Below are 51,368 nucleotides of genomic sequence, written 5' to 3' on the forward strand. Positions count from 1 at the left end.
CGTGCTATACTTAAGGCAAAGAGTAGCAGGCTGATGATATTGTTTTAAATAAAAATTTTTAAGCTGTCAGGTATAACTCCCCTTCGTAACCATGCGCACGCTGGTTCTTGAAGCGTGTGATATCGGCTTGCATGTTATCATAGATTTCCTGAATCTCCTCTGAATCCTGGGTCAACGGCTTGATGTGCTCACTTAAAAGCTTAGCCGCTAAAGGATAAAACTTAGTATCGTCAGTGTTTTTGGCGTTAATTTTAAATGAGCTAACAGCACTCTCCAATTTCTTAAGTGCAGGATACTGCCCTTTATACTCCTGAATGGTGTCGCGAAGCTTTTCCCGTATCATCAGGTATAGGTCTTCTTCAAACGTCATACCGAAGTCATCATCCTCTTCCTCGTCATCGAAGTTGAAGGCAAGGTCGTCATCGTAGTCAAAATCGTCTTTCATGGCTGATAATCAGTTTCTTTAAAATGTAATACGGGTTAAAAAGCTGTTTGTGTCTAGTTGACTTTACATTTTCTGGCTCTGCTAGCAAGCTTTAGGCATGGCCTTCGGAGCCGTAATAGGTAAAGCGGGTACATAATTAGTATATCAGTTTCTTATTTGCAATGCCTACGAAGGCAATTTAATCCCGTTGTTCAAGTTTTAGCGGGGCCATAGGTTTCAACCGCCTATAGCACCCTGCTGGTAGTTAGGGGCTGCTAACAGAAAGAGCCGCTGTGTTGGCAGCGGCTCTTTCTGTTAGGCTATAGTATAGGTGATATTTCCTAGGCAAACTTGCGTTCGATAAGCCGGAGCAACTTGTTCAGGTGTTCCTGTTTTTTGCTCCAGTCATACTTTGGGGCTAGCGTATGTGTAACATACTGCGAAGCTGTTTGCGCATCCTGGAAATTATCAAGTGTCTGGATGGTTTGATAATACGTTAGGTTATCACCATCAAATAACTCGTTAATAAAGCTGAAGCGCTGGTTGATAGATATGGAGTTTTTTAAAGAGTCTATTTTGCCGTTGCTGTGGCTGTCTGCCACCGAAGATGATGCGCTTCTGCGGAAGTTATCATTCAGGGTAGGCCGCATGTTTTTAGGAGCCTCTTCCTCTGCATCATCTTCTTCCTGCTTATACATGGCAGGGCGTGCTACGGCAACAGGTGCTTCGCGCTGTGCAGTATGAATCGGGGCCACAACGTCTTTTTCCTGCACAGGTGCCGGTGGAGCAGGTTTAAGAGCTGCTGGTTCGCTTACACCTGCGGCTGCCTGGCCTGTTACCTCAGCTTCTACTATTGGTAGTAGGCTGTTGAATTGGGTAATTAAGCCATTAAGTGGCGTGCGTGTGTGCTGGTTTGCGTTTACATACAGCCTGAACCTGCTTATAATATACTCACGGTCGCGGCTGCTTGGCGATAGGGTATCAATAAAGCCGGCAAAAAGCGGTTTGTCAATATCTAGATAACGCAGATTTTCCTGTAGCTTAAGGAGTGTGATCTCCTCCTGTATGCGCAAAAACTTCTCTTCAAAAATGGTAACAGGAGCCAGCACTATCAGGAAGGTATCGTAAATAGCTTTCTGAAGTAGCGGTTCAAAGACATTACGCGTCATCTGTATCTTCCTGGAAAGTACATTCATGAAGTTTAACAAGGCCTCTTTTACCTCCTCATGCTCATAGTCAAAGTAGGGGCTTCTTAAGTTCGCCATCTCGTGGTGCCACTTCAGCAGGAGCTCTTTAATCACAAAAAGGTTTACCTGTTTGATAGGGGTGAAACTGATAAGCTGGGGGCCGTTAATGCTGTCGTGTGAGGCAAAGTGACGGTCGCAAAGTAGATTTGCCAGCTCTTTGCTATAACGCTCTAGGTGTAATTGATTATATTTGTCTTCCATTGGTATCGCTTTCTTCTGTAAAGTTATAAAAATATGCCGAAGTTAAGAGTGCAAAACCTTGCTAACCTTGAGGTAAAGGTGGCAGAGGGACAAACGCTGCTAAAGGCGCTACAGGCCCAGGGCACCGATTGGATGCACGCCTGCGGAGGCAAAGGGCGCTGTACATCCTGCCGCATAATAGTACAACAGGGCATGCAGAATTTTGCACCGCTTACAGCCGCCGAATTACGCTATCGCGAGCGAGGCCGGCTGAAAGATAACGAACGATTAACGTGCCAATGTACCTTAACTGGTGGCGAAGTTACAGGAATTGTGCCGGAACAAACCAAGCTGCCGCATATTAGTTATAGTAGTTGAGGTAACAGCACTTAAAAGGCCAGCAAGATGGTCTTTTCTCTTAAAACTTGCACTCGCCTTATACTTGATTGACTTTATGTATAGGCAGCTTATCATTTACTAAATATCATATTACCAAACAATGTTTATTGAACCGCGCGTAGGCAACGAGAACCCTGCAAACAAACGAGGGTGGATTGAGGTGATTTGTGGATCCATGTTTTCAGGCAAAACGGAAGAGTTGATAAGAAGGCTGAATCGCGCCAAAATAGCGAAGCAGAAGATAGAGATTTTCAAGCCTACGATAGATAAGCGCTACCACGAAGAAGATGTAGTATCTCACAATGCCAACTCTATACGTTCTACTCCTATAGGCTTTGCCCAGGATATGCTCTTGCTGGGCGGCAGTTGTGATGTAGTGGGTATAGATGAGGCGCAGTTCTTTGACGAAGGATTGCCGGAGGTTTGTGCAAAACTAGCCAACAGTGGTGTCCGGGTGATAGCCGCTGGCTTGGACATGGATTACCTGGGCAAGCCTTTTGGGCCAATGCCTGCACTAATGGCCGTGGCAGAATATGTAACGAAGGTGCACGCTGTGTGCGTGCAGTGTGGCGATATAGCCAATTACTCTTACCGCATTGCCGCTGATGAAAAGCAAGTGCTGCTCGGCGAAACAGATTCTTATGAAGCACGCTGCCGGCATTGCTTTAAAGAGGGCATGAAACGAAAGCACATTTAAACTATAAAAGCCGTGAAAGCCATACTTGCCAAACAGATGCACACAGTATATTGCCTGCTGCTGCTGTGGCTTGGCTTTGCTTGGCAGGCGCAGGCGCAAAGTAAAGTGCCAATAGGTGGCTGGCAAATACATGCTCCTTACCAGCAAGGTAAGGCAGTGGCGCTAGCCGGCGACAAAGTATACGTTGCAGCAGACAGAGGCCTCTTTTATTTTGATACAGCATTTAACGCTATCGAGACCATCACAAAAATAGATGGGCTGAGTGAGCAGCAGATTAGCGACATAGCTTACGATGAAGCCTCAAAGACGCTTGTTGTCGCTTATGCCAACACGAAAGTTGATCTGCTGGTGAACGATAGGATCTACAGTGTCTCAGACATCTTTCGAAAAAGCGTGACGGGAGAGAAAAAGATCAACAGCATTTTTACGCATAATAAACTGGCCTATATCTCCACTAGCTTTGGTGTAGTGGTGCTGGACCTGCAGAAGCGGGAGGTGCAGAGTACTTACAGTAATTTAGGGCCTTCCGGAGAGGTGATAAATGCCAAAGGAGTAGCCATGCTTCAGAATGAAATTTATCTAGCCACCAATTTCGGTATACTGTTAGCTCCCGGAGCTGGAGCCAATCTACAGGATTTCCAGAGTTGGAGTAACATTAGCGTAGGCTTGCCAAACCCAGCAGGTGTGGCAGGTATTGTAGCTTTCAATAATAAGCTTTTTGCCCATACTGCTGATAGCATTTATACTTATACAAACAACGCCTGGCGCGCTACTCCTATGGCTACCGGTGGATCAATCTACAGCTTAACGGCAACGGATGCTTACCTGTCAGCAGCTACTGCAACCGGAGTGTTGTTACAGGATAAGCAAGGCCTTACCTATACCTTAAACCATCCTACTCTTACGCAACCCCGTGAAGCTACTGCCACAGCCAGTGGTGTTGTTTGGGTGGCTGATTATGAGAATGGGCTTGTTAAACTAAGCCTTACGAGTAATCAGGTAGCAGTCTACGCTCCTAATAGTCCCTACAGCAGCAACAGTTTTAAGGTTTATACTTACGGAGGCCGGGTATATGTGCTTAGCGGAGGCTACGATGAAAGTATGGTGCCTGCTAACAATAGGAGTGGCTTTAATGTGTATGAAAACGGTAATTGGCAGAGTTATAACCGTGTGCTATATCCTGCACCAGGCTTTGTAACAGGGCAGGACCTGACAAGCGCTGTTTTCAACCCTGTGACTACCAAGTTATACTTAGCCAGCTATGGCTCTGGTTTGATCGGGTGGGAGGGGCCGGAACAAGCAACGCTTTATAACAGTGCCAACAGCCCGTTGCTTAGTATAGTAGGTGCGCCTGATGATGTAAGAGTGTCTGATGTAGCTGTAGATGTGCAGGGAAATGTTTGGGTAGTTAACCCAAACCGCCGCTCAGGCGCAGCAGGACTTCATAGGCTAGCGCCTGATGGTACCTGGCAATCATATAACCTGAAGGGTTTAAATGATGCTACCTTTCTTACAAAAATAGTACTGGATGATTACAGCCAGAAGTGGCTTTCTGTGGCCCCCAGAGACAATAGAGCTTATGGACTGCTTGTTTTTGACGAGCAGCAGAACCGAACCCGCAGGTTAATTACAGGTGTGGGTAACGGAAACCTACCTAATGCTATCGTATATAGTATGGCTAAAGACCTTAACGGCGATATCTGGGTAGGTACAGGAAGTGGTGTAGGCGTGTTTTATAATCCTGCTTTTGTGTTTGAAAGTAATCAATATGATGCCCGCATTCCTATCATAGATGGCCGCCCCTTGTTAGATGGGCAAACAGTAAGGGCTATTGCCGTTGATGGTGCGAATCGTAAATGGATGGGCACAGATAACGGCTTGTGGCTTTTTGGGCCGGATGGAGATGAACTGATTGCCCACTATACGTCGCAGAACAGCCCCTTGCCTTCAAATAAAGTTGTTTCTGTGGCAGTGGAGCACCAGTCAGGTGAGGTGTTTGTAGCCACAGATGCGGGTGTTGCCTCTTTCCGTGCGAGCGCTACTATAACAGAAGGAGAGCCCGCCTGTGCCGTTGTTTTCCCCAACCCGGTGCGCCCCGACTATACAGGCCAGATCGGTATTTCCGGTTTGCCAAACAACGCGGATGTGCGCATCACCGATGTGGCTGGTACGCTTGTATACCGAGGCAAAGCAACTGGCGGCACCTTTGCCTGGAATGCCCGCGATTACAACGGTAAACGTGTAAAAGCCGGGGTATACCTGGTACTCAGTGCAAGTGAAGCAGGCGACCAAACCTGTATCAGTAAAATAGCCGTACTTCAGTAAATGTTAGTCAAAACAAGGGGTATCGTACTCAGCAGCATAAAGTATAGAGAAACCTCTATCATCTCCAGAGTTTATACCGAGGCGCTGGGTGTGCAGTCCTACATCGTGAACAGTGTTCGCAGAAAAGGGCCGGGAGGGCGTGTGGCGCTATTTCAGCCGTTCACTTTGCTGGATATGGTGGTATACACTTCGGCCAGAGGCGGGCTGACACGTATTTCTGAGTATAGATCTGCCTACCCGCTTGCCTCTATACCTTTCGACATCAGGAAGAGTAGCATTATACTTTTCTTATCAGAAATTGTAGCGCGTAGTTTAAAGGAAGAAGAAGAAAACCTGCCCTTATTCAATTTCCTGTTTGATGCTGTTGTTACGTTTGATGAGATGGAAAGTGGCTTCGAGAACTTTCACCTGGTTTTCCTGCTGCAGTTAAGTATACACCTGGGCTTTGGACCTGGCTCCGGGGCAGAGGTGGTGGAGCAGGTAGCTTTCTCGTCTAATGCACAGTCTGCCACCTCGGCACCGACTGTACTGGCTATGCAAGCACACGAAGTATATTTTAATCAACTGTTGCAGGAGCCAGATTATGCCGCCATACCAAATGGTAAAGTACGGCGTGAACTCCTCGATATCCTTATCCGCTACTACCAGCTTCATGTAGATAAACTGGGCGAGATAAAATCGCTGGCTATACTTTCTGAGGTGTTGGCTTAAAATAAAAAACCACCAGAAGAAGAATTCTTCTGGTGGTTTTACTTGTAGTGTGAAAGTTGCTACTTTATATCTACAATATGCATTTCAAATACTAATACTGAATACGGAGGAATTGTGCCGCGATTTTGACCTTCGTAAGCTAAGTAGGCAGGAACAAACAATCGTCCTTTCTCGCCTTCTTTCATCAATTGCAATCCTTCGTCCCAACCTCTAATAACTTGACCAACGCCTACTTTAAGCTCTAGCGGCTTGTTATCATCATAACTAGTGTCGAATTCAGTTCCATTAAGCAAAGTACCTTTGTAGTGAACAGATACGTTATCACCAGCATATACTTTAGCGCCTGTGCCTTCTTCCAGCTTCTGATAATATAATCCTGATTTGGTATTTACTAAAGTAGCAGGATCTATATTGTTAGCTCTTAGGTAATCCTGTATCTGTTTATCGTTCTCTCCTCTACGGTTATCAATGGTCAACTTATCTTCACAAGCAGAAAAAGAGAATGTTAATACAAACAACAGAAGCGCCCCTACTAGGCCGCTTCTGTTGTTGTTAATGCTATTTTGTAACATAGGTATGTGTTTTACTATTGTTTCTCAACATCCAGCAGCTCGATATCGAAGCGCAGGATAGAATTAGCTGGCATATCAGGGCCACGTTCCTGCTCACCGTAAGCTAATGGAGATGGAATAAGCAAAGTTGCTTTGCTACCTTCTTTTAGTTGCTGAATGGCATCATCCCATCCTTTAATTACCTGGCCCTGGCCAAGTACAAACTTAAACGGCTCGTTGTTGTTCATTGCGTTGTCGCGCGAAGATTCCAACTGCTTGCCATCCAGGTGTGTCAGCGTATAGTGTACCGTTACCTGGTCGCCAGCGCTGGCCTGTGGGCCTTTGCCCGGCTCCGTTACTACATAGTATACACCAGACTCTGTTTTCTGGGCATTAGGCAAGCTCTTCTCTTTAATGTACTGGAGAATTCTGTTGTCGTCAACTTTTAGCTGCTCAACGGCACGTGCCTGCGACTGCTGCATTTGCTCTTCAAACATCTTCTGCTGGTCTACCATGGCCTGCTCTTTAGACTGTACTTTCTCTGTTTTGATGAAGAAAGTCAGGTGAGAACCAGGCTTGATGAATGGAGGCATCGGCTGGCCAAAAGTCTTCGCGAATAAAGAATCAGCATTAACCTTGAAAACGCCACTATCACCAGGAGAAAGCATCATAAGGGCACTTTCTAAACTTCCCTTAAAAGATGGCTCCATTACCGGAATCATGATCGGCATACCACCGCTCTGCGTGCGGGAGTCGAACAGCAGGGAGTCATCAGCGTTTTTGTAAGACATGTGCATTGTTACCACCTGCCCGATTTTAGCGCCTGTTGAGTCTGATGGAGATACTTCTCCTTTATTTTCATACTCGCCTTTCTCGTTTTGCTCAAAAATCTTGTAGGTCAGGCCATCGGCCGTGGTATAAGATTCGTCGTTGTTTTTGTTGCAACCCTGCAACAGTAACGCACCGGCCAATACCGGTAATAAGAATTTAGATTTAGATAGCATTTAATATAGGTTGATATAATTTTTGATTACCTGTTATGGCTTGCTGCCAATTTGTCTTTGTACAGAGGCAGCAAGCTTTCAAATTTCTCTACAGTAGCCTCTAGCGAATCAGTGGATATACCGCCTGCTGCATTCTTATGGCCCCCGCCGCTAAAGTGCGATCTTGCAAACTCATTGGCCGAAAAATCGCCCACAGAACGGAACGACATTTTTACCGCTTCTTTGCGATCGATGATCAGCGCTGCAAAAACAATGCCTTCAATAGACAAAGCGTAATTTACAAGTCCTTCAGTATCACCAGTTTTAGAGTCGTAAGCCTTCAGCTCGTCTGCAGTAATAGAGATGTAAGCCGTGTTAAACTCCCGGAGTACCACCAGTTTATCCTTCAGAGCATAACCCAGAAAACGCAGGCGCAGTTCAGAAGAGCTGTCGTAAATAAAGCGGTGAATATCTGATGTTCTTACCCCAATGTTTAGCAGGTCTGCTATAATAAGGTGTACATTCTTGGAAGTGCTGGGATGGCGAAAAGAGCCTGTGTCAGTCATGATGCCTGCATAAAGGCTTTCGCCAATGCCTGCGTCAATCAGGTCACCATCGCCCATTCCCTTGATCAGGTCATATACAATCTCTGCCGTGGCTGCCGCGCTGGTGTTAGCATAATCAAGGTCGGCAAAATCTTCAGGTTGCAGGTGGTGGTCTACCAATACCTTCACGCCTTTTGCCTCACGAATATATTCCCCCATCTCATTGATACGCGACAGGTTATTGAAATCAAGGCAGAAAATAACCTGAGACTCCTGAATAATGCGCTGCACCAGGTGATCGTTTTTCTGAGAATAGACCATTACATCATCATTGCCTTCCATCCAGTTGAGGAATGAAGGATAATCAGATGGAGTGATGACAGTAACGTGGTGGCCTTTCTTTTTTAGATAGCCAGCCAGACCAAGAGAAGAGCCCAACGCATCAGCGTCTGGTTTATGGTGTGTGGTGATCATCACCTGTTTAGGCTCTTTTAAAAGCTCTTTTAGAGCGATAATATCATGCATACTTAGTGGATAAATCCTCTGATTAGTAAGGATATAAGGCGCAAATTTCTGAATAAAATACGTGTAAAGCAACAACAGGCCGATTTTGCTGCTGTTATGCTATTCACAATACAAATGTGGTATTTAACTAAACTATAACCTAAATGTATGCTAATATTGGCCGAAATGCGCTACTTTTGCAAGCTTAAATAAGAAGTATAAACAATAAAGGTAAAAGAAACATGGCCGGGAACATTACATTCACCATGATTAAGCCTGATGCGGTTGCAGACAACCATATTGGCGGCATAACTAAGATGATCGAGGAAGGCGGCTTCCGTATTGTGGCAATGAAAAAAACGAAGCTGACAGAAGAGCGTGCCGGCAAGTTTTACGAAGTGCACAAAGAGCGTCCTTTCTATAGCGACCTTGTTAAGTATATGTCTTCTGGCCCAATCGTGGCAATGATTCTGGAGAAAGACAACGCAGTAGAAGATTTCCGTAAACTGATCGGCGCTACTAACCCTGCACAGGCAGAAGAAGGCACTATCCGTAAAGTATACGCTAAGTCTATCGAGGCAAACGCTGTACACGGTTCTGACTCTGATGAGAACGCACAAATTGAAGGTGATTTCTACTTTTCTGCTGACGAGCGTTTCTAATTAGAAATATAAAAGTACTTATTGATTAAGAGGCCTGTCGAACATTTGTTTGACAGGCTTTTTTTGTTGTGCTGCATAACTTAATTTGTATATTTACAAGCAAATATAGTACGATATGAAAGCAAACTTATACCTGATAGGGCTGGCTTGCTGCTTTTGCCTTGCGGCTTGCCAGCCAGAAGAACCAGCGCCAAACGTTTCAGGTCTCCAAAGCATCTCCTATACTATTCAGCGTTCAACTAACACGGCTACTGCCGGTGCTATGGTATCCGTGGGACCAAATCCTTTTACTAATTATGTGGAGGTGCATTTTAGTAATTCTGAAATGCTGCCTGCCACCGTTTATTTCTCGGATGAAAAAGGAAAGTATACTAAAAAGATTGAGGTAACAGACCGTGCTCCTGTATCTGTAAAATTGGATTTTAACGAGATGCCTAAAGGTGTTTATCTGTGCGAGGTGCAACAGCAGGACAAGGTTAGTCGCTACCGTTTGATTAAAACAAGGTAAAGAAGTATGAAAAAGCTATTATTTATACTTGCCTTGCTGTGCGTTTTTAGCGCCAATGCACAGGAATCTACCCTTGGCCTGACAGGTAAGTTGGGAGCCTTTCATACAGTAACAAGCAGCAGCCAGTCAGCAACGGCAGACATAGATTATGGACTTGGCCTACAACTGGAGCTGGGTGTGCTGCTGCGCAAGCCTGTTACCCCAAACGGCTTTGTGCAGCTAACGCCCGTACTGGCTTTAGACAGGCAAAGTGGTGGCAACATACGAATGACTGATTTACAGCAGAACCCAGTAGCAGATGCTAAAACCAGGTATGGCAATTTATCAGTGGGTGCTGGTGTGCTATACTTTCACCGGTTCGGCAGCAGCCTGGCAGTCGGTGCTGGAGTCGCTGCAAAGTATAAGCTGACAGCAATAATGGCTATTCAAAAGGTGATGGGGCAAAATGGTTCAGAACTTGACGACTACTATGACAGCTTCTATCACAGGAAGCTGACTTTATACTTGCCTTTGGAGGCACAACTGGCATTAGCTCCAAAGCTGGAACTAATGGCGCAACTACAGCTACCGATAAATAATAGAGTGGCTGCCGCAGAGTCAGCATTCAAAGAACGGGATTTAGGGCTGGTGCTGGGCCTGAATTACCTTTTCAGGTAAAGTATACAGTATAAACAGAAACAGCCGGTTCTTTAAAGAACCGGCTGTTTCTGTTTGATAGGTTATCATGCTAATTAGTCTCTAGGAATGACAAGCCGCTGGCCCGGTCGGATCAGGTCAGGATTATCGCCTATTTTATCTTTGTTAGCGTCATAAACTTTGTTCCATTCGTTGGCATTGCCGTAGTGCTTCTTCGCAATTTTGGAAAGAGAATCGCCACTTTGCACCGTATAAATGTCCTGGTTTGGCCCGGCAGTAGTAGTCTGCTGCTTGTCGCTCTCGCTGTAGAAACCTTGCTCCGGATGGCCAGGTGACTTAGTTACCATATCGCCACCTTTACTGATGGGCTGCGTTCCCTTTGGCGTATCTGCACTTTTAGATGATTGAACATTACTGGCAGGTTTTGCCCCGGCTCCTTCTTTTCCTTTTTTATTGAAAAAATCAAACAGTCCCATATTAATCTTTATTAAGTATAAATGTTTTCATACTGCGGTGTGCGTGTTGTACCACATAGTATAAGATACGCCTTTAGAAGCAGTTAGTTATACTTGGCAATAGTAACAGGAATGTAAAAGCTGCCGTAAACGAACGGACGTGCAGCCAGCCTATAAAGGTGGGGCGGTTATTCTAAACTGAAACAAACGAACTATGAAAAGTATAAAGCCAACCAACATATTATATACGCTGCTTCTGAGCTTTTTCTTGCTAAGCTGTGGTGGAGGAGAGGAAGTGGGATCAGAAAACTTAATCTCTGGACCTGATAACAAGACCTGGGTAGCTGATGAAGAAATAAATGCTGCCGGTGATGAGCAGGACCTGACGAAGGATGAGCAGGCACAAACGATGCAGTTTTATGCCGACGGCCGTTTTGCCATGAGTGGCGGCAGTACCTTGCAAACCGGCACCTGGTCTTTTGATCAGGCAGCCAAGCGCCTGTCGCTGCAGTTCGAGAACCAGGACGTGACGCAGAACTTTGAGGTGCTTAAGCTAAGCGATGATGAGCTTAACCTGAGAGGGTCAGATGGAACGGTGTTGGAGCTGGATGTTAAAAAATAACCAAATCGCTGATTTTAAGTATAGCTAAATGGTTTCGATTGACAGCGGCAGTTTACTTTGGTAGGCTGCCGCTGTTATTTTGATAAAAGAGGCCGCACAGACAGTAAGCCCAGCACAGGGCCAATAGCCATCGGCACAAAAACCCATTGCACAGGTAGTGTGGTTAGCAGGTAGCCAGTTAGCTGTATGCTGATAATAGTGATGGCAAAGCCAATGGAGGTAACTACGGTAAGCGCTGTGCCTACTAAATCAGGAGGAGCAGTACGTGCTGTAAGCGCAGAGAATTGGGGCGAATCGCCGGCCACCACCAAACCCCAAAACAACAGGAAGGGCAGGAGCAGGTAAGGAGTCTGGAATACCCATATGCTTAGTACACAGCATAAACCCGAAAGCAGCAACTGTACAAAAGCCACACGGCCGCTTCCCCAGCGCTGTGACAGATAGCCGCCCCAGATGCATCCAACCGCTCCAACTGCTATCACCAGAAAACTAAGAAGAGCCAGTTCGTCTTTTGGCCAGTTAGGGAAGGCGAAAGCAAGCATAAAAGGCACAAAAGCCCAGAAAGTATATACTTCCCACATGTGCCCGAAATAGCCAAATGCAGCCGCTCGGAATTCCTTCGCCTTAAACACACGCAGCATATTGCCCACCTGAAACTTTGCTCCTTTCGTCAAGTATGGCCCATCGGGCACCAGCAGGTACATCAGTACACCACCAATGGCAGCAAGTGTACTTACAGCGAGCAACATGCTCTGCCATGGCAAAGCTGTTCCTAACGCTCTTAGCAGGTATGGGAAAGCCGTGCCCAGCACCAGCGCCCCCACCAGATAGCCAATAGCTTTGCCGAGTCTGCCGCTGTACCAACTGGCCGCTATCTTCATGCCTACCGGGTAAATGCCTGCCAGCAGAAAACCAGTAGCTCCGCGTAAGAGCAGCACGCCGGTTATACTGGCAGCAGCATACAGCACCAGCATATTCGCCAGCGCTCCCAACAGAGAGCAGAACAGAAACAGTAGCCGAGGCGAGACCCGGTCAGCTACAGAAAAGAAAGCAAAGCAGAGGGTACCAAGTATAAAGCCGAACTGCACCGACGACGTAAGCAGCCCCAACGCCTCCGCTTGTAGTCCCAGCGAAGCCTGAAGTTCGGGCAGCACAGCATTGCCCGCAAACCACAACGATGTTCCTGCAAATTGTGAGAACACAATGGTAGGAAGGATACGCGAAGGTGCAGGGGCTAGTGTTGCAGTTGGAGTCATAGATGAAAAAAAGGCAAAAGATAGGGGCTGAAAAAGAGGATTAGATTCTGGTTCTTTAGGCCTTAACTAGCCATAGATCGTTTCAGCAAATTTTTCCAGCGCTTTGCGGGTCTCGTAAGTGCGCTCGAACATAGCCATGTGGCCGGTTTTCTCCATAAAGTATACCATGCTGTTGGCGGGCAGGTGGCACTGCTCCAGCGCTTTTTCCAGTGGCACGGCTCCATCGTCTTTTCCAAAGATAAACAGCACCGGGCACTTTAGCTGCTGCAGTACCTCAGCACGATCCGGGCGGTTGCGCATGGCAGCCAGGGCTCCGGTTACGCTTGCTTGTGGCGTGGCACGGCCTATTGCCTTCATCATCTCAATCTCCTGTACTAGCCGCTGTCGATTTTCGCGGTAAAACAGTGGCTCTACAAACGGGTTGATGAAATTAGGTAGGCCATGGCGCTCTACATATTCAATGCTCTTGCTGCGCTGGTCTTTTTTTTCATCTGTATCAGCAAAGGCAGTAGATTGAAACATACAAAGCCCGTTGAGCATGTAGCCATACTTTGCGGCAAAAGCCATACTTACATAGCCGCCCATCGAATGACCTACAAGTATAAACCGCCGCACATTCAGCGCCTCCAACTGCTGCTTCACATAATCAGCCATACTTTCCATAGTGTAACTGCTGACATTTTCCGTATTCTCGCCAAAGCCCGGCAGGTCTAAGGCAATGATTCTGAACTTCTGTTGCAGCGGCTGTGTAAACTCCGCCCATACTTGCTTGCTCTCGCAGAAGCCGTGCAGGAAAACGAGTACATCGCCGGAGCCGGCATCGGTGTAAGTCATATTAAGATTTTAGATACTAGACGTTAGATGTTAGACTCTTGTCTGAATCAGGATTTGCAGGATTATTGGATGAACAGGATTAAGAAGTACAAGTTAATACTTTCTTTATACTTCTATTCTTACTGTAAGCAAAGGTTATGGGGCGAGTATTATATGATGAGTAGCTATGCAATGCCTTTTCAATCTTGCTACTGTCGGTTGCATCATCTACATCAGAGCATGTTTAAAATTCATGCTTTGCGCTGCAAAAGCCTGTAAAGGAACCTGTCTTCACGCTTTTCTCGCCCCATAGCGCTGCTATGAAACTCTAAAACCGCTTTGCCAGAACCCTTTCCATTCAGCTTTCGCTTGAAAAAACGAAATGTAAATAAGCTCTCAAGTATAAATTAGTTTTCCAAATCATACGCATCCTGTCCATCCTCTAATCTCGCAAATCCTGATTCAGACAAAAAGGCCTCACAAGTATAAACCTGTGAGGCCTTTTATCTAATGTCTTGTATCTAGCGTATGAAATCTAAATCTTCACTGCCACACCCACCAACTTACGAACTGTGTTCTCGATGTCGATAGGGGCGAAACCTGCTTCATGTTGCAGTTCCAGCTGTGAGCCGTGTTCAAAAATAGCATCCGGAATGCCAAGGCGTTTTACCTGCGAAGTATAGCCGTTATCTACCATAAACTCCAGCACAGCACTACCGAAACCACCTTGCAAACAGCCATCTTCCACGGTTACTACTTTGTCATACTTCGAGAAGATATGGTGCAGCAGCTCTGCATCCAGAGGTTTGGCATAGCGCATGTCGTAGTGGCCTGGGGTAATACCATCGTGTGCCAGTTTCTGGCAAACATCCACGGCATAATTTCCGATGTGGCCGAAGGTAAGTATCGCTACTTCTTCGCCCTCTTGTACGGTACGGCCTTTGCCTACCTGCTGCAACTCCAGTGGGGTGCGCCACTTTGGCATCACACCTTCGCCGCGCGGGTAACGGATCGTGAATGGGCCCATGTCATCTTGCGAGGCAGTGTACATCATGTTGCGCAGCTCCTGCTCGTTCATCGGGGCAGCTACCACCATGTTCGGGATGCAGCGCATGTAAGCGATATCGTAAGCGCCGTGGTGTGTGGGGCCGTCGGCACCGGCAAAGCCTGCTCTATCAAGGCAGAACACCACGTTCAGGTTCTGCAGGCATACATCGTGCACCACCTGATCGTAGCCACGCTGCATGAAGGTGCTGTAGATGTTGCAGAACGGGACCAAACCTTGTGTAGCCAAACCGGCAGAGAAAGTTACCGCATGTTGTTCTGCAATACCTACGTCAAAAGCACGATCCGGCATTGCCTTCATCATGATGTTAAGCGAGCAGCCGGATGGCATGGCAGGCGTTACGCCCATTACTTTAGGGTTCTGCTCAGCCAGCTCTACCATCGTGTGCCCAAACACATCCTGGTATTTCGGTGCTTGTGGCGTATCGTAATGTTTTTTGTAGATTTCGCCTGTAATTTTATCGAACAAGCCTGGCGCGTGCCATTTCGTCTGATCTTTTTCAGCAAGGGCAAAACCTTTGCCTTTGGTAGTAAGCACGTGCAGTATTTTAGGACCCGGAATATGCTTCAGGTCTTCCATTACCGATACCAGGTGGTTGATATCATGGCCGTCTATCGGGCCGAAGTAGCGAAAGTTAAGGCCTTCGAACAGATTGCTCTGTTTGAGGATAGCCGCTTTTACGCCACTTTCTATCTTAGAAACAATGGCACGGGCATCCGGGCCAAACTTGCTGATCTTACCTAATATCTTCCAAGCCTCGTCGCGCATCTTGTTATAGGTGCGGGAGGTGGTGATGTCTGTTAAATATTCTTTGAGTGCACCTACGTTCGGGTCGATGCTCATGCAGTTGTCGTTGAGCACCACCAGCAGGTTTGCGTTGGCTACACCGCCGTGGTTTAAGGCCTCAAAAGCCATACCGCCCGTCATGGCACCATCACCGATTACGGCAATGTGCTGGCGCTGGTCTTCGCCTTTATACTTGGAGGCAACCGCCATACCCAGTGCCGCCGAGATAGAGGTGCTGGAGTGGCCTACGCCAAAGGTGTCAAATTCACTTTCTTTTCTTTTCGGGAAGCCGGAGATGCCCCCATGCTTGCGGTTGGTATGGAAAATATCGCGCCGGCCTGTCAGGATTTTATGCCCGTATGCCTGGTGCCCCACATCCCACACCAACTGATCCAGAGGTGTGTTAAATACATAATGTAATGCCGTGGTAAGCTCCACCACGCCAAGGCTTGCGCCAAAGTGACCGCCGTGGATTGATACGACATCAATGATATACTGCCTCAATTCCTGGCTCACTTGCAGCAATTGCTCCGGCTTTAGCTTCCGTAGGTCGGCAGGTGAGTTAATAGAGGCAAGCAGCTCTCCGGGTTTGATAATCATAGAATTGTCCTTATAGACCTCTAACAAAATATGTTGGCGAAAGTTTACAACGCGTAAACCATACTTGTTGAGCCAACTCGTAAAGTTAATAAATAATAAAACACAAGCACCCACTTGGTCAGGGCGAAAGCTTGTAATCAACTATATATAAAGTATAAGTGTCGAAAAATCAGGCTGCTAAGGGAAAACTACTTTTGCTGCTGGTGCCGCCCCGGCAGATTTGTTTTGCTTTATACCTGCACCGCTGCAAATAGTTGTGAACTATGCCACCGCCTGTTTTGGTTGAGGAGGAAGCAAGCTTTGCTCCAATCCGCTGAAAATGATTATTTTTGCTACCTGCGCAGCCACACGCGCCTATAAATGTTGAAAAGGTGAGTTTCGAGATTAGATTACCCTTGTTTGAAGGTCCGTTTGACCTGTTGCTTTTCTTTATTGAGCGTGATGAACTGGAGATACATGATATTCCTATCTTTCAGATCACCAATGAGTTTATGGGCTACCTAAAGCAACTGGAGCAAATGAACATCGAGGTGGCAAGCGATTTTATACTTACCGCAGCTACCCTGATGCGCATTAAGGCCAAGATGCTGTTGCCGCGCGTAGAGAAAGATGAAGAGGGAAACGAGATTGACCCGCGCGAGGAACTGGTGCAGCACCTGCTGGAGTACAAGAAGTATAAAAGTGCTACCCCCGATTTATCGCACATGGAAGACCTGCGCCAGGCCCAGGAAAACCGCGGCAACATACAGGATGAACTGCAGCAAATAGCCAACGCCAACCACTTTGAGTATGAGCTGCAGGACCTGAGCCTTTACAAAATAATGCGCGTGTTCGAGAAAGTGATGACGCGCTACGAAGAGGAGCAGAACAAGCCGAAGCATACGGTTATCCAATTCCCTTATACTATAGAAGAGCAGCGCGATATCATCATGAAAATGGTGCAGGAGCGCAGCCGCCTATCTTTTGCGAAACTGGTAGAGGAGTTTCCGGATAAAATTGGGATGATCTTTAACTTTCTGGCTATTCTCGATATGCTACAGCTTAACCTGATTAGTATAGAAGTTGGCGAAGGCTTTAACGACTTCGAGATACTGGAGGCAGAAGGGCAGGCTACGCAGGTGCTGCAACTGCTGGCAGAGTAGTATTCTATCACCCGAATTCAGAATTTGCCAACTGTTTTGCCGCAGTTCCCGAATAGTTAATAGCTTTACACGTTTGCCTATAGCAGCAAAAGCAATTTAATCAGGAGCCGCAGGTAAAACATCACCACCTTACATGGACCAGAACAAGAAGACCATACTTAAAAGCTTTAGCCCGGTAAAGGTGCTGATACCCGTATTTCTGGGTTTGGCAGCCACTGCCTGGCTTTTTATTAAGGATGATAAAGTAAGCGAACTGAAAGGTATAGCACAGGCAAATGTTTGGTGGCTTGTTGCGGCGCTGGTAGTGCTGGTAATCCGCGATGCTGGTTATATGTACCGCATCCGCTCGCTCACAGATAAATTCCTGACCTGGCGCAACAGCATTGATGTGATCATGCTCTGGGAGTTTGCCTCTGCCATTACGCCCTCTGTAGTAGGCGGCACCACCATTGCCACCATCATCCTGAACAAAGAAGGAATACCATTGGGTAAATCCCTGGCATATGTCATGCTGACGGCAGTGCTGGATAACATGTTCTTTATCGTAGCGGCTCCTATTGCCCTGCTGCTCACGCAGGGGCAGGTTTTTCCTACGTTCAACCTGGATCCGTCGGATGTTGGAAAGCTACAATCGGCCTTTTACATTAGTTACGGGTTGATTGCCGTGTATACCTTTGCCATGATTTATGCCCTGTTCGTGAAGCCAAGAGCTTTTAAATGGCTGTTGCTAAAAGTAACCTCTATCCGCTTTTTTCGCAAGTGGCGTGTCAACGCGTTTCAGCATGGCAATGAGATCATGTGGGCTTCGCAGCAGCTAAAGGGCAAGGACACCGGCTACTGGGCAAGAGCGATTATCTCTACCATTTTTGTGTGGAGCGCCCGTTACTTCCTGCTGAATTGCCTTATTGCTGCTTTTGTGGACGTGAGCCTGAGTGAGCACCTGCTCATCCTGTCGCGCAACCTTATTTTCTGGATTGTGATGCTGATTGCCATAACGCCAGGTGGTGCCGGTATTGTAGAGATGGCTTTCCCGAGTTTCTTTGGCTTGTTCTTGGGTGGTTTTGCCAGTATAGTAGTCGTGCTTTATCGCCTGATTACGTATTACCCATACCTGATTCTAGGCTCTGTTTTCCTGCCAAAGTGGATTGCCAAAGTGTTTGGACGGCAGCCGCAGGAGAGTGAAGTAAATGTATAAGGTACTCAGCCCACGATAGTATAAAAGTATAAACAGAGAGGCCACCTCAATTAGCTTGAGGTGGCCTCTCTGTTTATACTTGGTGGTACTGTGCTAAAGTAGGTTCGGTCAGTTACATCTAAATCTTATACGCCTGCCTTGCCAATAGCTTCCATTGGCCCTGCTGCTTTTGCCATACCAGCATCACGCCTAATTTTACGTTGCCGGGCTTGCCGCTGTCGTTAGTTTCGGCAGAGAGTTTGTGGCGCACAATAGCGGTGTTTCCTGCCACTTTTATAGTCTGGTCTGTCAGGTCTATGGTCACGAAGTCAGATTTGCCACTCGTAAGCGAAGAGACAAAGGCAGTCTTGTCTTCGATGTTGCCGCTGGAGTGTCCGTAGCTAAGCTCAGTGGCGGCAATAGATTCAAGCGCTTGTTTGTTACCGTCAACCATAGCGGTTTTAAGTTTTTCTACGGCGGCGGCTACTTCCGTTTCTGCTTTCGATTGTGCCTTGGCGGCCACAGCTAAAGTAAGCAGGAGCGATAGAAAGAAAAAGGTCTTTTTCATATGTAAAGTGTTTTATCAAAGTTAATATTACTTGTAAATGCTTCTCCCGATCAGCTAAAGGGAAACTAAGCTAGCTACTAATATAGGGCTTTTGCCTGAAACGTGGGCAGGCGGGGCAGGTTTAGAAACAGGAGATCAAAATGGATATCATAATTATAGGCGGCGGCATTGGGGGCTTATGTGCTGCTATCGCGCTGCAGCAGAAAGGCGCAAAAGTTAAAGTATACGAAGCAGCTCCCGAACTAAAACCAGTAGGAGCAGGCGTGGGGTTGGCAGCAAATGCCATTCAGGGGCTACAGCGTTTGGGAGTGGCAGCAGAGGTAGTAGCGCGCGGAAAGCAACTGAAGGCACTCGTAATTTTTGATGAAAACGGCAGCGTGATCAGTAACATGGATACCCGCCCGCTAAGCAGCAAGTATGGCATCAACAACTTTGTGATTCACCGTGCCGACCTGCACGAAGTACTGCACCAGCATTTGCAGCCTGAAACGCTGGAATTAAACAAACGCTGCGCAAGTATAAAGGAACAGGGAGAGCAGGTGCAGGTAAACTTTACGGATGGGACGCAGGCTACAGCTGATTTGCTTATCGCAGCGGACGGCATTAACTCCGCCATACGCCAGCAGCTGCTGCCACAAAGCCAGCCACGCTACGCAGGCTATACTTGCTGGCGTGGTGTGGTGGAGAACCCCGGTGCAAGTATAAACAAGATGATTTCGGCAGAAACCTGGGCACCGCAAGGGCGGGTAGGCATTGCCCCGCTACAAGACAACAAAATATACTGGTACGCCTGTGTAAATGCCCCGCAAAACAGCGAGCAGATGCGGCAGATGTCACCCGCTGATTTGGCACGATACTTTGCCGATTTGCCTCCAGCTGTGCCCGCTATACTTGGTGCTACCCAGCCAGAGCACCTTATCTGGAACGATATAGCAGATCTGAAACCGCTGAAGCGCTTTGCCTATGGCCGCATACTGTTGCTTGGTGATGCCGCGCATGCTACCTCTCCTAATATGGGCCAGGGTGCTTGCCAGGCTATTGAGGATGCGGTGGTGCTGGGGCAATGCCTGGAGCAGGAGCAAGGTATAGATAGCGCGCTGGCCAAGTATGAGCAGCGGCGCTTAGCCCGTACAGCCAAAGTTATTCGTCTTTCACGGCTGTTAGGCAACGTATCGCAGTGGCAGCACCCGGTGCTGCGCGGTATACGCAAAAGCACTTTCAGGTTTATGCCTGCTGCCATCACACAAAGCCAGATGGAATGGCTTTACCAGGTAGACTTTTAGAAAATCTGCTCACGCAAACGCACTTTACCAGGTAGAGCAGTTTATAGTGGTATGATTTATGAAGGAAAGAAATTTATACTTAGCTTCAACACCTGTATCACCACTTTACCCCAAACTAGTAAGATTTATGATGAGAAACATACTACTGTTTGTATCAGCGTTATTTTTATTGAGCTGCTCTGACAGTAACAGCGATCTGGAAGACAAACTAACTGCTGCCATTACCGAGGGAGAAGCAGGCCCTCAAGGATACAAGACAGTGCAAATGGCGGAGCTGACAGATTTTGACTGGGATACCATGTACTACTTTCAGGCCTCAGAAGACAAGAAAGAGATCAGTGATGTTATAGGCTTTAAATGGGAGGGCGCTACTGTGCCGCAGCTTAGCCGCAGGCTTTTATTTGTAAAAGACCAGCAGGTAGTGTCTTTTGTAGATTTTAACTACAACGAGCTTCCTCTTTTTATTTATGGCTGTGAGGGCGATAAATGGATATACCCCAAGAGCCGCACTAACTTCGCCAGCTTTAAGTACTGCGAAGGAGATCGGGAAGTCTATACTTTTATCCCGGTGCAGTGCATTGATAATATTCGGGAGCTGATAGACTATAAATGCCCTGAAGGTGGGGTAGCTAAAGCAGAATAGAAAAAGCCGGCGATGAGCCGGCTTTTTCTATCATAACTCATATTAAACTGTACCCTACCTGCCAAAAAGCTCATTTTTAGAGAAAGGAACTTTGCGAATGGTAAACTCCTCCTGCTGCTGTGGCGCGCCTCCAAAAAGCTTGTTCAGGTGGGCGTATAAAACAAATACCTGATCGCCGTAACTAGTGGCTGTGGTTGGGAATACCGGGCCAGTGTCAAAACGTTCAGCTAAGCTTGCTGTCTGCCACTTGTTTGCTGACCTAAAAGACAAAACTCTGCCAGAAGGTTGTCCGCCGGCGTTGTTTACCACTACCAGCTGCTCTCCGTTTTTGCTTAACAGTAGTCCATCCGGCCCCTCAAGCGGAGCATCTAATGCCACTTTGCTTATAGCGCCCGGGTTAGAGAGCGGTATTTTGTATATTTCATTATTTATCGAATAAGCCACCAGTAAAAAGCCTGCAGGGTGGTAAGCAATTCCGTTAAAGCCAAACGCACCTTGTGGTGTGGCAAAAGCTTCATTTTCGTAAAACACAGTCGCGTTGCCGTGTACATCTACTTTATAAATGATTGGGGAGAAGCTATCGGTAACATAGGCATTGCCGTGTTTGTCGATAGCAATGTCGTTGGCAAAATGAGGTATGCCCGGACGTAGCGCACCCAAATTTACATAATGTATAGGAGCTCCTGTAGCAAGATGATAGATACCGAGTGCTGCCGTTTGCCCAGCAGTTGCCGGAGTTGAGTTGGGGGTGTTGCCCGGATCAGAGCTAGCTATCAATACTCTTTTACGATTCTCATCTACCTCCAACCCAATACTGGAGATAAGGCGCTCATCTGTGATAAAGGGCATGTAGTTGCCTTTGTAATCTACTGTGCCCACTGTGCCTGTGCTGGCAGATGAAACAAAAAATCGCTCGTAAAGTGCATCGTGACTCACACCCTCCGGGTACAGCCCCTGCCTGTTAAAGGTGATGACCTCAGGAACATCTTTTGCCTTATTTACCTCATCCAGAAGATCGTTAAAACCATCCCAGGCTTCGTCGGGAGAGCAGGAAACGGTGCCAAGGCAGAGAAAAGAAAGAAGCAGATAAGAAATTTGCTTTCGCAGGAAAGCCGCTGTAGTAACGGATAAGTGTTTCATAGCTTGTGATAGGTTTTAAAATAGTATAAAAAACATGTTGCTCTGTGTCTTTTGCAGATGCACAGGGGGTATAGAATAATATACTGCAGCTACCTAAGTAAGGCCATTCAGATGCCTGATTACTTAGTAAAACACGGTTTAGACAAGGAATAGCAGGTGGTTTATCGTGTATAGCTTAAGAAGCAGGCACTTCAGAATGCCGCACAGGCAAGTATAGGTTTGTAACAATATTGGCTAAGTGTAAGTATACTTCTCGAATAAGGTATATTCCAATTTTTTAAAGCTTAAATACATGTCGTATGCTTCTGCATCTGAAATAGCCTCTGTTCGGCCACAACCTCCTGTTTTAATTTCTGCTAAGGCAGTTGTAAAGGTGCTAGGAGTCATTGTGTTGGGTTTGCTGGTTGCCAATATTACGGGAGTAGTATTAGAAAGCGTGCTGGCATACGAGTCCAGGTTTACGCGGCTGATAGTGCAGTATTTTGATTTCAACAAAGAAGAAAATTTCCCAGCTTTCTTTTCTGCTGTCATTCTGCTGTTTGCAGGTCTGCTGCTGTTCCTGATACATAAAAGAAGCCGAAGTATGGGAGCTGCCCGCCACTCCCGACATTGGTTTATACTTGGGTGTATCTTTGTTTTTATGGCTGTTGATGAAAGCGTGCAGTTGCACGAGCACATTGCTGAGTTTGTCAGACCAAAGCTATCAAACGATTTGAACGGGCTGCTGCACTGGTCGTGGGTAGTGCCTTATGCTGTTTTTGTGTTGATAGTAGTCGCTTATTTTCTTAACTGGGTACTTAGGCTACCTGCAGAAACCAGAAACATCTTCTTTATCTCTGGGTTTATGTTTGTGGCCGGAGCACTGGGCTTAGAACTGGTGGAGGGTTATCTGTTTAAGGCCTACGGTATAGACCACCTGTATAACCGAGTGATGTATTGTATAGAAGAGCTGCTGGAAATGAGTGCTGTGGTGCTCTTTATTTATGCGCTGCTAAGGCACATGGAAAGAAGCAGTACAAGGCTTGTATTTAGAAGCCAGGAAACTACGGAGGTGGCCGAATCTAAATTGAGGCCTGTTGAGGCTTCTGAAGTGTAGGCCATCTGTTATAGCCTATTGCCGGGTTGTTTGAACTGTACTGCCTGATAAACTCAACTTCTTTTTGATTTACCGCTGTGTCAGAAGCTGTTTCAGATTCCCATAAAAGCTCTTTCCGAATTGTAAAATCACGCTGCTCTTCAGGTGTGAAGTCTTGTTCTATCAGTTTGCTATTGGCACTGCCAAAGTAGTTCAAGGTACCTGTAAGGTCTTTACCAATGTAGATTTTACCGTTAGGGTAGGTGATCTTGTAGATGACTTTCATGAGGGGCAATTGTTAATTCGTAGTAACCTCTGCTAGCAGTACAAGCTGCGAATCCCTTTATACCGCAAGTTTAGCGCTAGCGTAACTTGTGGGAATCCATGACGCAAGTTTTCAAATGCTTTCTGCGGAAGCAGAAAATAGTAAGCAGCGGTTTTATACTTGGTTAGTTAACGTACAAGGTATGGCTAAAGCCTTTGCCGCTTTTGCTTTTTCAAAGCAAGGAAGTTGAAAACTTCCATTCAATACAGCCACAAGTTACGCTGCGCTAAACTTGCGGCATGGGTGGGGTTTATTTAGCTGTTGATTTATGTTTCCCTCTCCCTGTTCTTTCAATTTTGCTTTCTTTCATTAAGAGGCCTAATACGCTATAACTTAAATAATCTTTTGAGCCTCCTCCATAGTCGGATTGTAGTCCCAGATACTTTGCAGCATCAGAATTTTTGATTCCTTCTGGATTTGCTTTGGCTAATTCTACTACAGCTGATTTTATTAGCTCCAGGCCCATCTGTGCTCTCTCATAACAACCTTCAGGTATATTAATTTTAACTTTTGAGGAAATATTTTCAGGGTTAGGCTTTATCCGGTTAGTCAAAAGTCCTCCTTGGCTCCTTATTCCAAATGCTGAGATGAGTTCTGCTTCTATTTTGAGTGCCTGCTCTTCTGTTAAATTATCAGAAATAATAGTGTGTATAACTTCATGTTCTGATAACAGGATATCATTTATTACCTGTCCCTTCTCAGAGTCATCAATATTCAATTGATGCTCCCAAGCTCGATTACCTGTGCCTTTTCCGATATAAAAAGGTTTTGCAGGTTTGCTGCGAGGATCTTTTAGTGCATACACATAAAATGGATTTTTCGCCATGCTAAAGAGTTTGTTTATTCCGTTATTTGTTGACAATCAAAATGAAGTAGCGCAAGAGTTTGCTATGGCATGAAGCAAACACTTGCGCTACTTACACCTGTCGTACATATTGCAATATGCATCAATTAAAAACAAAAAAGGAGGCTCAGAGGCCTCCTTTTTAAGCTCCAGCTATGAAAGGCTGAATGTAAAGTTTATAATCAATCGTGCTACTTGATACGTGCTACGTGTGTCGCTGACTTATACCAACTCGTGCTTCACCAGATACTCGGCAATTTGCACAGCGTTGGTAGCGGCACCTTTGCGCAGGTTATCGGCCACAATCCACATGTTTACAGTGCGTGGCTGTGTCTCGTCTAAGCGTACGCGGCCTACAAACACCTCGTCTTTTCCGTGCGCATCCTGCGGCATTGGGTACTTCAGGTTCTTTACGTCATCTACAACCACAACGCCTTCAGTTTCGCCAAGTATACGGTATACTTCATCCAGCGTAAAATCCTTCTCAAACTCCACGTTTACCGACTCCGAGTGGCCGCCCATTACAGGGATACGTACCGCAGTAGCTGTTACACGGATAGAGTCGTCGCCCATGATCTTCTTGGTTTCGAGGATCATTTTCATTTCCTCTTTGGTATAGCCGTTGTCCTGGAACACGTCGATGTGTGGCAGCACGTTCAGGTCTATCTGGTATGGGTAAGCCTTCTCGCCGTCTTTGCCTTCACGCTCGTTCATCAGCTGGTCTACCGCCTTCACGCCAGTACCTGTTACCGATTGGTAAGTGCTCACCACAATACGCTTCATCTGCAGCTCTTCGTGCAGCTTGTTCAGTGCCACCACCATCTGAATAGTAGAGCAGTTCGGGTTCGCAATGATTTTATCTTCTTTCGTCAGCTCTTTTGCGTTGATCTCTGGTACTACCAGCTTTTTGGTAGGGTCCATACGCCAGGCTGAAGAATTGTCTACTACCACGGTGCCTACTTCTGCAAACTTAGGAGCCCACTCCGTAGAGGTGCTGCCGCCGGCAGAGAAAATTGCAATTTGCGGGGCAGCCGCAATCGCGTCCTGCATTCCGATAACCTTTATCTGTTTACCCTTAAACTCCATCTGCTTACCAACAGATCTCTCAGAAGCAACCAACAATAACTCTGTTACCGGGAAGTCGCGCTCCGCCAGTACTTTCAAAATTTCACCGCCAACCAATCCGGTGGCGCCTACAACTGCTACTTTCATTGTTTAAAAGGTATAGATATATGGTTAATGTATTCAATGTTAAGCGGGTACAGATAGGATACTCAGGTTTATTCTTCCCGACTCCTCATACCCAAACCAATCCTGCTCCCGTAAAAGTTCTATATTAAAGGAGCGTTCTACCAAATCTTGCAGCATGAAAAATTCCTGCAAGTAGTTGTTAAGGCTTTGGGCGTGTCCTTTCGCTTGCGCGAGCAGGTCGGGCTTTCGCCTGTACTCCTCGCTGCGCTGCGGGGTGTCGGCTCTATCCCTCACGCGGCGCAAACTTACAAAAGTTTTCACCACAACAGCACACATGAAACAAACTTTACTCGCTATCTTCCTGCTACTTCCGCTTCTTGCCAGTGCCCAGCTGCAAGACAGCTTCACCGATGGTAACTTCACACAAAACCCCACTTGGACCGGAGATGTCAGCAGCTTCACTGTAAATGCACAGAACCAACTGCAAAGCAGCGGACCGGCTGTGACGGGTACTGTACTTCAGCTGGTAACACCCTCTCAGGCAGCAGTTGGCACTACCTGGGAGTTCTGGGCAAATCTGCGGTTGGCTACCTCAGCCAGCAACTATGCCGATATCTACCTCATCTCCGATTCAGAAAACCTGAACAGCACTACCACCAACGGCTACTTTGTACGCATAGGCGGTACCACAGATGAAGTAAGCCTTTTCCGGAAAGACGCAGGCAAAGCCGCTGTAAAAATTATTGATGGGCAGGACAAGACCGTGGCCACCAGCAACAATATAGTGCGCGTGCGGGTAACCAGAAGTATGAATTTTGAGTGGCAGCTAAGTATAGATGTTACCGGCACCGGCCAAAGTTATACCAGCCAAGGATCTGCCACCGATGCCACCTACAAGCGCTCGTCATACATTGGTGTTTTGGTAAGGTACAGCTCTGCCAACAGCCAAAGGTTCTACTTCGATGATTTTTTGGTTTCAGATACGCAGGCACCAGTACTAAACGAGTTCCAGACCGTAAATCCGCAGGAGCTGACGCTGCTCTTTAGTGAGCCACTGCAGCCGGATCAGGCACAAAATGTTGCGAATTATACCTTGAACGGAAGTACAAAACCGCTTGTCGCCGAGCTTACTGCACCAGACCGCGTGCGTTTAGTATTTGCCCAGAACTTCAGGAGTGGCAATAATATACTTAGTATAGCCAACCTGCAGGATTTATACGGCAACAGCCTGAGCAGCCCTATTGAGCAAAGTTTCAGTTTTACACCTCCTGCCGTGCTGCCTGGCTATAACGAGCTGCTGATAACAGAAGTAATGGCCGACGAAACGCCTGCTGTTGGCTTGCCGCCACAGGAGTACATTGAGTTATACAATGCTACAGAAGAGAAAGTGCTTACGCTGCAAGGTATCCGCTACTCCGATGCCACTTCTACCACCACACTGCCCAATGTGCAGCTTCTGCCGGGAGAGTATGCCGTAGTGGTGCCCAATAACCAGGTGCAGAACTTCAGCCAGTACGGCAAGGTGATCGGTATCAGTAACTTCCCGAGCCTGAACAACAGCGGCGAACTCCTGCAGCTGCGCCAGCCCAATGGCCGCCTGATCTATGCCGTTAACTACTCCGACACCTGGTACAAAAACAATAGCAAACGCGAAGGCGGCTGGAGCCTGGAGATGATTGATGTGCAAAACCCCTGTGCTGGCGCTGATAACTGGACAGCCTCGGTAGACCCACGTGGCGGCACGCCTGCCCAGCCCAATTCTGTAGCTGCTTCCAATCCTGATAATACACCTCCTGTACTTACAGACGTAACTGCTGTTGCACCAGATAGGCTATTGCTGCGCTTTAACGAGCGGCTGGATAGCGCGCAGGCAGCAAGTATAGCTAACTACGGCCTCAGCCCAAGTATAAGTATAGCCAACGTACTGGTGCCGGGGCCGTTATTCTCCGACGTTATACTTACACTAACTGCTCCGCTGCAGGAGAGCCAACTTTATACGTTAACTGCCACAAGTATAACAGACTGCGCTGGCAACCTCAGCCCGCAACCCTTGACTTATACTTTTGCGCTGCCGTCTGCCCCTGAGCCCGGTGATGTGGTGATAAATGAAATCTTGTTCAATCCACGCACTGGCGGGGCTGATTTTGTGGAGCTCGTAAACCGCAGCAATAAGTACCTGAACCTGCAAAACTGGCAATTAGCCAACATCAGTGGCGATACCATCAGCAACAGACGAACTATTACCTCCGGTAATTATGTGCTGGCGCCGGGGCAATATGTGGTGCTTACCTCCAATCCTGAAAACATCAGAACGAATTATCCAGCAGCTCTACAGGAAACTTTTTTACGGATGGCCAGCCTGCCTAGCTACCCGGATGATGCAGGGACAGTGGTTGTGTTACAAGCAGATGGAAAAGTGGCAGACAGGTTTAGCTATAGCGAGCGCATGCACTTCAATTTAATAGATGATGTGAATGGGGTATCGTTGGAGCGGCTGCGGCTGGAGGGGCCAAGTATAGCCAGTAACTTCCATTCTGCGGCTACTACTGTTTTTGCCACGCCCGGGTATAGAAACTCGCAGTCGCAGGAGGGGGTAGCGGCGCAGCAGGTATTTGAGGTAAGTCCAAAAGTTTTCTCACCCAATGGCGACGGCTTTGAAGACTATACCACCATCAACTACAACACCGACAAAACAGGCCTTGTTGCCAACATAACCATCTTCGATTCCGAAGGCCGGGAGATTAAAAAGCTGGTACGGAATGAGCTGTTAGCCGCTACCGGTTTCTTTCAGTGGAATGGCCTGCGCGAAGATGGTACTAAGGTTAACATGGGGTACTATCTGTTCTATATCGAACTATTTGGTTTGAATGGGGAGAAGAGTGCGTTTAAGGAGAAGGTGGTGGTGGGAGGGAGGTAGTGATAAGGGAGTTATTGATTTTATCAAACTAGCGTTCTTCTCCTCGCCGCTGGCGCTAGCTTGCAGCGAGTGCCTATTATGGTGTAGAGCTTCCTGCTCTACTGGCTCTCGGAGCCATACCTGTACAGCTTTGGCCATACTTCCATAGCTCCTGCTTACTGCAACTTCAGCCAAGCTATCCTCTCTAGTTCCCGTTCATCCTCCAGCTCCCAAATGCTAACTGTTTCACCTTTGGCTTTGGAGCGCTCACGGCTGGGGTAGGGGTCCCTATATGAGCGGAGCCTCGTTCTCGGGCTTCGCGCTGTGTAGCCTTCCTTTGCCGCCCTTCGGTCGCAATGCCCTTACGGGCCGGAACTTACAAGACGCTCTTCTCGAGGGGCCCTACCCTCATACAAGGACTGGGAAGAGTTCAAATAGCCTCTGTTCACTGAGCTTATACTGATTCCCCTCCTTGGAGGGGCTAGGGGTGGGTTACAGGGATAGCGCCAGCTACGGCGGCAACAAAAAAGCCCGGCAGTTCACTACCGGGCTATACTTGGTAATTCTAAAACTGCTGTAGCCAAGGTGCCAGCGATTGTAGCATTGGTCCGAAAGCTGAGCCGTGACCCTGGCCTTGTATCGGAATAAACTCCAGATTTTTGGCTCCTTGCGCAATAAAGCGGTCGTAGGTTGTTTTGGAGTTTTGGAACGGTACGATGTTATCTGTTGTGCCGTGGTAGAGGCGGGTAGGGCTTTGCGGTACCCAATCCAGAAAGCTGTTATCTTTTAAAGCTTGCTTCAGTACCAGCTCTTTGTTCGTGTCTTGCAGATCAGTGAAAAAAGTCGTGTTAAAAAGCTTCTTAGGGTCTGTAGATAACTCACGGTTGATAGCTCCTCCATTTTTTACCCCATCAAACAAAGCCGGTAACTTAGAAGCATACGGCTCCTGAAACAGCTCTTTGAGAGGGCGGTTCCAGCCGTTGGTTTTATTATAAGCTTGCAGAATGTAAGCCAGGTATGCCGGGTAAGTATAAGTTTGCCCAGATTTAATGCCGCCTAACATACTTACCAGGTCGTAGCCACCAGCGCCGGCTGCGGAGGCTGTAACCTTTAGCCCGTGCTCCGGATGTGTCTCAATTTCCTTTTGTGCAGCTAGTGTTACAAAGCCTCCTTCAGAATATCCAATCAGAAAGAGCTTATCATTTGCCTGCACCTGTTGTTGCTTGTAAAAAGTTTTGGCAGCCTTTATCATATCTACCACAGCCAGGGCAGCGTGCTTCTGGTCGTAGTAAGGGTGAAAAATGTCTTTCGATGCTCCGAAACCTAAATAATCCGGTACCAGCGTAATGTAGCCTCCGGCAGCAAATGCCTCAAAGCCTGATAGGCCAGTAAAACTGGTTGGCGCCTCGGACTGCGCGAAAATAGTGCCATGCTGAGCGCTGATGACAGGTGCCGGAACAGTCATGCCCATCGGAACACAAACCAACCCGGATGCCTGTACTTCTTTACCCTGATAGGTAGTGGTATAAATCAGTTTATAAACCGATATGCCATAAGTTATATCTGTTAAATAGCGTCCATAGCCCTGAGAGGAAACTATAGATTTTAGCGTTTCCTGCGGTACGCTCATCAGTAGCTCTGAAGATACATAATGGGTTTTCTCCGCAGCAGGCGCCGGCTTTTCAACTACAGCAGGTGTCGCAGCAAGGGCTTCTTTTTCGCAGCTTGAGTTGCCCAGCAATGTGCCGAGTAATAGTGTATAAGTTAAGATATGCCTGATCACGAATGATATCCTTTTGATGTGCAAGTATACAACACCTGTGGCTGCCTAGAAGTGCCATTAGGCTTTGTGTAGATCAATCAAATAAAATTCTATAACGGCAGCTTAAGATGATATGGACAGCATGTATCTTGCGGCGCTTTTCCTCTGTGGCAAGTATGAGCTTTAGAAGAGGTTAAGTATAAATAGCCTAATTCTGTTTTAAGTGGACAATATTTTATACTTGTGCTTCTTCGCTTTTATGGCGGGCTTTATTGATTCTGTGGTAGGTGGCGGTGGCTTGATTCAGCTGCCGGCTTTGCTGATATTTTTGCCGGGAGCATCGCTGCCAACTATTTTTGGCACAGGTAAATTTGCGGGCATAGCAGGCACCACAGCAGCGATGATACGCTATGTACGCACCGTAAAAATCAACTACCTGGCTATACTTCCGGCAGCTGGCGCGGCCTTCGTTTTTTCGTTTTTAGGTGCCAGAGCGCTGAGTCACCTTGATGCAGATTTGCTAAAGCCACTTATCTTACTGCTGCTGATCCTGGTGGCAGTCTATACTTTCACCAAAAAGGATTTTGGCTCTTTGCACGCACCTAAGCTAACAGCTTCTAAAGAGCGCCTGTACGGGCTGCTGATAGGTGCTACCATAGGTTTCTATGACGGTTTCTTTGGGCCGGGCACGGGCAGCTTCCTGATCTTTATCTTTATCGGGATATTCGGGTTTAACTTTCTGGCGGCCTCGGCGGCGGCAAAAGTGGTGAATGTGGCTACCAACCTCTCGGCGCTGCTATACTTCGGCTATAAAGGATATATCATGTATGAGGTGGCAATCCCGATGGCCGTCTGCAGTATCATTGGCTCCCAGTTAGGTACCCGCACAGCCCTTAAGCGCGGGGTTGGCTTTGTGCGGGTCCTGTTTTTGGTGGTAGTGAGCGGCATTATTTTAAAGTTTGCTTATGATACCTATGGCACCGGCGGCAGCGACTTTACCAAGCTAGCTACTTCTGTGCAGGCTTGGTTTGGGCGTAAGGGGTAAGTATAACTGAAAGCTTATAGTTCGCTTATACTTGCTTAAGCCCGTGCATAGGCAGGCCTCCGTTTATTCTACTTGAATCTCTCCAGCAGACCAATATAACATTGTTTTAGCCTTGGCATACTTGGTGCGTAGTCCATACAGTTTTACCTGTGCCTCCAGTAACTTGGCTTCTCGGGAGTTGATGAGAAACAGAGAGCTCTCGCCATTTTCGAAGCGTGTTTGTTCGCCGTTGCGAAGTATAAGCGCATTGGCTACCATGCGCTCCTGTAGTTGTAGCTGCCCTTCCAGTGCCTGAAGCTCGTTGTAGGCCGCCTGCACCGCATTCTCTACCTGGCGTGTTTGTTGTAGCAGCTCCATGCTGTTAGCCTGTTGCTTTACCTTGGTTAGCTGTAGTTTGCCGCGTTCTTCCCGCAGAAACAGCGGTAGGCTAAAGCTGAGCCCTAACTTATAGTTGCCTTGCCAGTAGTTATTTTCTACCACTTCTCCTGGCTGTAAGTAAAAATCCCGCTGCAGCACGTTGTACTCAGCGTTTAACTTAGGCAGCAGCTTATTAGCCGCAAATGTGCGTTCAATTTGTAACTGCTCTCCTTTCAAGCTTAACTTCTGCAGATCAGGGTGATTATTGCGTGCTGCTACAAGCAGGCTTTGCAACTCCTCCTGTGCTACCAGAATTGCTTCGGATCCTGCTAAAGCCGGTACAGCATTTTCCTGTAACTCAAGAGGCACCTGATCTTCTGCCCACAGGTGTACTGCCACCTGTAGCCGCGTGTTCTGAAGCTCCAACTGCGCCTGTTGCAAAAGTAGTTGCCGGTCTTGCAGGGCCATCAATGCCTCTACCGTATCAATGGCAGCCAAGTCTCCCTCCTGCACCCGTGCTCTTACAGCTTTCAACCTGAAATCAGTCAGCTCATACGCCTCCTGGTACAACTGTGTCGTGCGCTGCTGCAGCAGCCACTCCCAATAATCTTTGGTAGCCTGTAACAGCAGTTTGTTAATAAGTTTTACGCGTTCGGCTTCGGCTATGTCCTGCATCAGCCTGGCCTGCCGGATAGTGGCACGACGCTCATCTATAAACAGCCCTTGCCCCAGAGGTACAGAAATGCCTGCATAGCTAAGCCCTTCGGTTGGCATCGTGTTTTCAGGGTTCAGGTACTGGCCCGTGTTTTTATCAAAGCCGAGCTTTATTTCCGGGCCAAACCAAAGCGGCACACGCAGCGCGCTGTTCCACAGGTTGTAATATTCTTTGCCGCCGTACTCTTTGCGGTAAAGCTTGCTGCTGATAACAGGGTCCAACGTGCCACGTGCCATCCGCAACTCCTGGCGAGCCTGCTCGGTAAGCAAGGCTGCCTGCGAGGCAACAGGGTGGTGCTGCAGAATGAGGCGGTGAAAGTCTTGCAGGGTTAGCACCTGCACCGAATCCTGTGCGCGTGCCTGAAAGAACCCTAGCACGAGCAGCATCCATACAGGCAATAGGCGGATGTATCTATTGTTGCGTTTCATGTAAAAGCTTATTCTCCGTAGGCTGTTTCGGTCTTCTTAGTAGTGTCTTTTGTAGTTGCCTGCCCTGCAGTATAATCAGCAGGGAAGTTGTTAAGCTGTCGCCATATCTCGTACCAGATAGGCACCGTATTCAGCATAGCCCAACCTTGCACGCCCGAACCTACACGCAGGGCATCAGGCCACTCCTCCTGCTCTGGGTCTGGTACCACCAGCAGGCGGTACTGTCCATTGGTCCCTGTGTTGTCTATAACCGCAACGGTGCCTCCAAAAGTACCGAAGCTGGCGCCTGGCCAACCTGAGAATACAAGTGCAGGCCACCCTTCAAACTGCAGGCGCATGTCATCTCCGGGTTTTATCAGCGGAAGGTCCAGCGCGTTTACGTACAGCTCTGCTGCCAGCTGCGGATTGTTCGGCATAATGGTAGCCAGTGGCTCGCCCTCCTTTACTGTTTCCCCGATTCCAGCTTTCAGGGTTCTTACCAGGTAACCTGTCTGCGGTGCAACGATGTGGTAATATTGGCTTCTAACTTCGGTGCTGGTATATTCGCTCTGCAGCTTTGCCACCTCTGCCTCTGTTCCGAAAACATAAGAACGGGTAGCACTTAGCTCAGCCTCTGCTTTTGCAATTTTATCAGCATACTCAGCCTGTAGCGAGTTAAGCTCGGTTCTGGTGTTTTGTAGCTCTGCACGTGTGGCGTCAAACTTATTGATGACCGACAGTAGCTTAGCCTGTGCCTCCTGCAGTTTCAGGCGGCGCTGCTCCAACTCCGTTAGCGATTTTAACCCTTGCTGATACAGGTTTTCCTGCCGGGCAAACTGTGCCTCGGCAATAGCCAGGTCTGTGCGCTGTGCCACTACATCCATGCTGTCGCTCTGCAGCTTCAGGCGGGTTTGTTCTATTTTGTTTCGAGCCTTCTGAAGGCTAAACCCAAGCCCCTCCTGCAGCGCCTTAATTTGCTCCTGCATGGCCTGCGCTTTAGCTCCTGTTGCCGTGGCAGAACCTTGTTTCGCCTCTAGCTGCTGCCCCAGGTTTGCCAGCAGGTTCGGGTCCATGTACTTTTCCTTTATCTCTGATAGGCGGGCAATGGTATCACCTTTATTTACAAGCGTTCCCTCCATTACATACCATTGCTCAATTCGGCCGGCAATAACAGCTTGCAGCGTTTGGGGCCTGTCTTGCGGAGTAAGGGCCGTAAGTGCTCCCGTAGAGCTGATGTTCTGAGTCCAGGGTAAAAAAAGGCACAGCACGATCAGCAGGAAGATACCGCCGATCCAGTACGTAAGGATGCGGCCCTGCCGAGGCGTTTGCACCTGCTTCATGGCTTCGAACTGCACATGGTCAGGCTGGTTAGTTTCTTCTAATGTATTTGCCATAAATTTTAGGCTGTTACTTCTGTTAAATCTCTCATTAATTTGTGCTCGACTATTTCCTCATAACTGCCGGAGGCCACCATTTGCCCATCCTTCAATAAGAAGACTTCATTGCAGAGCTCCATCACATCCAAATCATTGGATACAATGATCATTGTCCAGTCGAACTGAGGGTTAGTGAGCGTGCGCATCAAATGCATTTTTTCTTTTTTGCTCATCCCTATCCAAAAGTTGTCGATAATGAGCAGCTTAGGGCGGCGCACAATGCTTCTGGCCATTACTATTTTTCGGGCAATGCTACCCGGCAAGCGCAAACTACCGCCTACCAGGTATGTTTGCAACCCCTCCGGCAGCTCGTGTACAAAGTCGCTGAGGCCTATCAGGTCAATGGCCCATAATACATCCTGTGCCGGCAAGTCACTGCCAAGCGTAATATTATCCAGCAGTGTGCCGTCAAAGACCTGCTCTTTAGAAATATTGTCACCGATCAAACTGCGCAGGTTTCCGATGTGCAGGTCGCGGAGTGAAACACCACTGTAGGAAATGCTCCCTTCATAGGACGAATACAGCCCCAGCAGCAGGCTGACAAGTGTGCTTTTGCCCGAATTGTTATAGCCAGCCAGGCAGATGCGCTCTGATGGGTTAATGTTAAAGCTGAGGTTCCGGAGAGTAGCCTTGTTGGCGTCTTTGTGTTTATAACTCATGTTTTGTACCTGTACACCCAAGCCACCTGTAAGCGAAAGATCGCTTAGCTTCATGCCCTTTACTTCTTCAATAGGCAAATCAGTTACCTGGCCCAGTTTATCAAGGCTCGTTAGTACATCGTATACTGTATCCAGCTTTACAATGATCTTTTCCACTGCGGTCATGATCAGGATAATGATGATTTCGGATGCGACAAACTGCCCGATGTTGATCTCCCGCTGCACAACCAGAATACAACCCAGTACCAGCAGGCCGCCTGTGATAAAGGTTTTGAAGCCAACAAAGCTGAGGTACTGTGTCATGAGTACACTAAAGTGTTCTTTACGCACTTTCAGGTAGCTGTTTACATAGCCGTCAGTGCGCTCCATAGGCAGGTTAGTATGCCCTACCAGCTTAAAAGTGCTTAAGGAGCGAGCCAATTCCTCCAGCCACGCTACCAGTTTATACTTGTACTTCGACTCCATCAGGCTTGTTTCTACACCTTTTTCCCCGGTTAGCCAGATAATAGTGACGAGGACAATCATCAAGATCAAGCCCAGGAAAATAAAGTATGGGTGGTAGAGAGACAGCAGTATCAAGCCGAAAATGATTTGTATAACGGCCGTAGAAAAGTCCAGCAATATCTTGGCCAGGCCCTTTTGCAAAGACACCACATCAAAGAAGCGGTTCATTAGCTCTGGCGGGTAATATTTATGGAGTGCCTCTGTCTGCAGGCGTGGTATGCGGTATGCAAAATCAAAGGCAGTTCTGGCAAAAATGCGTTGCTGCAGGTACTCTACCAGCCACAGCTGCATTACCTGCAAACCGCCTACTATAAGCAGGGCCAGCACGATCAGGCCAATCAGCACCACTACAGATACAGATATCTGCCCACTGGATACAAAACCAATAATGCTCTGAATGCCAAGAGGCAAGGCAAGACTGATCAATCCGGCTGCTACTGCATAAACATATAGATAAGTGATTTCACGCTTTTCTATAGACAGCAGTTTCAGGAACCGCTGCATAGGTGTTGCATGCTTTTTAGAAGAAGTACTCATGCTTGTTATATTACTTGTTGTGCTTGATTGCAGAAAAAATCAGGTGCTTTAAAAACTCAGAGGTTTCTGCCTCTGGGTGCTGATGTCCGTGGATATCAGTAAGCGTTGGCAGGTGTTTTGCAAAAAACAACTGCTGATGCGAAGCCTCCAGCACGGTGCTAGCCAGCGCATGAGGATAAGGATAAGCAGGGTTTACCTCCAGCAGCACCTCTGCCACCCGTTTGCAAAGGCGCTTATACTCCAGAAAATACCCTTCTTTATTGTCTGCATCCACATCTTTTGTTAAGTATACTTTAGATGATTCTGAGATAACAATGTGGTGCAGGGCTGCTTCATCTATATGGGCTGTAGCAGGGTCGTTCTGGTTAGAGCTGCTTATAACATTTAGCATGCGTATCAGTTTATCGCAAGGGTCGTAAATATTGTTTATCTCAAACCTAACGCGATAGTCTACCCAGGCCCAATACCATGAAACCAGGTAGACCAGCAGCTTGTGCTTGTTCTCGAAGTAGCGGTACACAGATGCTTCAGTCGTGCCAATTTCAGCAGCCAGTTTTTTAAACGTAAAGTGCTCAAAACCTAGTGCATCAATCAACATTATGCTTTCTGAAATTATTTTCCGACCTAGTTCAGTGCCCTCTGGCTCCCGCAGGTAAGATGTATGGGTTAAGGATAACTTGATGCCTGATCCTATCATCATGTGTTCTGATTAAAAATTTACTGCTCTGTGTGTGTTACTTCAGCTAACTAGCATATAACAAAGATATAGATACTTTTCGTTATAATAGTATTACTATCAAATAAGTTTCAAGTGCTATTAAATGTTTAAAAAAAGAGCAAATTTATTTTTGTAGCCTTCTAAGTGAGCTGGCATAGGACTGCCGGTAGCCTTCAAGATTGCGGTGTTCAGGGAGTGCATTATGTGAAAGCGCCTTAAGGTAAAAGATGAAAAACCTATGCAGGAGGTGCTGTGCATAATCACCTAAAAATGTCAACATCAAACATTTCAACAAATCCCCGTACCTTTGCCTACTGGCTGTGCCGTAAGTATAGGTAGGGCCTTGATAAATACCATCACCATGAAATTTGAAGATTACCGCATCTCCGACGAGATAAAAAACAGTTTGGACAAACTCGGCTTCAGAAAGCCGACTGATATACAGTTCAAAGCCATTCCGCCGATTATGAAAGGAGAGGATGTGCTGGCGATTGCACAGACGGGTACCGGTAAAACCGCTGCCTTCGCTATTCCTATACTTGACAGGCTACAGTATAGCAAAAACCGTAAGCGCGGCGATGGCATTAAATGTGTGGTGATGGTGCCTACACGGGAACTGGCACTTCAGATAACAGAGGTGTTTAACGAAATTGGACGAGGCACCCGCGTTACTACCTTTTGTGTTTTCGGAGGCGTAGAGCAGGGGCCACAGATTGCTAAACTGGAGGCTGGTATTGATGTGCTGGTTGCCACTCCGGGGCGCCTGTTTGACCTGGTGAGCCAGGGATACATTCAGTTGCACCGTGTGGAGGTGCTGGTGCTGGATGAGGCCGACCATATGTTAGACCTGGGCTTTATACATGATATTCGCCAACTGATTACTAAACTGCCTTACAAGCGGCAGACACTATTCTTCTCGGCCACTATTAACGAAAAGATAAAGGAACTGGCTTACTCGCTGGTAAACAAGCCAGTGCGGATTCAGATTTCCCCGAAAGACCCGGTTGCCAAAAACGTAGATCACTCGGTGATGTATGTAAGTATGGACGACAAGCGCTTCTTTCTGGAGCGTGTGGTGAAGGAGAACCCGGATAAAAAGATACTCGCCTTTGTGCGCACCAAAGTACGCGCTGAGCGTGTGGTAGCAGCCATGGAGCGCGTAGGCATCGAAGCAGTAAGCATACACGGGGGCAAAGAGCAAAAAGACCGCCTGGACGTAATGCGCAAATTCAGGAAAGGAGATGTAAAGCTGATGATTGCAACGGATGTAAGCGCCCGTGGCATTGACATTCCGAGCGTGGAGTACGTGGTGAATTACGATTTGCCGGAGCAGCCTGAAAACTACGTGCACCGCGTAGGGCGTACAGGTCGTGCGGAAGCGAAAGGTGTTGCTGTGAGTTTTTGTGCCCCTGAAGAAAAGCCTATCCTCGACGAGATTCAGACTTATCTGACCAAAGACATCAAAGTGCTGGAGCTAGATAAGGAAGATTATGAGGCCACTATCGATTTTAGTCCGGAAGCAAAGTATGATTGGAAGGCTCTGTTGAAAGAGGCTGAGGAAAGCGATGAGAAAATAAAGGCAGCCAAGGCCAAAAAAGCAAAAGCCAAAGCAAAGAAAAAGAAGTAAGCTTTTATACTATAAACGGCAAAGGCCTGTGCGGAAAATGAATCTGCACAGGCCTTTGCCGTTTAAGCACGTATGCGGTTATGTCTTATTTTTTTGCTTTGCCAGTAGTCTTTACCTGCTCCAGCAAACGCTCTATCCAAAAAATCAGGAAAAGGGCGACAAGGTTAATGCCGATAAATTTCTGGCCTGTATCTGTTCCTATCTGGAATTGAAAAGAAGAGAGGGCGATACGAAATTTAAATACCCATGCTCCTACCATATCAAAGCCAAAACCAATGCGCAGGCCAGCCACATACTGGAACCCATAAGCCCCGAAGGTAAAGTATACCACTTGTAAAATTTGGTTGATGAGCGACACCATCAGCCCCCGCTGCGCATTGCGAAACAACATGCGGCCGCAAAGTATGGAGAAGATGAAAAGGCCTACGGCAAAAAATGTAGTCCGCAGTGCTGGCTGGTCTATAACTACCTGGCCCTGAAACAGCACCCATGCCGTGAAGGCAATTCCTAGTATACCTCCAACTATTTGGTAAATAGCCAGTGCCTTTATTTGAGAATGAACTTGCTTATCCATCTGCTGAATAATGATTGTTGTTATGACAAATGTGCAGCAAAGGTAGCAAAATATATGGCGGAAGCAGCTTTACTTGAAAGTATAGCAGCGAAGTGCGTCAGCTGTTTTGCCTGTGCTAAAAGCAACTGAGTTCGCTGTTCTTTACCTTAATAGAGGTGGGTTAGGCTGTTCTTTTGCTAAAAACTTTAAGCCGTTATAAATGTAAGGGGCTAAGATAGGTTATACTCTCCTTCACTTCAGGAAGAGCTTAGTTAGCTTGTAAAATGTATCTCTATTATCAGCTACCAAACGATAACCGATCTCAGCTATGCTGTTGGCAAAAGGCAGGTGGTGGTAAAACCAGTTCCAGGTGCTGTAGCCACTCAGCTTTAAAAGCACTGCTACTGCTTCAGCCCCATGTAAGCGCTGCCCATAGGCCGTAATCAGGTACACGGATCTTTTAAACTGGGCATGGCTGATGTTATAAAGCCCATCTGGCACCTGCTGATATGGCGTGTAGATTACTTTGCCTTGGGTCATACCTTGCCAGCGGCTTATCCAATATTTGCAGAAGCTGCAGTCACCGTCGTAGATGATAGTGGGTTTAACAGGGGGACTTGGTGTAGGGATTGCTTTCATAGTCTTTTTGTAGATGATGGCTTGATATTATTTGATTTCTCGTATACTTTTCCTCTAATAAATAGTTGGTTTGAAAGTAGGATAAGTTTCTTGCCATTTACAGGCGGTAAAGAGGTGTGTAAATATTCCTCATAGTGGGGATTTTATGAGCATTGTGATTTTGTGTTCTACACTTCCTGTAAGTATAAATAATTTGTAAAAGGCTGTTTATAAGCAGTTTGGTGCGTAGTAAGAGTTTGGCATGATTCTGTTAGTATAGATAGCAACAAACATTAATTACAAACTATCAAACCATGAAAAAAGCAACTGTATTTGCAGCCGCAATAGCTATAATCGGACTAACTTCTTTAGATGCTAGTGCCCAAACTCAAGGCCAAACAGCAACACAAGGTCAAACTACTCAGACGCAGACACAAGGTCAGCAGCAAACTGAGCAGGTACAGCAAGAGCAAGGCCGTGAGGTAGTTCAGCAAGACCAGTTACCTGAAGGCGTGAAAAATGCGCTTAAGAGCGATGTGTATAAAGATTGGACAGTAGGCGAAATCCACAAAGTTGCACCAACTGCAGGTGCTGGTGGTGAAGTAGTGTACGAAGTGAAAATGACCAACGCGCAAGGCCAAGCCGGCGTGGTAAGAATGAACGAGAAAGGCGGAGCCGCCTCATCAGAAGAGTAATAACTGTAAACGTCATATAGTAAGCCGAAAAAAGCCTCACCTTGTGGGGCTTTTTTTTGTGCTTTACTTTTTGCTGTTGGCAAACAAAGTAGTGATCATTGTGGTTTGTCTTTTGCCTTACGCAGTGCTTTCAGGTAAGCAACCAGGTTGTCTAGTTCGTCGTCAGAAATCACATCTTCTTTAAAAGCTGGCATGGTACCCACTCCGTGTCTTACTTGAAACCGAATCATAAAGCCGGGTAGCGGTTTATTATTTATAGCTGGGGCAAGACCCGACGCTCCACCCGGATGGCACTTCTGGCAATAGGTCATAAATACTACTTCGCCTTGCGCTACTGCAGGGTTATCAGTATTTAGTGGCTCATATTTAGGTGCGCCTCTGCGTGCCGTGCCGCAAAAGCTAAGTGATAGTAGCAGAAATGTGGTGGCGGCAAGTATAAATAGTCTTCTCATGAGTATCAGCTTTAGCTTTTTGTGATTTTCCAGATCACGCCTGTTTTTACCTGCGGCTCCGATCCCTTCGCTGTCATTTTCATTACGCCGAAATCAACGATGTACATACTTTGCCCATCGGGTGAGAACTTTACGCTAATGGGACGTTCCAGGCCACCGGTTTTTAGTTTTGAGGCAGGAGCTACTTTTTTGCCTTTGTTGGCTGCAAAATCAGTAACGATACCATTATTCACATCAACCCGAACAACCTTAAATCCCACCGGAGCCAGCACTTTGCCTACTTCTGGAGCCATGTCGCCGAACTGGGCAACAAAAACCTGCCCTTGGTAGCCAAAGGAGTTGCTGCGTGAAAAGTCGAGGCCGTTAGAAGAGGAGTGCACCCCTAGTGCGGCAGTTGGTTTTGGCGGTTGGTTTGGATGCTGTGCCAGCAGGGGCTGTGGCGCTTTCTCTCCGGGAGCCTCAAACCTATCGCCGTTTACAGGTATACCACCGGCAAAGTCTGGCCAGCCGTACCAGGTGCCTGGCTTTACCTGCCACAGATAGTCGGCTGTGCCCCACATCGGTCGGCTGCCTCGCACGTCAAAACTGTTTTCGCTGATATAGAGCTGCCCATTCGGGGAAAATGCCAATCCGAAGGGGTTTCTGAAGCCCCAGGCTACTAGCTCAGGCTGCCCTCCGTCTGGCGAAATACGCATGATGGCACCAGAGCAGGGGATGCTGCCCTTAATAACCTCACCTTCTTTGGTAGGCGTGCCATAAGGAGAATAAGCACCTGTGGTTTGTTTGCCGCTTTTGCTGCCAAGCGGAATTTCGCTTGTGAAGTTGTGGCCTTTCAGTACAATGTCCCGACAAGGGATGTCATGGAATTCTGGGTGCCGTTTAAGCCAGCCGTAGTCATAATTGTCAGGGCCAACTATACCAGAATTGGTGGCGGTGCCTAAGCCAAAGTATAAACTGCCGTCAGGGCCAATAACTGGCCCGTTAGTGTGGTGATCGCCCATGGTGGGCAGGTTTTCTACTAAAGGGGCAATATTACCATTAGGTGAAATGCGCAATATTTTACCCCCTTCCATTTCGCCACCTTCACCTACAAAGAAGTTGCCGTTATGAAACGTTACCCCTGTCCAGGGGCCGTTTCTTTGGCCTGTTGCCACGGTGGTAAGGCTGCCGTTCTGCTCTACGCGCAGTAGCTTTGGCTCTAAGAACACCTCGCCATACGAGTACCCTGATTCTACCACATATAGCTGGCCCTGGTCATCAAAAGCTATACTTGTAGGAAAGGTAAGACCAGTGGCAACAGCCTCCGCTTTGTAGCCCTCAGGCAGTGCAATGGCGGTAGGATCTACTGGTCGGGCTTCGGTACGGATATCTCCCTGGCCGCCTCCATCTGATGGCAGTAGTAAAAAACAGCTGCTCACGCCGAAGAGCAGGAGCAAGGGGAGTAGCCTGTAAATATTTTTCATAGCTTTTGATTTCCAGAATTTTATCCTACATTATCAGTGTAATTGTTCGATACGTTTGCATATATCTAAAGTTAAGATAATACGCTCCCATACATGGCGCGCAGTTTGGATGCAGCTTCCGCTGGAGGTACTGCTGTGGCTTGTGGGGCTTATGGCAATGGCCGTGTCAGACCCTCACCAGCAGCACCTGTTTAGCTTTTGCCCTTTTAGTTGGGTGCTGGAGAATGGTTGCTGGGGGTGTGGACTTGGGCATGCCATAGGTTTTCTGGCGCGTGGCGAGTGGCAGGCATCGTGGCAAGCACATCCTTTGGCTGGGCCAGCTGTGTTGCTCTTGCTCTGGCGATGTGCTAAGCTTTTACTTTTCTACCGAAACCATCATCACAAATCTACTATACCACACGTTTATGGCAAGTATACTACACCTGTTACCGGACCTGGAGTCGGACGAAATGATTTACGTACAGTCGCTGGTACAAAACATGACCGAAAATGAAGCACAGCAGTTTGCAAGCATTTATCGTTCGCGCCGAAGGGAGCCGCTGTTAATCCTGATCACTACACTTGTCGGGTTCTTTGGTTTTGCAGGAATCCAGCGCTTTCTGGTTGGCCAGATAGGGTTTGGCATTTTATACTTCTTTACCGGTGGCCTTTGCCTGGTTGGTACTATTGTAGACTTGATCAACCACAAACGACTGGCTTATGAGTATAATGTAAAAGAGGCGGAGCAGGTGGTTTCGATGATGCGCTACAGCCGTTAAAAATTACTATGGGTTTATCCTGATAAAACTACTTCTGTAGTGTTCTTTGCCGTTGGTGAGGTAAAGGTGGTAGATGCCTGCTTTAAGCAGGTTTACATCCAGGCGTATTTCAGGTGCCGATAGCTGCTCATACTTGCGCACAAGCTTTCCGGTGGCGTCAAAGATAGTTGCTGTTTTCGGTTGGAATGGCAGATTGGCAACATGTAAGAAATCAGGAACAGGGTTAGGATATAATATTACTTTGGAAGCAGCATAGTCGTCTTCTATTCCTAACACAGGTCCCGGTGCAATTTCCCTGGTGTTCTGCAGGAGCCATCCATTAGGATCTACTTGTATGGAATGAACAGTGCCCTTCAGGTTAAACTGGTACTGCTCCTGTAGTTGGTTATGGGCTACCTTGATCAAGGTATCACCTGCTGATGTTTTAAAGAGGTACTCCATGTCCATTTTAAAAAGCGATGTTGTGCCCGTAGGAGTTTGGGTGGTGGTCACTGTCACCATCTCGCCGTTTTGTGCCCAGTCAACCGTGTGCACCGGAAAGCCGCTCCCCCTGTACCATTGGTCAAAGAAATAGGTTAAGCTTAGGCCGGTTGTTTTCTCTACTACCTGTTGAAGGTCGTCAGTAGTGGCTGTGCTTCCTCCAAACTGCTGCTGATAATTACGCAGTGCCTTAAAGAACAAGGTGTCGTTCGCGATAGTATAGCGCAGCATGTGTATGACTGCAGCAGCCTTTTTATAGCTCAAGCCGTAGTTGAATATACGACTGACCTGAGTAGTGTCTGTCACCATTACACTTCCGTCTAATTCTCGCTTGCCCCAGCTTTGTGCGCTCTCTATCCACCTTTTTGCTCTATCAGGATTAAATTTTTGCAGGGCCAGGTATTCAGCGTAAGAGGCAAAGCCCTCGTTCAGCCAGATGTCTTGCCAGGAGGCACAGGTTACGTTGTCGCCAAACCACTGGTGCGCCAGTTCGTGTGCATTTAACGTAAATTCAAAATCACTGATGGTTGTCATGGTCTGGTGCTCCATTCCGCCCCCGAGTGGAGCCATACTATGGCCGTACTTCTCTCCCGAAAATGGATAAAGCGTAAAGAGCTCCGAAAAGTATTCAATCAAGGGGCCTGTCTTGTCTATTTCATCCTTATAATACTGAAGCGCATTGCCCCCGTACACATAGTTTATGATGGGAATTGGGGATTTAGCGCCAGCAGGATTAGCATAGGTTACATACTCCTCGTAATCTGATACTGCCACTGAAACCAAATAATATGCAATAGGGTAAGTCGACTTCCACTCATAACGCTTTCTGCCATCGGGCAGGTCAGCAATATGTGTGAGTAAGCCATTTGAGCCTACCTTGTTTTGAGCATCCGTTGTGACAGATACCTGCACTGAATCTGCTTTATCTGTTAGCACCTGTTTGGTGGGCCACCATTCATAAGCGGCATAAGGTTCGCTGAGGCTCCAGGTTACATTGCTACCGAAGGGTGTACGGGCAGTATTAAATCCGTTTCCTATAGCAGCTGAGGCACCGGACGGGGCGGAGCCGTGGTAGTAAATAATTGCAGAAACACGTTGTAGGGCAGCCACCGGCGAGGATAACGTTACGGCTGCGTCTCCACCATCTCTGTTTATGCCGCGCTCCCGCTGGCCATTTACTACTACAGAGTCGATCTGGAGGTTCGGGTGCAACTCAAAAGCAAACACAGTTAATGGCTGTCTTGCCTGTGCTTGCAGCGTAGCACTGCCAGCTATGTTCAAACTGTTTCGCTCCAGCTGCAGGTCAAGCTTATAGAATGTAATATCGTACCTGTTCATGAGCCGCTGGTGCTCTGGCTTTGCCACTGCCTGCCGCTGTAAGGTGCTAAGACGGGACTGGACGCAGGTAGGAGCCGTTTGCGCCAACGTATACTTGTTACTCAGGAACAAGCACAGTAGTATGAGTAGCAGATTTCTGAACATGACTTTTGCTCTAGTAGCGCAAGGGATCGCGCAACAGGTTTATACTCATGAAGATATAGAAAAGGCAGACATCCCCATAGCAATGCCTGCCTTTTCTGTAAAAGAATTTGTGAACGCTACTTTGTAACTGGAGTAACTTTATAGCCCTGCTTTCTAAGTAAGGTTACCACGCCATTATCGCCTGATAAGTGGGCTGCGCCTACTGCAAAGAAGGTTGATTTCTGCTTGGCCATACCTTCCATAATAGGAATCCAGCTTTTATTGCGTTGTACCAGGAACACCTCCTTAAATTTTTTGTAATCTTCTTCTGTGTAATCACGCTTCATCAAATCGTCCAGTCCTTTAAGGTCTTGGGCCAGGTGCAGCTCAACCAACTCTTTGTAATCAGCTTGTGCTTTCGGTATATCGCTAACCGTGCGGAATAGCATATCGGCATACATCTCGTTTGGAAGTTTGTCCACGGCAGCCATTTGCTCCTGCATCGTTTCGATGCCGAGCACTTCTTTCTGCTGGGCATGTGCCAGCTCCATCAGCTTCTGCTCATAAGATTCCGGTGTGCACTCTGTAAGTTTTGACAGGATCATGGTTTGCAGCATAAATGGCTTCATGTTGTCCAGGTACTTTAGGTCAACACCAAAGTTGGCGGCAAAATAATCAGCGAGCGCTTTGTATTCTTCCTCTTTAAACATGGCTTTTAAAGACTGGCCTTCGGGCAACTTGGCATATTGCATCATCATCGCCATCATGTTAGGGTCATCCATGTCCAGTTCCAGCGTAAGTTGCTCTGTTGCCTTTACTTTTTCCTTCAGCAGGTCGGTTATCATCAGTTTGTCCGGGCATACGGCATGTATAGTACCATAGAGGTAAGACGGGTTTTTCAGGCCTTTACCCGAAATCTGCCAAAGCAGTGTGTTTTCACCTTTGCCACCACCTGCCAATGTTGGTAGTGACTGCATCAGCATGAATAGCAGCGCCAGCAATAAGTTATGTTTTCTGTTCATGTATAAGTTTGATCTTAAGTGAGCGCAATCTACTATTTTCACCTCATTTGCGATATTATTTTTTGTTATCGGTGTGTTTGTACTCGATCATTCTATATTTTGCGACTATACTCTAAAACAAGCTGCTATCTATGAGCCAACCACAAAATCTGCGCCTGTCTGAAATTTACATATATCCTATAAAATCTCTAGGTGGCATAAGCCTGCAGCAGACTGAGGTAGAAGACCGTGGGCTAAAGTATGACCGCCGCTGGATGTTAGTAGACGAGGCGGGGAAGTTTCTGACACAACGGCAACATGCACAGATGGCGCTGCTGCAGGTAAGTATAAAAGAGCATGGCCTACTGGTAACACATAAACAGGACTTGCAGGAGCCGCTGCTGGTGCCTTTTGAAAGTGCCCAGAGCTCAGGTCCGGATATGCAGGTAACTATTTGGGATGATACCGTTATAGCTCAGGAAGTTGACCCCGCTGTTAGCGCCTGGTTCACGAAGGCGCTGGGTATGCCTGCCAGACTAGTTAAAATGCCCGAGGCTTCAAGGAGGTTGGTAGATAATGCTTATGCAGCAGAAGGAGAAATTGTGAGTTTTGCTGATGATTTTCCGTTTCTCATTATTGGCCAGTCCTCGCTGGATGACCTGAATAGCAGGCTAGAGAAAGAGTATATCCCGATAAATCGCTTTCGGCCTAACTTTGTCTTTACGGGTGGCGAACCATTTGAGGAAGATCAGTGGGGGCATCTTACTATCGGGGATCTAAATTTTTACGGAGCCAAGCCGTGTGCCCGCTGTGTAGTTACAACCATAGATCAAGCCACCGGAGAAAAAGGACAGGAGCCGCTGCGGACTCTCTCCACTTATAGGTTAAAGAACAACAAGGTAATGTTCGGCCAAAATCTATTGCACTCTTCTGTGGGAGTAGTTTCTGTGGGAGATGAGGTGAGAGTTAGAACTTGGAGGTAGGTTTATAGATATTCTCCTTCAATAGAAACTTAATTTTAGTTTCCTGCAACAGGTGCTCTGTGATAGGTCCGCATCTTTCTGTTAATCTTAGTATCTTAGTTAAGTTGTTACATCTCATAAATAGATAATGAAAAAGTCAAAAATCGCTTTGTTAGGGGCTGTCTGTTTTGCATCAGGAGCGTTTATAACTAAAGTGACAGAAGATAAGCTGACGGTAGCAATGCTGCAGGATGCCCAAAGAGTAATCGGCCTGAATTTTACGGATGCGCAACTCGACTCTACTATTTCTGAGCTAGAGAGTTTTCAAGAAAACTACGAAGTGCTGCGCAAGCAGGAGTTACCAAACAGTGTGGCGCCTGCGCTGGTATTCAACCCGATTCCGGTAGGATATACTTTTGAAACAGAGAAATCTACATTTGAGGTGGAGCGCCCGCAGCAGGTAAAGCTGCCAAAGAAGCGCGAAGACCTGGCATTTTATACGTTGCCTCAGTTGGCTGAGCTGGTGCGTACGCAGCAAATATCCTCAGAAGAACTTACCAAATTCTATTTGAGCCGCCTAAAGAAGTATGGGCCTACACTGGAGTGCGTTACCACCTTAACGGAGGAGCTGGCACTACAGCAAGCACGCAAAGCAGATCAGGAGATAAAAGCAGGCAAGTATAAAGGTATGCTGCATGGCATACCATTTGGAGTTAAAGACCTGCTCTCGACCAGGAAGTATAAAACTACCTGGGGTGCTATGCCTTACAAAGACCAAGTGATAGACGAGGATGCAACCGTTGTGCAGCGCCTGCAGGATGCCGGAGGTGTACTGGTTGCAAAGCTAACACTAGGCGCACTTGCCATGGGCGATGTATGGAATGGCGGCAAAACTCGTTCTCCTTGGGATATCACAAAAGGATCAAGCGGATCTTCAGCTGGCTCTGCGGCAGCTGTGGCTGCAGGCTTATTGCCGTATGCTATTGGTACTGAAACGTTGGGTTCTATTGTTTCTCCATCCACCGCTTGCGGCACAACAGGCCTGCGCCCAACCTTTGGTCGTGTAAGCAGGCACGGCGCTATGGCTTTAAGCTGGTCTATGGATAAGATTGGGCCGATTGCCCGTTCTGCGGAAGACTGTGCTATCGTATTTAATGCTATCTATGGGCCTGACGGTAAAGATCAATTCGTATATGATGCTCCTTTTAATTATAACCAAAGTATAAACCCGAAGAAATTACGAGTTGGTTATTTAAAGGATGATTTTGCCAAAGAGTATGGCTTCGCAGGAAATGATAAAGCTACATTGCAGGCTTTACGCAATGCAGGAGTTGAGTTAGTGCCGATTTCGTTGCCAGACCTTCCGGCACGTGAGTTAACCTTGACTATTTCAGTTGAGGGGGCTGCGGCTTTTGATGAACTTTCCCGAAGTGGCCGTGATAGCCTGCTGGTGGCGCAGCATAAAAACGCATGGCCAAATATTTTCCGTTCAGCACGTTTTATACCTGCCGTGGAATATCTGCAGGCGCAGCGTGTACGCACTTTGCTGATTCAGCAGATGCAGGAAAAGCTGAAAGACGTGGATGTATACCTTAGCCCTTCTTTTGCAAGTAATAACCTGGTGGTAACTAACCTAACCGGGCATCCTTGTGTAGTTGTGCCAAACGGTTTCCAGAAAAACGGTATGCCTACTACAATTACTTTTATAGGCAAACTCTTTGGGGAAGCAGAGTTGTTGAGCTTTGCCAGGTTCTACCAAGGCATGACATCACATGATGAGCAGCACCCCAACATGAACTTCAACAAAAAGAAAAGATCTTAAAGTAAATAAGAACCTGCTTAAACTTCTTTCTTTGCGCTGCATACAGCCTGATAAAGGTCTAGCGTCACGTTTTGCTTGTCCCAAAGGCTACAATGGAATTGTAAAACCGCTTTATAAGAGCCCTTTTCATTTAATGCGTGCTTTTAAAAGCGAAGCTTAAACAGACTCTAACATAAGTTTAACCGCTGCCTCTAAAGTATAAGATCTTTTTAGGTGGCGGTTTTGCTTACTGCATGTTTATACTTTAATTTGAAGAAGAATCTAAATCAATCTACTCAAATATAACTATCTAACCATGCAACTAACACGAAAAGCCGTAGCCCTTATGGCTTTCATGCTGCTGGGCAGCAATGTTGCCGTGCAGGCACAGAACAGTAAAATGGAGTTGAGTGTGGAGAAGATAATGCGCGATCCGAAATGGATTGGCACTTCGCCAAGCAACGTGTTCTGGTCTGAAGACGGCAAGAAAATATACTTCTCCTGGAACCCTGACGGAAACAAGCAAGACTCTCTGTATAGCGTTAGTGCCGACGGCAAAAACTTGAAGAAAGTTAGTCCGCAGGAACGCCGAAGCTTACCAGGCCAGCGCGGAGAGTATAACCGTGCGGAAACAAAAAAGGTGTATGAGAAGAATGGCGATATTTTCCTTTACGACATCAAATCAGGCAAGGCACAGCAGGTTACCAATACAGTAGAGCGTGAAAGTAACCCGGACTTTAGCCACGACGAGCAGAAAGTGGTATACATGCGGGACGGAAACCTTTTTGCCTGGAGTATAAACAATGGACAGCTGAAACAACTGACGGACTTTAAAAAAGGCAGAAAACCAGCTTCAGAAACAAAAGATGCACAACGGGAGTGGCTAAAGGAGCAGCAATTAGCTTTGCTTCAGATAGTACGTGATAGGAAAGCCGAAGAAGATGCAACCAAGCAGCAGCAGAAGCTAGAAGCGCCTAGCCGCCCGAAAGAAATATATATTGAAGAGAAGTTTGTCAATAATGTGGTGCTGGGGCCAGGAGAGCGTTTTATCACCTACCAACTAATCAACCGCCCTAAAAATGCAAAAACGGCTATTGTGCCTAATTTTGTAACAGCTTCGGGTTATACTGAAGACATCAATACCCGAACAAAAGTAGGCGATGCACAAACTGCTACAGAACTATTTGTGTATGATACGCAGCGAGATACTGCCTATGCAATCACCATGAAGGATGTAGAGGGGATTTATGAGCAACCTGCCTATTTGCAACAGCCGGAGGCAAACAGCACGGCAAGTGCTGACGGGAAAACAAAGAAACAGGAGCCTCGTGCCGCCGCGATCTTTGGCCCTTACTGGTCTGACAATGGCAAATATGCTGTAGTGGTGGCACGTGCGCAGGATAACAAAGATCGCTGGATCATGAAGCTAGACCCTGCCACAGGTAAGTTAACTGTACTTGATAGACAACGTGATGAGGCCTGGATTAATGGCCCAGGTATAAGCTATGGCCCAGGTGATATAGGATGGATGCCAGATAACGAGCGTGTATGGTTTCATTCAGAAGAAAGCGGCTATTCCCATCTTTATGCAGTCAATGTAAGCAACGGCCAGAAAAAGGCTTTGACAAGCGGCAAGTATGAAGTATCTGATGTACGTATGTCCGACGACAAAAAGAGCTTTTATTTTACGGCCAACAAGGTGCACCCGGGAGAGAAGCATTTTTATCGAATGCCTGTAAACGGTGGCGAAGTGGTGCAGCTGACAAGTATGGCTGGAGCACACGAAGTTCAACTGTCGCCGGACGAGAAGAATCTTGCCATTCGCTACTCCTTCAGCAATAAGCCATGGGAGCTTTATGTGATGGATAATAAGAAAGGAGCTAAGCCAAAACAGGTTACTCAGTCTTTAACAGAAGAATTTAAGTCATACAACTGGCGTGAGCCTGAGGTAATAAGCTATAAAGCTCAGGATGGAGCCGATGTATATGCGCGTGTATACCAGCCTGAAAACCCGACACAAAATGGCCCGGCTGTTGTGTTTGTGCATGGCGCAGGTTATCTCCAAAATGCGCACAAGTGGTGGAGCAGCTACTTCAGAGAGTATATGTTCCATAATTTCCTGGTAGACCAAGGCTATACTGTACTTGATATAGACTATCGGGGCAGCGCGGGTTACGGACGTGATGTACGTACCGGCATCTACCAGTTTATGGGCGGTAAAGACCTGAGTGACCATGTAGATGGAGCAAAACTATTGGTGGACAAGTATAAAGTAGATCCTAAACGTATTGGTATTTATGGCGGTTCTTACGGCGGTTTTATTACGTTAATGGCTATGTTCACAGAGCCTGATGTGTTCGCAGCCGGTGCAGCACTTCGTTCTGTAACCGATTGGGCTCACTACAATCACGGCTATACTTCTAACATTCTTAACACACCCTATACAGATAGCACAGCTTATACAAAAAGCTCACCTATATACTACGCCGAAGGCTTAAAAGGCGCTTTGCTGATAGCACACGGCATGGTGGATACCAATGTTCACTTCCAGGATGTAGTACGCCTGTCGCAGCGCTTAATTGAGTTAGGAAAAGACAACTGGGAGCTTGCGGTTTACCCTGTAGAGGATCATGGCTTTACTGAGCCAGCCAGCTGGACTGACGAGTATAAACGTATTTTTAAGCTGTTCGAAGAAAATCTGAAGGAGAGGAAGTAGAGACTCAGATAACATTAGATAGAGCGTGTGGTGCGAAAGTGCCACACGCTTTTTTTGTTGTTTAGAAGGCGTTTTACAAAGAGCTGGTATGTTATAACACAAGGTGAGTTAATTGGAAATATTCAATTGCTTGATGCTTACAAAAAGTTGGGATCTTATGTTACAGTTAATGTAATAAGAATGGGTGTTTCTATCGAAGTTGCTAAAAGCCCTCTCTTGTCAAATAATGTGGCAACATAGAGTGCGAATATTTAAATTGTTTAATGCTTGGTCTAACTTATTGGTTAACAGCTTTCTTGATAATGTATGTTTTGGGTTATTCTGAGATATGGCGGTTTTGGGTAGTTAAAGCCACTTTTTTTCTCTGATATGTTTACATTGTGATAACAT

The 51,368-nt window shown here is 47.1% G+C and carries 49 protein-coding genes; 23 read left to right on the plus strand and 26 right to left on the minus strand.

Annotated features, from left to right (window positions below; translation table 11 throughout):
• Positions 1–58 precede the first annotated feature (58 nt).
• On the minus strand, positions 59–445 hold the full coding sequence (locus ACFQ2O_RS00845) for a hypothetical protein (RefSeq protein ID WP_377522129.1): 387 nt from the start codon (positions 443–445) through the stop codon (positions 59–61).
• A 320-nt stretch (positions 446–765) separates the two neighbouring features.
• Positions 766–1,872, minus strand: a complete 1,107-nt coding sequence (locus tag ACFQ2O_RS00850) for a hypothetical protein (RefSeq protein ID WP_377522130.1) — start codon at positions 1,870–1,872, stop codon at positions 766–768.
• Positions 1,873–1,905: 33 nt separating this feature from the next.
• Here ACFQ2O_RS00850 and ACFQ2O_RS00855 point away from each other — a divergent pair, with 33 nt between their 5' ends.
• The 4 genes from ACFQ2O_RS00855 (at position 1,906) to recO (ending at position 5,983) form a co-directional block, all read left to right on the plus strand.
• Positions 1,906–2,229, plus strand: coding sequence for a 2Fe-2S iron-sulfur cluster-binding protein (locus tag ACFQ2O_RS00855; protein WP_377522131.1), 324 nt, complete (start codon positions 1,906–1,908; stop codon positions 2,227–2,229).
• A 121-nt stretch (positions 2,230–2,350) separates the two neighbouring features.
• Positions 2,351–2,947, plus strand: a complete 597-nt coding sequence (locus ACFQ2O_RS00860; RefSeq protein WP_377522132.1) for a thymidine kinase — start codon at positions 2,351–2,353, stop codon at positions 2,945–2,947.
• Positions 2,948–2,959: 12 nt separating this feature from the next.
• Positions 2,960–5,272: a type IX secretion system anionic LPS delivery protein PorZ gene (porZ, locus tag ACFQ2O_RS00865; RefSeq protein ID WP_377522136.1), complete on the plus strand. Its 2,313-nt coding sequence runs from the start codon at positions 2,960–2,962 to the stop codon at positions 5,270–5,272.
• Positions 5,273–5,983: a DNA repair protein RecO gene (gene recO, locus ACFQ2O_RS00870; protein WP_377522139.1), complete on the plus strand. Its 711-nt coding sequence runs from the start codon at positions 5,273–5,275 to the stop codon at positions 5,981–5,983.
• A 59-nt stretch (positions 5,984–6,042) separates the two neighbouring features.
• Here recO and ACFQ2O_RS00875 read toward each other — a convergent pair whose 3' ends face one another.
• From ACFQ2O_RS00875 to ACFQ2O_RS00885, 3 genes are read right to left on the minus strand one after another with little or no spacing between them, the layout of a single operon-like run.
• On the minus strand, positions 6,043–6,555 hold the full coding sequence (locus tag ACFQ2O_RS00875) for an FKBP-type peptidyl-prolyl cis-trans isomerase (protein WP_377522143.1): 513 nt from the start codon (positions 6,553–6,555) through the stop codon (positions 6,043–6,045).
• A gap of 14 nt (positions 6,556–6,569) precedes the next feature.
• The gene (locus ACFQ2O_RS00880; RefSeq protein WP_377522146.1) at positions 6,570–7,538 is read right to left on the minus strand and encodes an FKBP-type peptidyl-prolyl cis-trans isomerase; all 969 of its coding nucleotides are present in this window, start codon (positions 7,536–7,538) and stop codon (positions 6,570–6,572) included.
• A gap of 26 nt (positions 7,539–7,564) precedes the next feature.
• On the minus strand, positions 7,565–8,587 hold the full coding sequence (locus ACFQ2O_RS00885; protein ID WP_377522147.1) for a DHH family phosphoesterase: 1,023 nt from the start codon (positions 8,585–8,587) through the stop codon (positions 7,565–7,567).
• 221 nt (positions 8,588–8,808) lie between these two features.
• On the opposite strand from ACFQ2O_RS00885, the gene ACFQ2O_RS00890 reads away from it, so the two are divergent.
• The 3 genes from ACFQ2O_RS00890 (at position 8,809) to ACFQ2O_RS00900 (ending at position 10,393) form a co-directional block, all read left to right on the plus strand.
• Positions 8,809–9,228, plus strand: a complete 420-nt coding sequence (locus ACFQ2O_RS00890) for a nucleoside-diphosphate kinase (protein ID WP_377522149.1) — start codon at positions 8,809–8,811, stop codon at positions 9,226–9,228.
• Between the two features lie 115 nt (positions 9,229–9,343).
• Positions 9,344–9,736, plus strand: a complete 393-nt coding sequence (locus ACFQ2O_RS00895) for a T9SS type A sorting domain-containing protein (RefSeq protein ID WP_377522150.1) — start codon at positions 9,344–9,346, stop codon at positions 9,734–9,736.
• Positions 9,737–9,742: 6 nt separating this feature from the next.
• The gene (locus ACFQ2O_RS00900) at positions 9,743–10,393 is read left to right on the plus strand and encodes a hypothetical protein (RefSeq protein ID WP_377522151.1); all 651 of its coding nucleotides are present in this window, start codon (positions 9,743–9,745) and stop codon (positions 10,391–10,393) included.
• Positions 10,394–10,467: 74 nt separating this feature from the next.
• Here ACFQ2O_RS00900 and ACFQ2O_RS00905 read toward each other — a convergent pair whose 3' ends face one another.
• Positions 10,468–10,848 carry a LysM peptidoglycan-binding domain-containing protein gene (locus ACFQ2O_RS00905; protein WP_377522154.1) on the minus strand — a complete coding sequence of 127 codons (381 nt, stop codon included), beginning with the start codon at positions 10,846–10,848 and terminating at the stop codon, positions 10,468–10,470.
• Between the two features lie 193 nt (positions 10,849–11,041).
• Here ACFQ2O_RS00905 and ACFQ2O_RS00910 point away from each other — a divergent pair, with 193 nt between their 5' ends.
• Positions 11,042–11,449: a lipocalin family protein gene (locus ACFQ2O_RS00910; protein ID WP_377522156.1), complete on the plus strand. Its 408-nt coding sequence runs from the start codon at positions 11,042–11,044 to the stop codon at positions 11,447–11,449.
• A gap of 74 nt (positions 11,450–11,523) precedes the next feature.
• Here the strand turns inward: ACFQ2O_RS00910 and ACFQ2O_RS00915 are convergent, their stop codons facing one another.
• From ACFQ2O_RS00915 to dxs, 3 genes are all read right to left on the minus strand, one after another.
• Complete coding sequence (locus tag ACFQ2O_RS00915) at positions 11,524–12,705, minus strand: MFS transporter (RefSeq protein ID WP_377522158.1); 1,182 nt, start codon at positions 12,703–12,705, stop codon at positions 11,524–11,526.
• Positions 12,706–12,771: 66 nt separating this feature from the next.
• The gene (locus ACFQ2O_RS00920) at positions 12,772–13,539 is read right to left on the minus strand and encodes an alpha/beta fold hydrolase (protein WP_377522159.1); all 768 of its coding nucleotides are present in this window, start codon (positions 13,537–13,539) and stop codon (positions 12,772–12,774) included.
• Between the two features lie 514 nt (positions 13,540–14,053).
• On the minus strand, positions 14,054–15,970 hold the full coding sequence (dxs, locus tag ACFQ2O_RS00925; RefSeq protein ID WP_377522160.1) for a 1-deoxy-D-xylulose-5-phosphate synthase: 1,917 nt from the start codon (positions 15,968–15,970) through the stop codon (positions 14,054–14,056).
• 371 nt (positions 15,971–16,341) lie between these two features.
• Between dxs and ACFQ2O_RS00930 the strand changes: the two genes are divergently transcribed.
• Both ACFQ2O_RS00930 and ACFQ2O_RS00935 read left to right on the plus strand, forming a co-directional pair.
• Positions 16,342–17,112: a segregation and condensation protein A gene (locus ACFQ2O_RS00930; protein ID WP_377522161.1), complete on the plus strand. Its 771-nt coding sequence runs from the start codon at positions 16,342–16,344 to the stop codon at positions 17,110–17,112.
• Between the two features lie 133 nt (positions 17,113–17,245).
• Positions 17,246–18,307, plus strand: coding sequence for a lysylphosphatidylglycerol synthase transmembrane domain-containing protein (locus tag ACFQ2O_RS00935; RefSeq protein ID WP_377522165.1), 1,062 nt, complete (start codon positions 17,246–17,248; stop codon positions 18,305–18,307).
• Between the two features lie 118 nt (positions 18,308–18,425).
• Here ACFQ2O_RS00935 and ACFQ2O_RS00940 read toward each other — a convergent pair whose 3' ends face one another.
• Entirely contained in the window at positions 18,426–18,854 is a 429-nt protein-coding gene (locus ACFQ2O_RS00940) for a nuclear transport factor 2 family protein (protein WP_377522168.1), read from the minus strand.
• 140 nt (positions 18,855–18,994) lie between these two features.
• Between ACFQ2O_RS00940 and ACFQ2O_RS00945 the strand changes: the two genes are divergently transcribed.
• Both ACFQ2O_RS00945 and ACFQ2O_RS00950 read left to right on the plus strand, forming a co-directional pair.
• Positions 18,995–20,137 carry an FAD-dependent monooxygenase gene (locus tag ACFQ2O_RS00945; protein ID WP_377522170.1) on the plus strand — a complete coding sequence of 381 codons (1,143 nt, stop codon included), beginning with the start codon at positions 18,995–18,997 and terminating at the stop codon, positions 20,135–20,137.
• Positions 20,138–20,264: 127 nt separating this feature from the next.
• The gene (locus tag ACFQ2O_RS00950) at positions 20,265–20,780 is read left to right on the plus strand and encodes a hypothetical protein (protein WP_377522173.1); all 516 of its coding nucleotides are present in this window, start codon (positions 20,265–20,267) and stop codon (positions 20,778–20,780) included.
• Between the two features lie 54 nt (positions 20,781–20,834).
• Here ACFQ2O_RS00950 and ACFQ2O_RS00955 read toward each other — a convergent pair whose 3' ends face one another.
• Positions 20,835–21,920 carry a gluconolaconase gene (locus ACFQ2O_RS00955; protein WP_377522175.1) on the minus strand — a complete coding sequence of 362 codons (1,086 nt, stop codon included), beginning with the start codon at positions 21,918–21,920 and terminating at the stop codon, positions 20,835–20,837.
• A gap of 292 nt (positions 21,921–22,212) precedes the next feature.
• Between ACFQ2O_RS00955 and ACFQ2O_RS00960 the strand changes: the two genes are divergently transcribed.
• Positions 22,213–23,016 (plus strand): multidrug transporter, encoded by an 804-nt coding sequence (locus tag ACFQ2O_RS00960; RefSeq protein WP_377522177.1) that lies wholly within the window; start codon positions 22,213–22,215, stop codon positions 23,014–23,016.
• Here the strand turns inward: ACFQ2O_RS00960 and ACFQ2O_RS00965 are convergent.
• Complete coding sequence (locus tag ACFQ2O_RS00965; RefSeq protein ID WP_377522179.1) at positions 22,982–23,281, minus strand: GIY-YIG nuclease family protein; 300 nt, start codon at positions 23,279–23,281, stop codon at positions 22,982–22,984. The genes ACFQ2O_RS00960 and ACFQ2O_RS00965 overlap by 35 nt on opposite strands.
• A gap of 88 nt (positions 23,282–23,369) precedes the next feature.
• Here ACFQ2O_RS00965 and ACFQ2O_RS00970 point away from each other — a divergent pair, with 88 nt between their 5' ends.
• Entirely contained in the window at positions 23,370–23,510 is a 141-nt protein-coding gene (locus ACFQ2O_RS00970; protein WP_377522181.1) for a hypothetical protein, read from the plus strand.
• Between the two features lie 60 nt (positions 23,511–23,570).
• On the opposite strand, the gene ACFQ2O_RS00975 is transcribed toward ACFQ2O_RS00970, so the two are convergent.
• The 3 genes from ACFQ2O_RS00975 to ACFQ2O_RS00985 all read right to left on the minus strand — a co-directional run bounded on the left by ACFQ2O_RS00975 (position 23,571) and on the right by ACFQ2O_RS00985 (position 25,658).
• A complete protein-coding gene (locus tag ACFQ2O_RS00975; RefSeq protein ID WP_377522182.1) occupies positions 23,571–24,146 on the minus strand; it encodes a GIY-YIG nuclease family protein in 576 nt (191 codons plus the stop codon).
• 240 nt (positions 24,147–24,386) lie between these two features.
• Complete coding sequence (locus ACFQ2O_RS00980) at positions 24,387–25,376, minus strand: aspartate-semialdehyde dehydrogenase (RefSeq protein WP_377522184.1); 990 nt, start codon at positions 25,374–25,376, stop codon at positions 24,387–24,389.
• Positions 25,377–25,415: 39 nt separating this feature from the next.
• On the minus strand, positions 25,416–25,658 hold the full coding sequence (locus tag ACFQ2O_RS00985; RefSeq protein WP_377522185.1) for a hypothetical protein: 243 nt from the start codon (positions 25,656–25,658) through the stop codon (positions 25,416–25,418).
• A 31-nt stretch (positions 25,659–25,689) separates the two neighbouring features.
• On the opposite strand from ACFQ2O_RS00985, the gene ACFQ2O_RS00990 reads away from it, so the two are divergent.
• Positions 25,690–28,272, plus strand: a complete 2,583-nt coding sequence (locus ACFQ2O_RS00990; RefSeq protein WP_377522188.1) for a lamin tail domain-containing protein — start codon at positions 25,690–25,692, stop codon at positions 28,270–28,272.
• A gap of 544 nt (positions 28,273–28,816) precedes the next feature.
• Here the strand turns inward: ACFQ2O_RS00990 and ACFQ2O_RS00995 are convergent.
• Positions 28,817–30,034, minus strand: coding sequence for an alpha/beta fold hydrolase (locus ACFQ2O_RS00995; RefSeq protein WP_377522192.1), 1,218 nt, complete (start codon positions 30,032–30,034; stop codon positions 28,817–28,819).
• A 202-nt stretch (positions 30,035–30,236) separates the two neighbouring features.
• Here ACFQ2O_RS00995 and ACFQ2O_RS01000 point away from each other — a divergent pair, with 202 nt between their 5' ends.
• Complete coding sequence (locus tag ACFQ2O_RS01000; protein ID WP_377522193.1) at positions 30,237–31,058, plus strand: sulfite exporter TauE/SafE family protein; 822 nt, start codon at positions 30,237–30,239, stop codon at positions 31,056–31,058.
• A 63-nt stretch (positions 31,059–31,121) separates the two neighbouring features.
• On the opposite strand, the gene ACFQ2O_RS01005 is transcribed toward ACFQ2O_RS01000, so the two are convergent.
• From ACFQ2O_RS01005 to ACFQ2O_RS01020, 4 genes are read right to left on the minus strand one after another with little or no spacing between them, the layout of a single operon-like run.
• A complete protein-coding gene (locus tag ACFQ2O_RS01005; RefSeq protein ID WP_377522195.1) occupies positions 31,122–32,558 on the minus strand; it encodes a TolC family protein in 1,437 nt (478 codons plus the stop codon).
• 8 nt (positions 32,559–32,566) lie between these two features.
• Positions 32,567–33,931, minus strand: a complete 1,365-nt coding sequence (locus tag ACFQ2O_RS01010; RefSeq protein WP_377522196.1) for an HlyD family secretion protein — start codon at positions 33,929–33,931, stop codon at positions 32,567–32,569.
• A 5-nt stretch (positions 33,932–33,936) separates the two neighbouring features.
• Positions 33,937–35,673 carry a peptidase domain-containing ABC transporter gene (locus ACFQ2O_RS01015; protein WP_377522198.1) on the minus strand — a complete coding sequence of 579 codons (1,737 nt, stop codon included), beginning with the start codon at positions 35,671–35,673 and terminating at the stop codon, positions 33,937–33,939.
• A 10-nt stretch (positions 35,674–35,683) separates the two neighbouring features.
• Complete coding sequence (locus ACFQ2O_RS01020) at positions 35,684–36,373, minus strand: TetR/AcrR family transcriptional regulator (protein ID WP_377522199.1); 690 nt, start codon at positions 36,371–36,373, stop codon at positions 35,684–35,686.
• 379 nt (positions 36,374–36,752) lie between these two features.
• On the opposite strand from ACFQ2O_RS01020, the gene ACFQ2O_RS01025 reads away from it, so the two are divergent.
• The gene (locus ACFQ2O_RS01025; protein ID WP_377522201.1) at positions 36,753–38,018 is read left to right on the plus strand and encodes a DEAD/DEAH box helicase; all 1,266 of its coding nucleotides are present in this window, start codon (positions 36,753–36,755) and stop codon (positions 38,016–38,018) included.
• An 85-nt stretch (positions 38,019–38,103) separates the two neighbouring features.
• Here the strand turns inward: ACFQ2O_RS01025 and ACFQ2O_RS01030 are convergent, their stop codons facing one another.
• Together ACFQ2O_RS01030 and ACFQ2O_RS01035 are read right to left on the minus strand one after the other, a co-directional pair.
• Positions 38,104–38,592, minus strand: coding sequence for a hypothetical protein (locus tag ACFQ2O_RS01030; protein WP_377522203.1), 489 nt, complete (start codon positions 38,590–38,592; stop codon positions 38,104–38,106).
• 231 nt (positions 38,593–38,823) lie between these two features.
• Positions 38,824–39,210, minus strand: coding sequence for a thiol-disulfide oxidoreductase DCC family protein (locus ACFQ2O_RS01035; RefSeq protein ID WP_377522205.1), 387 nt, complete (start codon positions 39,208–39,210; stop codon positions 38,824–38,826).
• A gap of 293 nt (positions 39,211–39,503) precedes the next feature.
• Between ACFQ2O_RS01035 and ACFQ2O_RS01040 the strand changes: the two genes are divergently transcribed.
• Positions 39,504–39,884: a hypothetical protein gene (locus ACFQ2O_RS01040; RefSeq protein WP_377522206.1), complete on the plus strand. Its 381-nt coding sequence runs from the start codon at positions 39,504–39,506 to the stop codon at positions 39,882–39,884.
• A 95-nt stretch (positions 39,885–39,979) separates the two neighbouring features.
• Here ACFQ2O_RS01040 and ACFQ2O_RS01045 read toward each other — a convergent pair whose 3' ends face one another.
• Positions 39,980–40,336, minus strand: a complete 357-nt coding sequence (locus ACFQ2O_RS01045) for a c-type cytochrome (RefSeq protein WP_377522208.1) — start codon at positions 40,334–40,336, stop codon at positions 39,980–39,982.
• An 11-nt stretch (positions 40,337–40,347) separates the two neighbouring features.
• Positions 40,348–41,799: a PQQ-dependent sugar dehydrogenase gene (locus ACFQ2O_RS01050; protein WP_377522210.1), complete on the minus strand. Its 1,452-nt coding sequence runs from the start codon at positions 41,797–41,799 to the stop codon at positions 40,348–40,350.
• A 157-nt stretch (positions 41,800–41,956) separates the two neighbouring features.
• On the opposite strand from ACFQ2O_RS01050, the gene ACFQ2O_RS01055 reads away from it, so the two are divergent.
• Entirely contained in the window at positions 41,957–42,292 is a 336-nt protein-coding gene (locus ACFQ2O_RS01055) for a DUF2752 domain-containing protein (RefSeq protein WP_377522220.1), read from the plus strand.
• Complete coding sequence (locus tag ACFQ2O_RS01060; RefSeq protein ID WP_377522211.1) at positions 42,279–42,557, plus strand: TM2 domain-containing protein; 279 nt, start codon at positions 42,279–42,281, stop codon at positions 42,555–42,557. The genes ACFQ2O_RS01055 and ACFQ2O_RS01060 overlap by 14 nt, the downstream gene beginning before the upstream one ends.
• Positions 42,558–42,563: 6 nt before the next feature.
• On the opposite strand, the gene ACFQ2O_RS01065 is transcribed toward ACFQ2O_RS01060, so the two are convergent.
• Both ACFQ2O_RS01065 and ACFQ2O_RS01070 read right to left on the minus strand, forming a co-directional pair.
• A complete protein-coding gene (locus ACFQ2O_RS01065; RefSeq protein WP_377522215.1) occupies positions 42,564–44,519 on the minus strand; it encodes a M1 family aminopeptidase in 1,956 nt (651 codons plus the stop codon).
• Between the two features lie 116 nt (positions 44,520–44,635).
• On the minus strand, positions 44,636–45,520 hold the full coding sequence (locus ACFQ2O_RS01070) for a TraB/GumN family protein (protein ID WP_377522216.1): 885 nt from the start codon (positions 45,518–45,520) through the stop codon (positions 44,636–44,638).
• A gap of 131 nt (positions 45,521–45,651) precedes the next feature.
• Here ACFQ2O_RS01070 and ACFQ2O_RS01075 point away from each other — a divergent pair, with 131 nt between their 5' ends.
• The 3 genes from ACFQ2O_RS01075 to ACFQ2O_RS01085 all read left to right on the plus strand — a co-directional run bounded on the left by ACFQ2O_RS01075 (position 45,652) and on the right by ACFQ2O_RS01085 (position 50,978).
• The gene (locus ACFQ2O_RS01075) at positions 45,652–46,482 is read left to right on the plus strand and encodes an MOSC domain-containing protein (RefSeq protein WP_377522217.1); all 831 of its coding nucleotides are present in this window, start codon (positions 45,652–45,654) and stop codon (positions 46,480–46,482) included.
• Positions 46,483–46,609: 127 nt separating this feature from the next.
• Positions 46,610–48,283, plus strand: a complete 1,674-nt coding sequence (locus tag ACFQ2O_RS01080; RefSeq protein ID WP_377522218.1) for an amidase — start codon at positions 46,610–46,612, stop codon at positions 48,281–48,283.
• Between the two features lie 295 nt (positions 48,284–48,578).
• On the plus strand, positions 48,579–50,978 hold the full coding sequence (locus tag ACFQ2O_RS01085) for a prolyl oligopeptidase family serine peptidase (protein ID WP_377522219.1): 2,400 nt from the start codon (positions 48,579–48,581) through the stop codon (positions 50,976–50,978).
• Positions 50,979–51,368 lie beyond the last annotated feature (390 nt).

It is taken from the genome of Pontibacter rugosus (assembly GCF_042678745.1).
Lineage (GTDB): Bacteria > Bacteroidota > Bacteroidia > Cytophagales > Hymenobacteraceae > Pontibacter > Pontibacter rugosus.

Coding starts and splice junctions, on each gene's coding strand:
- ACFQ2O_RS00845 (WP_377522129.1), bottom strand. CDS start 445: ATGAAAGACGATTTTGACTACGATGACGACCTTGCCTTCAACTTCGAT.
- ACFQ2O_RS00850 (WP_377522130.1), bottom strand. CDS start 1,872: ATGGAAGACAAATATAATCAATTACACCTAGAGCGTTATAGCAAAGAG.
- ACFQ2O_RS00855 (WP_377522131.1), top strand. CDS start 1,906: ATGCCGAAGTTAAGAGTGCAAAACCTTGCTAACCTTGAGGTAAAGGTG.
- ACFQ2O_RS00860 (WP_377522132.1), top strand. CDS start 2,351: ATGTTTATTGAACCGCGCGTAGGCAACGAGAACCCTGCAAACAAACGA.
- recO (WP_377522139.1), top strand. CDS start 5,273: ATGTTAGTCAAAACAAGGGGTATCGTACTCAGCAGCATAAAGTATAGA.
- ACFQ2O_RS00875 (WP_377522143.1), bottom strand. CDS start 6,555: ATGTTACAAAATAGCATTAACAACAACAGAAGCGGCCTAGTAGGGGCG.
- ACFQ2O_RS00880 (WP_377522146.1), bottom strand. CDS start 7,538: ATGCTATCTAAATCTAAATTCTTATTACCGGTATTGGCCGGTGCGTTA.
- ACFQ2O_RS00885 (WP_377522147.1), bottom strand. CDS start 8,587: ATGCATGATATTATCGCTCTAAAAGAGCTTTTAAAAGAGCCTAAACAG.
- ACFQ2O_RS00890 (WP_377522149.1), top strand. CDS start 8,809: ATGGCCGGGAACATTACATTCACCATGATTAAGCCTGATGCGGTTGCA.
- ACFQ2O_RS00895 (WP_377522150.1), top strand. CDS start 9,344: ATGAAAGCAAACTTATACCTGATAGGGCTGGCTTGCTGCTTTTGCCTT.
- ACFQ2O_RS00900 (WP_377522151.1), top strand. CDS start 9,743: ATGAAAAAGCTATTATTTATACTTGCCTTGCTGTGCGTTTTTAGCGCC.
- ACFQ2O_RS00905 (WP_377522154.1), bottom strand. CDS start 10,848: ATGGGACTGTTTGATTTTTTCAATAAAAAAGGAAAAGAAGGAGCCGGG.
- ACFQ2O_RS00910 (WP_377522156.1), top strand. CDS start 11,042: ATGAAAAGTATAAAGCCAACCAACATATTATATACGCTGCTTCTGAGC.
- ACFQ2O_RS00915 (WP_377522158.1), bottom strand. CDS start 12,705: ATGACTCCAACTGCAACACTAGCCCCTGCACCTTCGCGTATCCTTCCT.
- ACFQ2O_RS00920 (WP_377522159.1), bottom strand. CDS start 13,539: ATGACTTACACCGATGCCGGCTCCGGCGATGTACTCGTTTTCCTGCAC.
- dxs (WP_377522160.1), bottom strand. CDS start 15,970: ATGATTATCAAACCCGGAGAGCTGCTTGCCTCTATTAACTCACCTGCC.
- ACFQ2O_RS00935 (WP_377522165.1), top strand. CDS start 17,246: ATGGACCAGAACAAGAAGACCATACTTAAAAGCTTTAGCCCGGTAAAG.
- ACFQ2O_RS00940 (WP_377522168.1), bottom strand. CDS start 18,854: ATGAAAAAGACCTTTTTCTTTCTATCGCTCCTGCTTACTTTAGCTGTG.
- ACFQ2O_RS00945 (WP_377522170.1), top strand. CDS start 18,995: ATGGATATCATAATTATAGGCGGCGGCATTGGGGGCTTATGTGCTGCT.
- ACFQ2O_RS00950 (WP_377522173.1), top strand. CDS start 20,265: ATGATGAGAAACATACTACTGTTTGTATCAGCGTTATTTTTATTGAGC.
- ACFQ2O_RS00955 (WP_377522175.1), bottom strand. CDS start 21,920: ATGAAACACTTATCCGTTACTACAGCGGCTTTCCTGCGAAAGCAAATT.
- ACFQ2O_RS00960 (WP_377522177.1), top strand. CDS start 22,213: ATGTCGTATGCTTCTGCATCTGAAATAGCCTCTGTTCGGCCACAACCT.
- ACFQ2O_RS00965 (WP_377522179.1), bottom strand. CDS start 23,281: ATGAAAGTCATCTACAAGATCACCTACCCTAACGGTAAAATCTACATT.
- ACFQ2O_RS00975 (WP_377522182.1), bottom strand. CDS start 24,146: ATGGCGAAAAATCCATTTTATGTGTATGCACTAAAAGATCCTCGCAGC.
- ACFQ2O_RS00980 (WP_377522184.1), bottom strand. CDS start 25,376: ATGAAAGTAGCAGTTGTAGGCGCCACCGGATTGGTTGGCGGTGAAATT.
- ACFQ2O_RS00990 (WP_377522188.1), top strand. CDS start 25,690: ATGAAACAAACTTTACTCGCTATCTTCCTGCTACTTCCGCTTCTTGCC.
- ACFQ2O_RS01005 (WP_377522195.1), bottom strand. CDS start 32,558: ATGAAACGCAACAATAGATACATCCGCCTATTGCCTGTATGGATGCTG.
- ACFQ2O_RS01010 (WP_377522196.1), bottom strand. CDS start 33,931: ATGGCAAATACATTAGAAGAAACTAACCAGCCTGACCATGTGCAGTTC.
- ACFQ2O_RS01015 (WP_377522198.1), bottom strand. CDS start 35,673: ATGAGTACTTCTTCTAAAAAGCATGCAACACCTATGCAGCGGTTCCTG.
- ACFQ2O_RS01020 (WP_377522199.1), bottom strand. CDS start 36,373: ATGATGATAGGATCAGGCATCAAGTTATCCTTAACCCATACATCTTAC.
- ACFQ2O_RS01025 (WP_377522201.1), top strand. CDS start 36,753: ATGAAATTTGAAGATTACCGCATCTCCGACGAGATAAAAAACAGTTTG.
- ACFQ2O_RS01030 (WP_377522203.1), bottom strand. CDS start 38,592: ATGGATAAGCAAGTTCATTCTCAAATAAAGGCACTGGCTATTTACCAA.
- ACFQ2O_RS01035 (WP_377522205.1), bottom strand. CDS start 39,210: ATGAAAGCAATCCCTACACCAAGTCCCCCTGTTAAACCCACTATCATC.
- ACFQ2O_RS01040 (WP_377522206.1), top strand. CDS start 39,504: ATGAAAAAAGCAACTGTATTTGCAGCCGCAATAGCTATAATCGGACTA.
- ACFQ2O_RS01045 (WP_377522208.1), bottom strand. CDS start 40,336: ATGAGAAGACTATTTATACTTGCCGCCACCACATTTCTGCTACTATCA.
- ACFQ2O_RS01050 (WP_377522210.1), bottom strand. CDS start 41,799: ATGAAAAATATTTACAGGCTACTCCCCTTGCTCCTGCTCTTCGGCGTG.
- ACFQ2O_RS01055 (WP_377522220.1), top strand. CDS start 41,957: ATGGCCGTGTCAGACCCTCACCAGCAGCACCTGTTTAGCTTTTGCCCT.
- ACFQ2O_RS01060 (WP_377522211.1), top strand. CDS start 42,279: ATGACCGAAAATGAAGCACAGCAGTTTGCAAGCATTTATCGTTCGCGC.
- ACFQ2O_RS01065 (WP_377522215.1), bottom strand. CDS start 44,519: ATGTTCAGAAATCTGCTACTCATACTACTGTGCTTGTTCCTGAGTAAC.
- ACFQ2O_RS01070 (WP_377522216.1), bottom strand. CDS start 45,520: ATGAACAGAAAACATAACTTATTGCTGGCGCTGCTATTCATGCTGATG.
- ACFQ2O_RS01075 (WP_377522217.1), top strand. CDS start 45,652: ATGAGCCAACCACAAAATCTGCGCCTGTCTGAAATTTACATATATCCT.
- ACFQ2O_RS01080 (WP_377522218.1), top strand. CDS start 46,610: ATGAAAAAGTCAAAAATCGCTTTGTTAGGGGCTGTCTGTTTTGCATCA.
- ACFQ2O_RS01085 (WP_377522219.1), top strand. CDS start 48,579: ATGCAACTAACACGAAAAGCCGTAGCCCTTATGGCTTTCATGCTGCTG.